General features: G+C 74.7%; 23 protein-coding genes (2 of these 23 running past the window's edge). 3 read left to right on the top strand and 20 right to left on the bottom strand.

What is annotated here, in order from left to right; all coding sequences use genetic code 11:
• The 7 genes from AC07A6_RS04770 to AC07A6_RS04740 form a co-directional block, all read right to left on the bottom strand.
• On the bottom strand, positions 1 to 7,555 hold the 5' portion of the coding sequence (locus AC07A6_RS04770) for an SDR family NAD(P)-dependent oxidoreductase (protein WP_478776075.1). The gene continues 5,024 nt to the left of window position 1, outside the view; the window shows 7,555 of its 12,579 coding nt (coding positions 1–7,555); it begins with the start codon at positions 7,553 to 7,555; its stop codon lies beyond the left edge, outside the window.
• Positions 7,556 to 7,625: 70 nt separating this feature from the next.
• Positions 7,626 to 8,816, bottom strand: coding sequence for a 4-hydroxybenzoate 3-monooxygenase (locus tag AC07A6_RS04765; RefSeq protein ID WP_478776074.1), 1,191 nt, complete (start codon positions 8,814 to 8,816; stop codon positions 7,626 to 7,628).
• A complete protein-coding gene (locus tag AC07A6_RS04760) occupies positions 8,813 to 11,176 on the bottom strand; it encodes a glycoside hydrolase family 3 protein (RefSeq protein ID WP_478776073.1) in 2,364 nt (787 codons plus the stop codon). Before AC07A6_RS04760 ends, AC07A6_RS04765 begins: the two co-directional genes overlap by 4 nt.
• Positions 11,173 to 13,344 carry an aminodeoxychorismate synthase component I gene (gene pabB, locus AC07A6_RS04755; protein WP_478776072.1) on the bottom strand — a complete coding sequence of 724 codons (2,172 nt, stop codon included), beginning with the start codon at positions 13,342 to 13,344 and terminating at the stop codon, positions 11,173 to 11,175. The genes AC07A6_RS04760 and pabB overlap by 4 nt, the downstream gene beginning before the upstream one ends.
• Before the next feature lie 5 nt (positions 13,345 to 13,349).
• Positions 13,350 to 14,927 (bottom strand): FAD-dependent monooxygenase, encoded by a 1,578-nt coding sequence (locus AC07A6_RS04750; RefSeq protein ID WP_478776071.1) that lies wholly within the window; start codon positions 14,925 to 14,927, stop codon positions 13,350 to 13,352.
• Positions 14,924 to 16,153 carry a macrolide family glycosyltransferase gene (locus AC07A6_RS04745; RefSeq protein ID WP_478776070.1) on the bottom strand — a complete coding sequence of 410 codons (1,230 nt, stop codon included), beginning with the start codon at positions 16,151 to 16,153 and terminating at the stop codon, positions 14,924 to 14,926. Before AC07A6_RS04745 ends, AC07A6_RS04750 begins: the two co-directional genes overlap by 4 nt.
• Complete coding sequence (locus AC07A6_RS04740) at positions 16,153 to 28,260, bottom strand: SDR family NAD(P)-dependent oxidoreductase (RefSeq protein ID WP_478776069.1); 12,108 nt, start codon at positions 28,258 to 28,260, stop codon at positions 16,153 to 16,155. Before AC07A6_RS04740 ends, AC07A6_RS04745 begins: the two co-directional genes overlap by 1 nt.
• A gap of 258 nt (positions 28,261 to 28,518) precedes the next feature.
• On the opposite strand from AC07A6_RS04740, the gene AC07A6_RS04735 reads away from it, so the two are divergent.
• Positions 28,519 to 29,742: a cytochrome P450 family protein gene (locus AC07A6_RS04735; RefSeq protein WP_478776068.1), complete on the top strand. Its 1,224-nt coding sequence runs from the start codon at positions 28,519 to 28,521 to the stop codon at positions 29,740 to 29,742.
• Positions 29,743 to 29,826: 84 nt separating this feature from the next.
• Here AC07A6_RS04735 and AC07A6_RS04730 read toward each other — a convergent pair whose 3' ends face one another.
• The 6 genes from AC07A6_RS04730 to AC07A6_RS04705 form a co-directional block, all read right to left on the bottom strand.
• A complete protein-coding gene (locus AC07A6_RS04730) occupies positions 29,827 to 35,466 on the bottom strand; it encodes a type I polyketide synthase (RefSeq protein WP_478776113.1) in 5,640 nt (1,879 codons plus the stop codon).
• Positions 35,467 to 35,572: 106 nt separating this feature from the next.
• Complete coding sequence (gene zapE, locus AC07A6_RS04725) at positions 35,573 to 36,625, bottom strand: cell division protein ZapE (protein WP_385758184.1); 1,053 nt, start codon at positions 36,623 to 36,625, stop codon at positions 35,573 to 35,575.
• A gap of 177 nt (positions 36,626 to 36,802) precedes the next feature.
• Positions 36,803 to 37,585 (bottom strand): thioesterase II family protein, encoded by a 783-nt coding sequence (locus AC07A6_RS04720; protein WP_362465228.1) that lies wholly within the window; start codon positions 37,583 to 37,585, stop codon positions 36,803 to 36,805.
• 156 nt (positions 37,586 to 37,741) lie between these two features.
• On the bottom strand, positions 37,742 to 39,805 hold the full coding sequence (locus tag AC07A6_RS04715; protein WP_478776067.1) for an APC family permease: 2,064 nt from the start codon (positions 39,803 to 39,805) through the stop codon (positions 37,742 to 37,744).
• Between the two features lie 51 nt (positions 39,806 to 39,856).
• The gene (locus AC07A6_RS04710) at positions 39,857 to 42,634 is read right to left on the bottom strand and encodes a helix-turn-helix transcriptional regulator (RefSeq protein WP_362465223.1); all 2,778 of its coding nucleotides are present in this window, start codon (positions 42,632 to 42,634) and stop codon (positions 39,857 to 39,859) included.
• Positions 42,635 to 42,800: 166 nt separating this feature from the next.
• Positions 42,801 to 44,234 (bottom strand): NAD(P)/FAD-dependent oxidoreductase, encoded by a 1,434-nt coding sequence (locus AC07A6_RS04705; RefSeq protein WP_362465221.1) that lies wholly within the window; start codon positions 44,232 to 44,234, stop codon positions 42,801 to 42,803.
• 210 nt (positions 44,235 to 44,444) lie between these two features.
• Between AC07A6_RS04705 and AC07A6_RS04700 the strand changes: the two genes are divergently transcribed.
• Positions 44,445 to 44,888: a nuclear transport factor 2 family protein gene (locus AC07A6_RS04700; protein WP_362465218.1), complete on the top strand. Its 444-nt coding sequence runs from the start codon at positions 44,445 to 44,447 to the stop codon at positions 44,886 to 44,888.
• A gap of 11 nt (positions 44,889 to 44,899) precedes the next feature.
• Complete coding sequence (locus AC07A6_RS04695) at positions 44,900 to 45,349, top strand: nuclear transport factor 2 family protein (protein WP_007269150.1); 450 nt, start codon at positions 44,900 to 44,902, stop codon at positions 45,347 to 45,349.
• An 89-nt stretch (positions 45,350 to 45,438) separates the two neighbouring features.
• Here AC07A6_RS04695 and AC07A6_RS04690 read toward each other — a convergent pair whose 3' ends face one another.
• The 7 genes from AC07A6_RS04690 to AC07A6_RS04660 form a co-directional block, all read right to left on the bottom strand.
• A complete protein-coding gene (locus tag AC07A6_RS04690) occupies positions 45,439 to 47,067 on the bottom strand; it encodes an ABC transporter permease (RefSeq protein WP_362461429.1) in 1,629 nt (542 codons plus the stop codon).
• Positions 47,064 to 48,047, bottom strand: a complete 984-nt coding sequence (locus tag AC07A6_RS04685; RefSeq protein ID WP_478776066.1) for an ABC transporter ATP-binding protein — start codon at positions 48,045 to 48,047, stop codon at positions 47,064 to 47,066. Before AC07A6_RS04685 ends, AC07A6_RS04690 begins: the two co-directional genes overlap by 4 nt.
• A gap of 227 nt (positions 48,048 to 48,274) precedes the next feature.
• Positions 48,275 to 49,096, bottom strand: coding sequence for a class I SAM-dependent methyltransferase (locus AC07A6_RS04680; RefSeq protein WP_362461423.1), 822 nt, complete (start codon positions 49,094 to 49,096; stop codon positions 48,275 to 48,277).
• 58 nt (positions 49,097 to 49,154) lie between these two features.
• Positions 49,155 to 49,937, bottom strand: coding sequence for a thioesterase II family protein (locus AC07A6_RS04675; RefSeq protein WP_478776065.1), 783 nt, complete (start codon positions 49,935 to 49,937; stop codon positions 49,155 to 49,157).
• 65 nt (positions 49,938 to 50,002) lie between these two features.
• Complete coding sequence (locus tag AC07A6_RS04670) at positions 50,003 to 50,389, bottom strand: nuclear transport factor 2 family protein (protein WP_042804885.1); 387 nt, start codon at positions 50,387 to 50,389, stop codon at positions 50,003 to 50,005.
• 201 nt (positions 50,390 to 50,590) lie between these two features.
• The gene (locus AC07A6_RS04665; RefSeq protein WP_478776112.1) at positions 50,591 to 57,394 is read right to left on the bottom strand and encodes a type I polyketide synthase; all 6,804 of its coding nucleotides are present in this window, start codon (positions 57,392 to 57,394) and stop codon (positions 50,591 to 50,593) included.
• 76 nt (positions 57,395 to 57,470) lie between these two features.
• Positions 57,471 to 57,671, bottom strand: partial view of a type I polyketide synthase gene (locus tag AC07A6_RS04660; RefSeq protein ID WP_478776064.1) — the final stretch only. The gene runs 11,046 nt beyond the window's last position; only the last 201 of its 11,247 coding nucleotides appear in the window; its start codon lies beyond the right edge, outside the window; the stop codon is at positions 57,471 to 57,473.

Raw genomic sequence — 57,671 nt, 5'->3', positions numbered from 1 at the left:
AGTCGTCCGGGAGGGACTCCCCCGCCATGGCGGCGAGGACGCCCTGCGGGCCGAGCTCCAGGAAGTGGGCGACGCCCTGGGAGGCGAGGTGGGCGACGCCGTCGCCGAAGCGGACGGCGGCGCGGACGTGCTCGACCCAGTACTCGGCGGTGAACTCGGTGATCTGCCCGCCGGTGACGTTGGAGACGACCGGAATCTCGGGCGCGGAGTGGGTGAGGGATTCCGCGACCTCGCGGAACGCGTCGAGCATCGGTTCCATGAGGGGCGAGTGGAAGGCGTGCGAGACCGTGAGCCGCTTGGTCTTGCGGCCCTGCTCGGCCAGCTGCGCGGCCACCGCGAGGACGGCCTGCTCGGCGCCGGAAATGACCACGGACTGCGGGCCGTTGACGGCAGCGATGTCGACATCGGCCGTCAGCAGCGGACGTATCTTCTCCTCGGTGGCGCGGATCGACACCATCGCCCCGCCCTCCGGGAGGGCGCCCATCAGGGCGCCACGGGCCCGGACCAGAGCCGAAGCGTCGGCGAGGGAAAGCACCCCGGCCACGTGCGCGGCGGCGATCTCACCGATCGAATGCCCGGCCACGAAGTCCGGACGCAGACCGAACGACTCCGCCAGCCGGTACAACGCCACCTCGACGGCGAACAGCGCCGGCTGGGTGTACTCGGTGCGGTGGACCTCCTCCCCGCCCCCGAAGACGATCTCCTTCAGCGGCAGGTCGAAGTGACCGCACACCTCGTCGAACGCCGCCGCGAACACCGGCTGCGCCTCGTACAGTTCCCGGCCCATGCCCGGGCGCTGAGCGCCCTGCCCCGAGAACAGGAACGCGGACTTCCCACCGGACACCGCGCCCTCGGCCACGCCCGACGCCGACCGGCCCTCGGCCAGGGCCTCCAGCCCGGCCAGCAGACCATCACGGTCGCCGGCCACCACGGCCGCCCGGCTGCCCAGCGCGGCCCGCGAAGCCACCAGCGAGAAGGCCACGTCGGCCGGGTCCAGCTCCGCATCGCCCGACACCCGCTCCAGCAGCCGGCCCGCCTGGGCCCGAACCGCCCCCGCGTCACGGCCCGACAGCAGCCACACCGGGCGTTCCGGGGCGGGGGTGGTGTCGGAGTCGGCGGGGCCGGGCTCCTGCGGGGCCTCCTGGAGGATGGTGTGGGCGTTGGTGCCGCTGATGCCGAAGGAGGACACGGCCGCGCGGCGCGGGTGGCCCGTCTCGGGCCACGGCACCGTCTCCGTCAGCAGGCGCACCGCGCCCGCCGACCAGTCGACGTGCGGGGTGGGCTCGTCCACGTGCAGGGTCATCGGCACCACTCCGTGGCGCATCGCCATGACCAACTTGATGACGCCGGCCATGCCCGCCGCGGCCTGGGTGTGGCCCAGGTTCGACTTGACCGAGCCCAGCAGCAGCGGCCGGTCCTCCGCCCGGTCCTGCCCGTAGGTGGCGAGGAGGGCCTGGGCCTCGATCGGGTCGCCGAGGGTGGTGCCCGTGCCGTGCGCTTCCACCACGTCAACCTGGCGTGCCGTCAGCCGGGCCGTGGACAGGGCCTGTTCGATGACGCGCTGCTGCGAGGGGCCGTTGGGGGCGGTCATGCCGTTGGAGGCGCCGTCCTGGTTCACTGCCGAGCCCTGCACGACGGCGAGCACCTGGTGCCCGTTGCGCCGTGCGTCGGAGAGGCGTTCGAGCAGGACCATGCCGACGCCCTCGGACCAGGAGGTGCCGTCGGCGCCCGCGGCGAAGGGCTTGCAGCGGCCGTCGGGGGCCAGGCCGCGCTGGCGGCTGAACTCGACGAAGGTGTTCGGGCTGGACATGACGGTCACGCCGCCGGCCAGGGCCATGGTGCATTCGCCCTGTCGCAGTGCCTGGCCGGCCAGGTGGACGGACACCAGGGAGGAGGAGCAGGCCGTGTCGACGGTGACCGCGGGGCCTTCGAGGCCCAGGGTGTAGGCGATGCGGCCGGAGGCGATGCTGCCGGCGCTGCCGTTGCCCGCGTAGCCCTCCAGGCCGTCCTCGTCGTGGAGGAGGTTGACGTAGTCGTGGTACATGACGCCGGTGAAGACGCCGGTGCGGCTGCCGCGCATGGCGGTCGGGGCGATCCCGGCGTTCTCGAAGGTCTCCCAGGCGGTCTCCAGCAGGAGCCGCTGCTGGGGGTCCATGGCGAGGGCCTCGCGGGGGGAGATCCCGAAGAACACGGGGTCGAACTCGGCGGCCCCGTCCAGGAAGCCGCCCTCGCGGACGTACGAGGTTCCGGCGTGGGCGGGGTCGGGGTGGTAGAGGGAGTCGATGTCCCAGCCGCGGTCGGCGGGGAAGTCGGCGATGGCGTCGCCGCCGGAGAGCACCAGGCGCCACAGGTCCTCGGGGGAGCGGACGCCTCCGGGGAAGCGGCAGCTCATGCCGACGATGGCGATCGGCTCGTCGGCGGGCAGGGGGGCGGCCGTGGTGGCGGGTGCCGACGCGTCGCGGGTGTCGACGAGGCGCGTCTTCAGGTAGGCGACGAGGGAGGCCGGGGTCGGCTGGTCGAAGATGAGGGTGGCGGGCAGGCGCAGGCCGGTGGCGGCGCTGAGCCGGTTGCGCAGTTCCACGGCGGACAGGGAGTCGAAGCCGAGGTCCTTGAACACCTGCGTCGGTTCCGGGGCGGCGGGTGCGCGGTGGCCGAGTACGGCGGTCACCTCGGTGACCACCAGGTCGTGGAGGGTGCGCGTCTGCTGGGCTTCGGGCAGGCCGGCCAGCCGCTGTCCGAGGGAGGAGCTCCCGGTGCGGGGTGCCGCGCCGGCGGTCGGCCGCGGCGGGGTGGCCGTTGCAAGGCCGCGCAGGACGGGCGACAGGGAGGGGCCGGTGGGGAGCGCCTTGACGTCGAGGCGCATGGGGAACAGCACGGCCCGGTCGAGGGCGGGGGCGGTGTCGAGGAGGGCGAGGGCCTCTTCGGTGGCGAGGGCGGTCATGCCGCCGCGGTTGATGCGGTCGACGTCGCCGGCGTCGAGGGCGCCGGTCATGCCGCTGCGCTCGGCCCACAGGCCCCAGGCGAGGGAGATGCCGGGCAGGCCGAGGGAGCGGCGGTGCTGGGCCAGGGCGTCGAGGTAGGCGTTGGCGGCGGCGTAGTTGCCCTGGCCGGGGGCGCCGAGCAGGCCGGCGGCGGAGGAGAAGAGGACGAACGCCGACAGGCCGAGGTCAGCGGTGAGTTCGTGGAGGTTGCGGGCGGCGTCCGTCTTGGGGCGCAGGACCGTGTCGATGCGCTCCGGGGTGAGGGACTCGATCGTCGCGTCGTCCACCACACCGGCCGTGTGGATGACGGCGGTGAGGGGGTGGTCGGTGGGGACCTCGGCCAGGAGGGCGGCCAGGGCGTCGCGGTCGGCGACGTCGCAGGCGGCGACCGTCACCGAGGCGCCCAGGTCGGACAGTTCCGCGACCAGGTCCTCGGCGCCGCCGGAGCGGCTGGCCAGCAGGAGCCGGCGGACGCCGTGTGCGGTGACCAGGTGGCGGGCCACGGCCCGGCCCAGGGTTCCGGTGCCGCCGGTGACCAGGACCGTGCCGCCTTCGGTGAAGGACAGGCCGGCGGAGGTGGGAGCGGACGCCCGTGTCAGGCGCGGGACGCGGACCGCTCCCCCGCGCACCGCCGCCTGCGGTTCCGCGCAGGTGAGGTAGGGGGCCGGGTCGACGGCCTCCTCCAGGTCCAGGAGGTGGAAACGGCCCGGGTGTTCCGACTGCGCCGAACGCACCAGACCCCACACCGCCGCACCCGCCAGGTCGCGCACCTCATCGCCCACGGCACCGCGGGTCACGAACACCACGCGCTCGTCCGCCGGGCTCGCCAGGGCGTTCTGGAGCACTTCCAGGGCCTGGCCCAGGGCCGCGCGTACCCCGGCGGAGGTGTCCACCTCGCACGCCACGCCCGCGGGCAGCGGCTCGCCCGCCGAGGCCGCCGAAGCAGCCGCCCAGTCCAGCGCGAAGAGGGTGTCGGCGGGCCGGGTCAGTGCGCCCGGGGTGATCGGGCGCAGGGTGAGGGAGGCGATGGTGACCACCGGGAGGCCGGACTCGTCGGTGGCGGTCAGGGCGACGGCGTCCTCGCCGGCCGGGGTCAGCCGGACGCGCAGGGTGCGGGCGCCGGCGGCGTGGAGGGCGACGTCGCGCCAGGCGAACGGCAGGCGGGCCTCGCCGCTGTCGGGGAGGAGGGTGCCGACGCCGGCCGCCTGGAGGGCGGCGTCGAGGAGGGCGGGGTGGAGGCCGAAGCGGCCCGCGGCCTCCTGCTGGTCGCGGTCGAGGCCGACCTCGGCGTAGACCTCGTCGCCGAGCCGCCAGGCCGCGCGCAGGCCCTGGAACGCCGGTCCGTAGGCGAATCCGGAGTCGGCGAGGCGGGTGTAGAAGGGGTCCAGGTCGACGGCTTCGGCTCCGGCGGGGGGCCAGGTCGCGCCGGGGAGGGGGTCGGTGGGGGCGGGGGCGGCGGGGGCGAGGACGCCCTCGGCGTGCCGGGTCCAGGGGCCGTCCTCGTGGCGGGCGTACGTGGTGACCGTGCGCCGGCCGTCCGGGCCGGCGGGGCCCACGGCGAGCTGGACCTGGACGGCGCCGCGTCCGGGCAGGACGAGGGGGGCTTCCAGGGTGAGTTCCTCCAGGTGCGGGCAGCCGACCTGGTCGCCGGCCCGGACCGCGAGCTCCACGAGGGCGGTGCCGGGCAGCAGGACCGTGCCGGCCACGGCGTGGTCGGCCAGCCAGGGCTGTGCGGTCAGTGAGAGGCGGCCGGTGAAGAGGAGGTCGTCGGAGGCGGCGACGGTCACCATCGCGCCGAGGAGGGGGTGGCCGGCGGCGTCCAGGCCGGCCGAGGTGACGTCGCCGGCGGCGCCGCCGCTCCGCAGCCAGTACCGCTCGCGCTGGAAGGCGTACGTGGGCAGGTCGGCGCGCCGGGCGCCGGGGAAGAGGGCGTCCCAGTCGACGGTGACGCCCTGGGTGTGGGCCTCGGCGACGGCTCGGGTGAAGGCGGCCGGCTCGGGCTGGTCGCGGCGCAGGGTGGTGCTCCAGCGGATGCCGGTGTCCTCGTCGAGGCAGTTCTGCCCCATGGCGGTGAGGACTCCGTCGGGGCCGAGTTCCACGAAGGTGGTGACGCCCTGGTCCGCGAGGGTGCGGACGCCGTCGTGGAAGCGCACGGCCTGGCGGACGTGGCGCACCCAGTACTCGGGGGTGGCGAGTTCTTCGGCGGTGGCGATGCGGCCGGTGACGTTGGAGACGACGGGGACGGCGGGCGGGCGGAAGTCCAGGCGGGCGACGACGGCGCGGAACCGGTCGAGCATCGGTTCCATCAGCAGGGAGTGGAAGGCGTGGCTGACCTTGAGGCGCTTGGTGCGGTGGCCGGCGGCGGTGAGGCGGGCTGCGGCGTCGAGTACGGCGGTCTCGGTGCCGGAGAGGACCACGGAGCGGGGTCCGTTGACGGCGGCGATGTCGACGCCGGGGGTGAGGATCGGACGGACCTCTTCCTCGGCGGCTTCGACGGCGACCATGGCGCCGCCTTCGGGCAGGGACTGCATGAGCCGGCCGCGGGCGGCGACGAGTGCGGCGGCGTCGGCGAGCGGGAGCATGCCGGAGACGTGTGCGGCGACGAGTTCGCCGACCGAGTGGCCGAGGAGGAAGTCGGGGCGCAGGCCGTGGCTCTCGGCGAGGCGGTAGAGGGCCGTTTCGAGGGCGAAGAGGGCGGCCTGGGTGTATTCGGTGCGGTCGAGGAGCGGGGAGCCGTCGAAGACGACGTCGCGTACGGGGGTGTCGAAGTAGCGGTCGAGGTGGGCGCAGGCCTGGTCGAAGGCCTCGGCGAAGACGGGGTAGGCGGCGTGCAGTTCGCGTCCCATGCCGGGCCGTTGGGCGCCCTGGCCGGTGAAGAGGAACGCGGTGCGGGGGTCGGGGCGGGCGGTGCCGTGGACGAGGTTGTCGGCGGGGGTGCCGTCGGCGAGGGCGCGCAGGCCGGCGTGGAGTTCGCCGGTGGTGGTGCCGAGGACGACGGCGCGGTGGGTGAGGGCGGCGCGGGCGGTGGCGAGGGTGTGGCCGGTGTCGGCGAGGGGGGCGCCAGGGGTGGTGTGGTCCAGGAGTTTGCGGGCCTGGGCGCGGAGTGCTTCGGGGCCGCGGGCGGAGAGGGGCCAGGCCGCGACCGGAGGGTGCGGGGCGGGGGTGGTCGGCGGTTCCTCGTCGGGGGTGGGGGGTTCGGGCCGTTCGAGGATGAGGTGGGCGTTGGTGCCGCTGATGCCGAAGGAGGAGACGGCGGCGCGGCGGGGTGCGCCGGTCCGGGGCCAGTCGGTGTTCTCGGTGAGGAGGGAGACCGCTCCGGCGGTCCAGTCGACGTGCGGGGTGGGTTCGTCGACGTGGAGGGTCTTGGGGAGGATGCCGTGGCGCATGGCCTCGACCATCTTGATGACGCCGGCGACACCGGCGGCGGCCTGGGTGTGGCCGAGGTTGGACTTGACGGAGCCGAGCAGGAGCGGCTGGTCGTCGGGGGTGCGGTCCTGGCCGTAGGTGGCGAGGAGGGCCTGGGCTTCGATGGGGTCGCCGAGGGTGGTGCCGGTGCCGTGGGCTTCGACGGCGTCGACGTCGCGGGCGGTGAGGCGGGCCTGTTCCAGGGCCTGGCGGATGACGCGCTGCTGGGAGGGGCCGTTGGGGACGGTGAGGCCGCTGCTGGCGCCGTCCTGGTTGACGGCGGAGCCGCGGATGACGGCGAGGACGGGGTGTCCGTTGCGGTGTGCGTCGGAGAGGCGTTCGAGCAGGAGGAGGCCGGCGCCTTCGCCCCAGCCGGTGCCGTCGGCGGCGGCGGCGAAGGGCTTGCAGCGGCCGTCGGGGGCGAGGCCGCGCTGCTGGCTGAAGTCGACGAACAGGCCGGGGTCGGCCATGACGGTGACGCCGCCGGCGAGGGCCATGGTGCATTCGCCCTGGCGGAGGGCCTGGGCGGCGAGGTGGAGGGCGACGAGGGAGGAGGAGCAGGCCGTGTCGATGGTGACGGCGGGGCCTTCGAGGCCGAGGACGTAGGAGACGCGGCCGGAGGCGACGCTGCCGGCGTTGCCGCTGCCGAGGTACACCTCGACGCCTTCGGGCAGGTCGCCGGGGTTGGCGGCGTAGTCGTGGTGCATGACGCCGGCGAAGACGCCGGTGCGGCTGCCGCGCAGCGAGGTGGGGTCGAGGCCGGCGCGTTCGAAGGCCTCCCAGGCGGTTTCCAGGAGAAGGCGCTGCTGGGGGTCCATGGCGAGGGCTTCGCGGGGGGAGATCCCGAAGAAGGCGGCGTCGAAGTCGGCGGCGCCGGCGAGGAAGCCGCCGTCGCGGACGTAGCTGGTGCCCTGGTGGTCGGGGTCGGGGTGGTAGACGGCGTCGAGGTCCCAGCCGCGGTCGGCCGGGAAGCCGGCCACGGCGTCGCGGCCTTCGGCGACGAGCTGCCACAGGTCTTCGGGGGTGCTGACGCCGCCGGGGTAGCGGCAGCTCATCGACACGATCGCGACCGGTTCGGGTTCTTCGGCGGACCGCAGCCGCTCCCGGGTCTGGTGGAGTTCGGCCGTCATCCACCGGAGGTGGTCGAGCATCTTTTCTTCGTTTGTCATGACGTTCCGGAACTCCCGTTGATCAGGTCGAAGAGGCTGCCCCCGGCGGCGGACCGGGCGGGGGTGGCCGTCAGCGTCGCGACTGGCCCACGTACTGCTCGGCGAAGTCGGTCGCCGCGGCAGTGGAGCCGGTCAGGTGGTCGAAGCGCGCCCGGCGCAGGCCTCGGTCGAAGGGGGTGTCGCCGGGGCCGGTGTGCAGCAGGTCGGTCATCCAGCGGGAGAACTCCTGGCCGAGCCAGGCGCGGCGCAGGGCGGTGGCCGAGTACGCGTCGAGGGCGTCGCGGCGGCCGGTGCCGTACCAGACGGCGAGGGCTCCGGCGAGGAGTTCGGCGTCGGCGACGGCCAGGTTGAGTCCCTTGGCGGCGCTGGGCGGGACGATGTGTGCCGCGTCGCCGAGGAGGAAGAGGCGTCCGTGCTGCATGGGTTCGCAGAGGAAGCTGCGCAGGGGGACGAGGGTGCGTTCGAGTACCGGGCCGGTGGGGAGGGCTCCGTTGCCGCCGGCGAGGCGCAGGTCGAGTTCGGCCCAGATCTCCTCGTCGGTGCGGGTGTCGGCGGTTTCGCCGGGCGGGACCTGGAGGTAGAGGCGGCTGACGGTGCTGGAGCGCATGCTCTGGAGGGCGAAGCCGCGCTCGCCGGTGGCGTAGACGAGTTCGGGGGTCATGGGCGGGGCGGCGGCGAGGATGCCCAGCCAGGCGTAGGGGTGGGTGTGGGTGCTGGTGGTGAGGGCGGCGGCGGGGACGGCGGTGCGGCTGACGCCGTGGAAGCCGTCGCAGCCGGCGACGAAGTCGCAGGTGATCTCGGTGGGGCGGCCGTCGAGGGTGCAGGTGACGGTGGCGCCGTCGCCGGCGAGCCGGTCCACGCGGACGTCGTCGGCGTCGAAGTGGAGTGCTCCGCCGCTCGCGGTGCGGGCGGCGATGAGGTCCTTGACGACTTCCTGCTGTCCGTACATCCACACGGACTGGCCGGTGAGCTTGGTGAAGGGCAGGCGGTAGACGTCGCCTTCGAGGCGGAGTTCGAAGCCTTCGTGGACGAGTCCTTCCCGGTCGAGGCGTTCGGCGGCGCCGGCCCGGCGGAGGGCTTCGACGGTGCCCTGTTCCAGGAGGCCGGCGCGGACGCGGCGTTCGACGTGGTCGCGGCTGCGGCGTTCGAGGACGACGCAGTCGATGCCGCTCAGTTCGAGGAGCCGGGCCAGCAGCAGGCCGGCGGGGCCGGCGCCGATGACGCAGACGGGGGTGTGGATCCGCTGGGGGGCCGGGGTCACGGGCTCACCGTTCCGGCCGGGTCGACGTGGACGGTGGCGGTGAGGGGGAGGTCGGCGGAGGAGCGGCCGACGGAGACGGTGCGCGGGCCGGCGGCAACGGTCCAGGTGCCGGTGTCGGTGTTCCAGTACTCGAAGCGGCGGGCGTCGAGGACGATGTCCACGGTGGTGGTCGCGCCGGGCTCCAGGTGGGCGGTGGCGTAGCCGGCGAGGGCCTTGGGGGCCTGGGGGGCGGTGACGTCGGGGCTGCTGCCGAGGTAGACCTGGACGGTTTCGCGGCCGGCCCGGTCGCCGGTGTTGCGCAGGGTGCAGGTGACCTTGAGTTCGCGGCCCTGGGCGGTGAGGCGGAGGTCCTCGTAGCCGAAGGTGGTGTAGCTGAGGCCGTGGCCGAAGGGGAACAGGGGGGCGACGGCGTGCTCGTCGTGCCAGCGGTAGCCGACGAAGATGCCCTCCTGGTATTCGACGCGGCCGTCGACGCCGGGGTAGCGCAGGGGGTCTCCGGCGACGGAGGTGTGGTCGGCGTCCACAGGGAAGCTCTGGGTGAGCTTGCCGCTGGGGTTGGCGTCGCCGAACAGGAGGGCGTCGGTGGCCTCGGCACCCGCCTCGCCGGGGTACCAGACGTCGAGGACGGCGGCGACGTCGTCCAGCCAGGGCATCGTCGGGGAGGAGCCGGTGTTGAGGACGACGACGGTGTTGGGGTTGGCCTTGGCGACGGCGGAGATCAGGGTGTCCTGGAGGCCGGGCAGGGGGAGGGCGGGGCGGTCGATGAGTTCGGCGAGCTCGTCGTAGGCGAAGACGATGGCGGCGCGGGCGCCGCGGGCGGCTTCGGCGGCTTCGTCGATGTCGGCCTGGGCCTGCTGGGGGGTGACCCAGCCGAGGGTGAGGTGGACGGGGTTGCCGGGCATCGGGAGGGCGGAGAGGACGAGCTTGTAGGTGCCGGGGAGGAGGTCGACGGTGAGGCCTGCGGTGTCGCCGAAGGAGCTGCCGGCGAAGACGCGGGGGTGGCCTTCGAGGTCGATGGCCGCGTAGCCGCCGAGTGCGGTGACGGCGATGCGGTAGCGGCCCTCCGTCTCGATGGTCAGTTCGCCCTCGTAGAAGTAGTCGGGCTCGGTGGAGGGGCCGGCGGGGACCTCGCCCTCGCGGAAGGCGGGGACGAGCGCGGATTCCGGGATGGGGCGGCCGGCCGGGTCCTCGCCGATGCGGAACTCGACGGCGTCGTCGCCGAGGCGGGTGCGCAGGACGTCGAGGGGGGTGGCGGCGTGCTCGGGGACGACGAGGGCGCTGCCGACGCCGGCGGTCTTGGGGACGGTGGCGGGGCGGCCGATGACGGCGAGGCCGTGTGCGGCGGGGCCGGGCTCGGTGAGCTTGTCGGCGGACAGCGGCAGGACGCCCCGGGGGTTGTGCAGGAGGACGGAGCCGTTGGTGGCGACTTCGAGGGCGAGGGCCCGGCCGCGCTCGGCGTCGCGGGTGGCGGCGGGGCGGGGGGTGTCGTTGCCGATGAGGCCGAAGCGGGCCATCTGGCCGACGATGCGGGCGACGGCGCGGTCCAGGACGGCTTCGTCGATCCGGCCTTCGGCGATGGCCTCGCGCAGGGGCTCGCCGAGGTGGGCGCCGTCGGGCATCTCCTGGTCGAGGCCGGCTTCGATGGCGGCGGTGTCGTGGACGGCGTCCCAGTCGGACATGACCCAGCCCTCGAAGCCCCACTCGTCGCGCAGGACGGTGGTGAGGAGGGTCTCGTTCTGGCAGCTGGGGTGGCCGTTGACGCCGTTGGTGGCGCCCATGAACGCGCCGGCGCCGGCCCGGACGGCGGCCTCGAAGGCGGGGAACTCGATTTCGCGGAGGGTGCGTTCGTCGACGACGGTGTCGACGGCCATCCGGTTCTCTTCCTGGTTGTTCGCCGCGAAGTGCTTGGGCATGGCGATGACGCCCTGGGACTGGATCCCGTTGACGACGGCGGTGCCGATGGCGGTGACCAGGAGCGGGTCCTCGCCGTACAGCTCGAAGTTGCGGCCGCCGAAGGGCTGGCGCAGCACGTTGAGCATCGGGCCGATGAGGACGTCCTGGCGCTTGGCGCGGGCTTCGTGGCCGAGGTACTCGCCGTAGCGGGCGGCGAGTTCCTCGTCGAAGGTGCAGGACAGTGCGATGGGGGCGGGCAGCGCGGTGGTGGTCTTGCGCTTCATGCGGACGCCGGCGGGGCCGTCGGTCATGCGCAGTTCCGGGATGCCGAGGCGGGGGACGCCGGGGATGTAGCCGGACTGGCCGAGTGCCTCGGGGTCGTCGGAGCCGTGGACGAAGGAGAGCTTCTCGTCGAGGGTCATGGCCTGGACGAGGGCGGTCACGTCGACGGGGGTCTGCGGGGTCATCGCTGGTCACTTCCGGTTCGTTCGGGGGCGGGCTGGGTGGTGTCCGGGCGGGCCGGGAGCAGCGCGCGGGCGGGGGCGTCGGCCTTGAGGAGCATTTCGTCGTACTCGTCGTGGGGGTCGGAGCCGAGCACGACGGCGCCGCCGGCACCGATCCGCCAGTGCCCGTCGGCGAGGACCATGGTCCGGATGACGATGTTGAGGTCGGTGGTCCCGTTGCAGGAGAGGTAGCCGATGGCGCCGGAGTAGATGCCCCGGGCGCGGCCCTCCAGGGACTCGATGATCTCCAGGGTGCGCTGTTTGGGGGCGCCGGTCATGGAGCCGCCGGGGAAGCAGGCGCGGATGCAGTCGATGGCGTCGTTGTCGTCCTTGAGGGTGCCGCGGATGGTGGAGACGAGCTGGTGGACGGTGGTGTAGCTTTCGGCGGCCATCAGGACGGGGACGTGGACGGAGCCGACTTCGCAGACGCGTCCGAGGTCGTTGCGCATCAGGTCGACGATCATCAGGTTCTCGGCGCGGGTCTTGGCGCTGGCGACGAGTTCGCGGCGGGTGCGCTCGTCCTCGGCGGGGGTGGCGCCGCGCGGGGCGGTTCCCTTGATCGGTTTGGCTTCGGCGACCCGGTCGGCGGTGATCTTGAGGAAGCGTTCCGGGGAGGAGCAGGCCACTTCGGTGCCGTCGAGCCGCAGGTAGGCGGCGTACGGTGCGGGGTTGGCGCGGCGCAGCCGGCGGTAGGCGGTGAAGCCGTCGTCGGTGGCGGGGATCTCTGCCACGTTGGTCAGGCAGATCTCGTAGCTCTCGCCGGCGGTCAGGTACTCCTGGCTGCGCAGGACGTCCTGGACGTAGGCGTCGCGGCCGCGGGCGAGCCGGGGTTCCACTGATGTCGCGGGGCCGCCGGCGGGGGCGGGGGCCGGTGCGGGGGCCGGGGCGGGTTCCTGCCGGGTGAGGGCGTCGGCGGTGCCGGCGAGCCAGCGGGCGGCGGCGTCGGCGGTGGCCGGGTCGGTGCTGAGGGCGAGGAGGTAGGTGCGGCCCTCCTGGTGGTCGACGGCGAGGAACCGGTCCGCGAAGATCCAGACGGCGTCCGGGGTCGGGGCGGAGTACCGGTTCGGGGATCCGCAGTCGCCCTTCAGTTCGTAGCCGAAGTAGCCGACGTAGCCTCCGGTGAAGTCGAAGGGCAGCGGCGGGGCGTCGATGACCCGGCGGGCGAGTTCCCGCTGGAGGTAGTCGAAGACGGACTCGCGGTGGCTGCCCGGGGTGGCGGAGCCGACCTCGACGACGCCGTCGTCGACGCGGTAGCGGACGGTTTCGGCGAGCGGGCCGCGGGCGTCGCCGAGGAAGGAGAACCGGGACAGGCCGGCTTCGACGCGGGCGCTGTCGAGCCAGAAGGCGTGCGGGGATCCGGCGAAGAGCGAGGCGAACGCGGTCTCGGTGTCGACCGCGGTGTCGAGTTCGGTGACGTGGAGCGCGTAGTGCGTACGGTCGCCTGCTGCGGCGGCGGGCCGGTCCTGCGGCTCCGGCGCGGCCTGGGCGCGGGCGGCTTCGGCGAGTGCGGTGGGTGCGGTGGCGGCGGGGCGGCCGCCGGTGCGCTCGGCGCGGTCGGCGCGGGTCAGGTCCCGGAAGTTGGCCAGCATCCGGCGGCCGTACTCGGTCTCGATGGACTCCGGGTGGAACTGCACGCCCCAGCGGGGCATCAGCCGGTGGCGCAGCGCCATGACGACGCCGTCCTCGGACCAGGCGGTGGCCTGGAGGTCGGAGGGCAGCGGCTGGGCCACGCACAGGGAGTGGTAGCGGACGGCGCCGAACTCCTCGGGGATGCCCGCGAAGAGCTCGTCCCCGTCGTGCCGGACCCGGGCGACCTCGCCGTGGACGGGTACGGGGGCGGGGACGACCTCGCCGCCCGCCCACACGGCGAGCCCCTGGTGGCCGAGGCAGACGCCGAGGACGGGGACGCTCGCCTTGACGAGGACGTCCCGGGAGACGCCGAAGTCGCGGGAGCGGGCCGGGTGGCCGGGCCCGGGCGAGATGACGATGTTGTCGAAGGCGTCGAGGTCCAGGTCGGCGACGGCGGCCGCGTCGTTGGCGATGACGACGGGTTCCTCGCCGTTCACTTCGGCCAGCAGCTGGAACAGGTTGTAGGTGTAGGAGTCGTGGTTGTCGATGAGGAGGGTCCGCATGGGGCTCACCTGCTTCGCGAGGGGGTCAGCGGCCGGGACACCAGCCGGTCCAGGTGGCCCAGGGACTCGGCCGGCCGGTGTGCGGCGGCGAGGTGGGCCAGGTGGCCGTCGGGCCGGACCAGGGCGATCTGCGGCTGCTTGCCGAACAGCGGGCCGAGGGCGGTGCGTCCGGACGGCGACAGCCGTGCGAGGTCGTGGACGGGGAGGCGGTCCCCGAGGACGCGGCGGGCGCCGTCCGCGACGGTCTGCCAGCCGGGGGCGGGGCGGCGGCCGGGCCAGAGCAGTGCGATGTGGCCGCGCTGGTCGAGGACGGGGGCCCCGGCGTGCTGCCGGGTCCGGTGGAAGAACGGCAGCCGGTCTCCGGGGCGGGCCCTGCGGTGCAGGGCCGAGCGCCACAGCGGTTCGTCGGTGGCGGCGTAGCTGAGGCCGACCTGGCTCATCAGGGGGGCCGCGACGTGCCGCAGGAGGCCGGTGCGGTGGGCCGCGGCCACCTTCAGGTCCCGCAGGCGGCGGTCCCGTGCGGTGGGGGCGCCGGACAGTTCCATCTCGGTGCGGATGACCGTGCGGACCTGCTCGACGGCCTTGCGGCGTTCGGTGTCGTACGTGTCGACGATCCGCTCGTCCCAGAAGCCGTGGACGACGCCGGCGAGCTTCCAGCCGAGGTTGACCGCGTCCTGGAGGCCGAGGTTGAGGCCCTGTCCGCCTAGGGGGACCACCGAGTGGGCGGCGTCGCCGACCAGGACGACCCGGCCTTCGCGGAACCGTTCGGCGACGCCGGGGCGCGGGTGGTAGGTGCGGGTCCACAGCGGTTCGCCGAGCCGGTAGGGGAGGCTGGTGCGCTCGTCGACCATCCGCTGCCAGTCCGGCAGCGGGCGGTCCGACCAGTCGGTCTCTCCCGGGGCCACGATGGTGGCGAGCCGGCAGACGCCGTCGGGCAGGTGGACCAGCGGCAGCAGCCCGCTGTCGGCGTAGTGGTACTCGACGGTGGAGACGCGCGGCCCGGTGACGGGGAAGTCGCCGAGGGCGATGCCGAGCGGGAACGGTACGCCGGGGTAGGGGATGCCGAGGAGGCGGCGGGTGACGCTGCCGGCGCCGTCGGCGCCGATCAGCCAGTCGGCCCCGGCCTGTTCGGTGCGGCCGTCGGCGTGCCGCAGGGTGGCGGTGGGGTGCGGGCCGGAGGTGTCGATCGCGGTGAGTTCGGTCCCGTACTCGATGGTGCCGCCGAGTTCGGCGAGGCGGCGGTGGAGCAGGACTTCCAGTTCGCTCTGGACGATGCCCAGGCCGTAGGGGCGGGCGGCGCCCAGCTTCGTCATCGGTACGGTGCCGAGCCGGCGTCCGCGGGAGAAGAAGCTGACGTCGTCGGCCCGGAACCCGCGGGAGACGAGTTCGTCGGTGATGCCGACCTTCTCCAGGAGTTCCAGGACGCGGGGCCAGATCATGACGGCGCGGGAGTGCGGGTCGTACTCCTCCTGCGGGAGCTTGGCGTCGACGATGCGCACCGGCACGGACTGCTGGAGGAGGTCGCAGGCGAGCAGGGTGCCGACGGCGCCCGCTCCGACGATGAGGACGTTCTGCGCGGTCATATCGCGGCCGCCTTCGTGTGTGCGGCGGTGCCGGTGCCCGCCAGGTGTGCTTCGATCGCCCCGGCCGCGGCGGCGGCGCCGCCCGCGTCGTGGCTCAGCTGCCGGAAGCGGGCCGCCGCGGCGGCGGTGCCGGTGTCGGCGCTGACGGTCTCGACGGCGGCCCGCAGGCGTTCGGCGGTGACGTCGGCCGGGTCGAGGCGCAGGCCCAGGCCCAGTTCGGCGACGCGGTCGGCGATGATCTCCTGTTCGACCATCTGCGGGACGACGACCATCGGCGTGCCGAAGGAGAGGGCTTCCATCGTGCTGCCCATGCCGCCGTGCGTGACGAACGCCGCGGCCTGGCCGAGGACGGACAGCTGGGGGACGCTGCGGTGGACCTCGCAGTGCGGCGGCAGGGTGCCGAGGTCGGCCGGGTCGGCCTGCTGTCCGATGGAGAGCACCAGGTGGTGGCCGCTGTCGGCGAAGGCCTCCACGCAGGTGCGGTAGAAGGACGTGGCCCGGTTGAAGACCGTGCCGAGCGATGCGAACACCGTCGGGCGGTCCGGGTCCTGGGGGCGCCAGGTGCCTTCGGCCTCGCGGCCGCCCAGGCTGGGTCCGACGAAGCGGTAGTGCTCGCCGAAGGTGTGCGCCCCGGGCTGGAACTCCCTGGGCAGGAAGGCCAGGTTGAGTTCCTCCTCGAAGTCCATGAACTCCTCGGCGCGGACCCCGTCCAGGCCTGCCGCGTGCAGGAACTCGGCGAGGCGTGCGTCGAACTCCGCGCCGTTGGCCTCGTGGGAGGCGGAGCGGCCGGTGCGGGCCAGCATGGCGTCCATCAGCGCCCAGGAGCGGCTGGAGGCGAGGGAGGGGAAGAACTGCACGGCGCGCGCCCCCCACCTGCGGGCGAGGGCGCGCCCGGCGAACGGCACCGTGTTGTCGTACACGACGAGGTCGGGGCGGTCGGCGGCGACGAAGGACTCCGCGAGGGCGATCCGGTCGGCGCTGCCGTGCAGGAAGAACAGGGGCAGGGCGCTCAGGTCGTTCTCGGCGAACGCGCGCGGGGACTGTCCGGGCGAGGTGGCGACGTCGTAGCGGCACACCTGCGCGCCGAGCCGGGTGAGCTGCTCCTCGAAGGCCCCGGTGGTGAAGTAGGTGACCCGGTGACCGCGCGAGACCAGCTCGGCGACGATGCCCAGGGTGGGCGACACGTGCCCGTGGGCGGCCACGCTGAAGAATGCGATGTGAGCCATCAGATGCCGATCTCTCCGTTCAGGATGTCGAACAGTTCCTCGTCGGTGACGTCGTCCACGTCGGTCGCGGCCGGCGGCCGCGCCGGCCCCGTGACCTCGGCGAGCAGGGCGCGCAGCCGGTCCTCCAGGTAGCGGGTGGTGGCCGGGTCGGGTGCGGTGGTGCGCAGGCCGGCCGTGAGGTCGTCGAGCCGGCGGACCACGGCCGGGTCGGGCTGGTCCGGGGCGGGGGCGGGGGCCAGTTCCCGGTCCAGGAACTCGGCCAGTGCCAGCGGGCTGGGGTGGTCGAAGACGAGCGTCGGGGAGAGCCGCAGTCCGGTCTCCGCGCCGAGCCGGTTGCGCAGTTCGATGGCGGCCAGGGAATCCAGTCCCAGTTCCCGGAAGGAGCGTTCCGCCGGTACGTGGGCGGCGGTGCCGTGGCCGAGGACCGAACCGGTCTGTGTGCGCACCAGGTCGGTGAGGAGCCTGCGGCGGGTGTCCGCGTCGGCTCCGGCGAGCCTGCGGGTGAACGCGCCGCGCTCGGGGGCGGCCGGCCTGACCGCCGTCCTGGCCGGCCCGGGCCGGGCCGGGGCGGCTGCCGGGCGGGCGGCGACCAGGTTGGGTACGCCGGGCAGGGCCAGCGCCGCGTCGAGCAGGGCCAGCGCCTCCTCGTTGGCCAGGGGTACGGTGCCGTTGCGTGCCATCCGGGCGACGGCCTCGGGGCCGAGCCGGCCGGCCATGCCGCGTTCCTCGGCCCAGGGGCCCCACTGGAGGGACTGGGCGGGCAGGCCGAGGGAGCGGCGGTGGTGGGCGAAGGCGTCCAGGAAGCCGTTGGCGGCGGCGTAGTTGGCCTGGCCGGGGCTGCCCATGACGGAGGCCGCGGACGAGAACAGGACGAACGCGTCGAGGCCGGAGTCCTTGGTCAGTTCGTGCAGCGCGACGGCACCGGCCGCCTTGACCCGGATGACCCGTTCGAACTGGTCCTCCGTCAGGGTGGCGAGCAGCCCGTCGTCGACGACGCCCGCCGCGTGGACGACCGCCTTCAGCGGGCGGTCGGGGGAGATGCCGGACAGGACGGCCGCCAGGGCCTCCCGGTCGGCCACGTCGCACCCGGCGAGGGTCACGCGGGCCCCGAGGCCGCGCAGGGCGGAGGCGAGTTCCCCGCCCCGCGGGTCTGCGGCGCCGCCGCGGCTGAGCAGCAGCAGGTCGGTGGTGCCGTGGTGGCGTACGAGGTGCTCGGCGACGACCGCGCCGAGGCCGCCGGTGCCGCCGGTGATCAGGACGGTCCCGGCGAACCCGGGCGCCGGCCGGGCGGGTGCCGGTGCGCCGGGCGCGGTCTCGGGCCGGCGGACCTGGCGGGGGGCGAGCAGGTGCCCGTCACGGACGGCGGCCTCCCGCTCGTCGGCGCCGAGGACGCCCGGCAGCGCGTCCCAGGACTGCGGCTGCCCGTCGACCTCGACGACCAGGAACTTCCCGAGGTGTTCGGCCTGCGCGGTGCGCAGCAGCGCACGGACCGCTCCCCGCGTGGTGCCGGCCGGGTCGCCCGCAGGGGCCAGCAGGACGAGCCGGGCCGTCTCCGCGAGCGGGGAGGCGGTCCACCGCCGCAGCAGGCCGGCGGTCCGCCAGGACGCCTCGCGGGCGTGGCGGGCCGGGTCGTCCGGGTCGGCCGGCTCGGACGGCTCCAGCAGGTGCAGGACCGTCGCGGGGGCTTCGGCCGCCCGCTCCAGTGCCTCCAGGTCCGGGTAGGCGGTGACGGGTACGCCGCCCAGGGCGGCCGGCACGGCGAGGCCGGCGGCCCGGCCGTCCCCGAGGAGCGCGCAGGGGCCGGTGGGGGCCGGGCCGGCGTCCAGCGGCTGCCAGTGGGTCTCCAGCAGGGCGGCGGTGTCGCCCGCGAGGTCCTCGGGGCGCATCCGGCGCAGGGTCAGCGAGGCGACGGAGGCGACCGGTTCGCCGAGCCCGTCGGTGATCTCCAGCGACAGGGTGTCGGCGTCGGTCCGGGTCAGGTGCACCCGTACGGTGGCGGCGCCGGCCCGGTGGAGGGTCAGCCCCTGCCAGGTGAACGGCAGCCGTCCGGCGTCGTCGGACCCGCCGGGCGACTCGATGAAGCCGGTGTGCAGGGCGGCGTCGAAGAGCGCGGGGTGGAAGGCGAACCGTGCGGCGTCGTCGGCGTCCACCGGGGGCAGGGCGACCTCGGCGAAGACCTCGTCGCCCCGGCGCCAGGCGGCCTTCAGGCCCTGGAACGCCGGCCCGTAGTCGAAGCCCATGGCGGCGGCGCGGACGTACGTGTCGCCCGCCTCGACCGGTTCGGCGTGGGCCGGAGGCCACACGAGGGGCCCGGCGGACGGGCCGGAGGACGGCGTGGTGGTGCTGAGGAGCCCGCTCGCGTGCCGGGTCCAGCCCGTGTCGGGGGCGTCGGCCGGCCGTGCGTGGACGGTCACGGTCCAGGAACCGGGCTCCCCGTCGGGACCGGCGGGGGCCAGGAGCGTCTGGACCTCGACGACGGAGGTGTCGGGCAGGCGCAGCGGGGCGAGGACGGTGAGTTCGTCGAGGGTGTCGCAGCCGGCTTCCCGGCCGGCGCGCAGGGCCATCTCCACGAAGGCGGTCCCGGGCACGATGACCGTGCCGTTGACGACGTGGTCGGCCAGCCAGGGGTGCGTGCGGGCCGACAGGCGGCCGGAGAGGACCACCTCGTCGGATTCGGCGCGGGCGAGGACGCTCGTGAGGAGCGGGTGCGCGTCGGCGCCGTGCGCCCCGGCGGGGCGCGGGCGCGGCCAGTGGCGGGTCCGCCGGAAGGGGTGGCCGGGTACGCCGGGCGCCCGCGTGCCGGGGCCGAAGTACGCCGGCCAGTCCGGGTCGGTGCCCCGGGCGAACAGGGCGCCGAGGGCTGCGGCGAGGGTGTGCCGGGCGTCCTTGCCGCGCCGCATCAGGGAGACGAAGCCGGACGCGTCGGCGGCGGCCTCGGTGACGCACTGCTGGGCCATGGCGGTCAGGACGGCGTCGGGGCCGAGTTCGAGGTACGTGCGCACCCCGGCGGCTTCCAGGTGGCGGACGGCGTCGTGGAAGCGGACGGCCTCGCGGACGTGGCGCACCCAGTAGGCGGGTGAGGTCAGTTCGCCGGCGGTGGCGAGGGTGCCGGTGAGGGTGGAGACCACCGGGATCGCGGGCTCGGCGTAGGCCAGGGACTCGGCGACCTCGCGGAACGCCTCCAGCATCGGTTCCATGAGGGGCGAGTGGAAGGCGTGCGAGACCGTCAGGCGCTTCGTCTTGCGACCCTGCTCCGCCAGCTGCGCGGCCACCGCGAGGACGGCGTCCTCCGCGCCCGAAATCACCACGGACTGCGGGCCGTTGACCGCCGCGATGTCGACATCGGCCGTCAGCAGCGGGCGGACCTCGTCCTCGGCGGCCTGGACGGAGACCATCGCCCCGCCCTCCGGCAGGGCGCCCATCAGCGCACCACGGGCCCGGACCAGGGCCGAAGCGTCGGCCAGGGAGAGGACCCCGGCCACGTGCGCGGCGGCGATCTCGCCGATGGAGTGGCCCGCGACGAAGTCCGGACGGATGCCGTAGGACTCCATCAGCCGGTACAGGGCCACCTCGACGGCGAACAGCGCCGGCTGGGTGAACTCGGTGCGGTGCACCTCCTCCCCCGCCCCGAAGACGATCTCCTTCAGCGGGAAGTCGAAGTGCCCGCACACCTCGTCGAACGCGGCCGCGAACACCGGCTGGGCGTCGTACAGCTCACGGCCCATCCCCGGACGCTGCGCGCCCTGACCGGTGAAGAGGAACGCGGACCGGCCCGGGGTGGCCGCGTCCGTGACCGCGTCGGTCAGGGCGGCCAGGGCGGCCAGGGCCTCGTCCCGGTCCTGCGCGACCACGGCGGCACGGTGTTCGAAGGCCTTCCGGCTCACCGCCAGCGACCGGCCCACGGCGGCGAGGTCCGCCTCGGCGTCGGCCGACACCCGCTCCAGCAGCTGCCGGGCCTGGGCGCGGACGGCGTCCGCGTCGCGGCCGGACAGCACCCACACCGGCGTGGGGGCGGGGGCCGTGCGCGCCGGTTCCGCCGCGGTGACGGGCGGGGCCTCCTCCAGGATGACGTGGGCGTTGGTGCCGCTGATGCCGAACGAGGACACGGCGGCGCGGCGCGGTTCCTCCGCCGGGGTCCAGGCCAGCGGTTCGGTCAGCAGCCGGACCTCGCCCGCCGTCCAGTCGACGTGCGGGGTCGGGGCGTCCACGTGCAGCGTCTTCGGTACGACGCCGTGCCGCATCGCGAGCACCATCTTGATCACGCCGGCCACGCCGGCCGCGGCCTGGGTGTGGCCCAGGTTGGACTTCAGGGAGCCCAGCCACAGCGGGCGGTCCGCCGGGCGGTCCTGCCCGTAGGTGGCGAGCAGCGCCTGCGCCTCGATCGGGTCCCCGAGCGGGGTGCCCGTGCCGTGCGCCTCCACCACGTCGACCTGGCCGGCCGTCAGACCGGCGTTGGCGAGGGCCTGGCGGATGACGCGCTGCTGGGACGGGCCGTTGGGCGCGGACAGGCCGTTGGAGGCGCCGTCCTGGTTGACGGCGGAGCCCTTGAGGACGGCGAGGACCTCGTGGCCGTTGCGGCGGGCGTCGGACAGCCGCTCCACGAGGAGCATGCCGACGCCCTCGGACCAGCCGGTGCCGTCGGCGGCCGCCGCGAAGGCCCGGCAGCGGCCGTCGGGCGACAGGCCGCGCTGGCGGCTGAAGTCGACGAACGCGTCGGGGGTCGACATGACGGTCACACCGCCGACCAGCGCCAGCTCGCACTCCCCGCGCCGCAGCGCCTCCGCCGCGAGGTGCAGGGCGACGAGGGAGGACGAGCACGCCGTGTCCACCGTCAGCGCGGGCCCCTCGAAGCCGAAGCTGTACGCGATCCGGCCCGAGACGACGCTGGAGGCGGCACCCGTGCCGAGGTAGCCCTCCAGGTCCTCGGCGGACCGCGCCACGAGGGCGGTGTAGTCCTGGCCGTTGGAGCCGATGTAGACGCCGGTGCGGCTGCCGCGCAGCGAGTCCGGGTCGACGCCCGCCTGTTCGAACAGCTCCCAGGAGGTCTCCAGCAGCAGCCGCTGCTGGGGGTCCATGGCGAGGGCCTCGCGCGGGGAGATCCCGAAGAAGCCGGCGTCGAAGTCGCCCACGCCCTCCAGGAAGCCGCCGGCCGTCGCGTACGTGGTCCCGGGCGCGTCGGGGTCGGCGTCGAACAGGTTCGCCAGGTCCCAGCCGCGGTCCTGCGGGAACGGGCCCACCGCGTCGACACCGTCCGCGAGGAGGGCCCACAGCTCGTCGGCCGAGGACACCCCGCCGGGGAAGCGGCAGGCCGCCCCGACGACCACCACGGGGTCGGCGGCGTCCGCCACCGGGCCCGCCACGACGGCCTGCGGCACCGTGCCGGCCAGCTCGCCGCGCAGGAACTCCGCCAGCGCCACCGGGCTGGGGTAGTCGAACGCGAGGGAGGCGGGCAGGCGCAGTCCGGTGACCGCGCCGAGCCGGCCGGCCAGCTCCACCGAGGCCAGCGAGTCGAAGCCCAGCTGCCGGAAGGACCGCTCGGGGGCGATGGCGTCCGGCGTCGGGTGCATCAGCAGTTCGGCGGCGTGTCCGCGGATCAGCCCGACGAGGGCGGCGCGCTGCTCGTCCGGGCCGCGGCCGGCCAGCGTGGCGGCGAACCCGGTCACGGGCGCGGGCGCCGCCGCTCCGGTGACCGCCCGCAGTACGGGGCGCCGGGCAGCCGGGCCGTGGGCCTGCGCGTAGCGGTCCCAGTCGATGTCGGCGGCCAGGACCGCCGTCTCGCCGTGGCGGATCGCGCCGTCCAGCAGGCGCAGGGCCCGCCGCGGGCTCATCGGGCGGAAGCCGGTGCGGCGCATGCGCTCGCGGACGACGGCGTCGGCCGCCGCCATGCCGTCGCCCTCCCAGGCTCCCCACGCGACGGCGGTGGCCGGCAGGCCTTCGCGGCGGCGCTGCTGGGCGAGGGCGTCCAGGGCGGCGTTCGCCGCGGCGTAGTTCGCCTGTCCGGCCGCTCCGATGACGCCGGCGAGCGAGGAGAAGAGAACGAACGCGTCGAGGCCGAGGCCGCGCGTCAGCCGGTCCAGGGTGAGGGCGGCGTCCGTCTTGCCCGCCAGTACGCCGGTGAGCTGCGCGGGGGTGAGGGCGCTGAGCACGCCGTCGTCGAGGATTCCGGCGGTGTGCACGACGGCCGTCAGCGGGTGTTCGGCCGGAACGGCCGCGAGCAGCGCGGCGAGGGCGTCCTCGTCGGAGACGTCGCAGGCCGCGAGGGTGACCTCGGCGCCCAGGGCGGACAGGCCGTCGACGAGTTCCGCGGCCCCCGGGGCGTCCGCGCCGCGCCGGCTGACCAGCAGCAGGTGGTCGGCTCCGGCCTCGGCGAGCCAGCGGGCGACGTGGCCGCCGAGGGCTCCGGTGCCGCCGGTGACCAGGACGGTGCCGCGCGGGGACCAGTCGCGGGCGGGCGCCGACCAGCCGGTCCGCACCAGCCGGCGGGCGTGGGCGCCGGAGGGGCGCAGGGCGGTCTCGTCCTCGTCGGCGGCTCCGGAGAGGAGGGTGCAGAGCCGTCGCAGGGCGTCGGCGTCGAGCTGTTCGGGCAGGTCGACCAGGCCGCCCCAGCCGGCGGGGGCCTCCAGTGCGGCCACCCGGCCCAGGCCCCAGAGCTGGGCCTGGCGGGGCCGTACGGGGCCGTCCTCCCGCTCGTCCACGCAGACCGCGCCGCGCGTGACGACCCACAGGGGGGCCGGCTGGCCGGTGTCGCCGAGGGCCTGGAGCAGGGCGAGGGTGGCGGCCGTGGCGTCGGCGCCGTCGGGGTCGAGCAGGGACAGTACGCCGGAGAGGCCGTCCGCCGGGATCTCCGCGGCCAGCCGCCGGGCGAGTGCGGTCCGGTCGTGCTCGGCGGCGGTGAGGGGCAGCGGCACGACGTCGGCGCCCCGGTCGGCCAGTGCGGCGATGACGGCGTCGGCGTACGCGGCCGGGTGGCCGGCGTCGGTGACGACCAGCCAGGAGCCGAGGGGGGCGGCGGCCGCGGAGGGGCCGGAGGGGTCTTCGAGCCGCTCCCACACCACCCGGTAGAGGAGGTCGTCCGCGTCGGCCCCGTGACCGGCCGCGGCCGCCATGGGTGCGGCGGGCCAGTAGCGCTGCCGCTGGAAGGCGTACGTGGGCAGGTCGACGCGGCGGCCGGACAGGACGCGCGTCCACTCGGGCTCGACGCCCCGGACGAACGCTCCGGCGAGGGCGGACGTCAGCGTCAACGTCTCGGGGCGGTCGCGGCGCATGAGGGGCAGGAGGGCGGCGGGCTCGTCGAGGCAGGCCTGGCCCATGGCGGCCAGGACGGCGTCCGGGCCGAGTTCGAGGTAGGTGTCGACCCCGGCGGCTTCCAGCTGCCGCATGGCGTCGTGGAAACGGACCGCCTCGCGGACGTGACGCACCCAGTAGTCCGGAGAGGTCATGTCACCGGTCGTCAGGGCGGAGACCACCGGGATCACGGGCTCGGAATAGGCCAGGGACTCGGCGACCTCGCGGAACGCCTCCAGCATCGGCTCCATCAGCGGCGAGTGGAAGGCGTGCGAGACCGTCAGCCGCTTGGTCTTGCGGCCCAGGTCGGCCAGCTGCGCGGCCACCGCCAGAACGGCGTCCTCCGCACCCGAAATCACCACGGACTGCGGGCCGTTGACCGCGGCAATGTCGACATCGGCCGACAGCAGCGGACGGACCTCTTCCTCGCCGGCCTGGACGGACACCATCGCCCCGCCCTCCGGCAGGGCGCCCATCAGAGCGCCACGGGCCCGGACCAGGGCCGAAGCGTCGGCCAGGGAAAGCACCCCTGCCACGTGCGCGGCGGCGATCTCACCGATGGAGTGGCCCGCGACGAAGTCCGGGCGGACGCCGTAGGACTCCAGCAGCCGGTACAGGGCCACCTCGATGGCGAACAGCGCCGGCTGGGTGAACTCCGTACGGTGGACCTCCTCCCCGCCCCCGAAGACGATCTCCTTCAGCGGCAGGTCGAAGTGACCGCACACCTCGTCGAAGGCGGCGGCGAACACCGGCTGGGCGTCGTACAGCCCACGGCCCATCCCCGGACGCTGCGCACCCTGACCGGAGAACAGGAACGCGGACTTCCCACCGGACACCGCGCCCTCGGCCACGCCCGAGACCGACCGGCCCTCGGCCAGGGCCTCCAGCCCGGCCAGCAGACCATCACGGTCGCCGGCCACCACGGCCGCCCGACTGCCCAGCACGGCCCGCGAAGCCACCAGCGAGAAGGCCACGTCGGCCGGGTCCAGCTCCGCATCGCCCGACACCCGCTCCAGCAGCCGGCCCGCCTGGGCCCGAACCGCCTCCGCGTCACGGCCCGACAGCAGCCACACGGGCAGGGGGCCGGTGGGCGCCGGTGCCGGTTCCTCGGCGGTGGCGGGCTGGGGTGCTTCCTCCAGGATGACGTGGGCGTTGGTGCCGCTGATGCCGAAGGAGGACACGGCCGCGCGGCGCGGGCGGCCGGTCTCCGGCCAGGTGACGTCCTCGGCGAGCAGCTCGACGCGGCCCGCCGTCCAGTCCACGTGCGGGGTGGGGGCGTCGACGTGCAGGGTGCGGGGCAGGAGGCCGTGGCGCATCGCCATGACCATCTTGATGACGCCGGCCATGCCGGCCGCGGCCTGGGTGTGGCCCAGGTTCGACTTGACCGAGCCGAGCCACAGCGGCCGGTCCTCCGCCCGGTCCTGGCCGTAGGTGGCGAGGAGGGCCTGGGCCTCGATGGGGTCGCCGAGGGTGGTGCCGGTGCCGTGCGCCTCGACGGCGTCGACCTGGTCGGCCGTGAGGCCGGCGTTGGCGAGGGCCTGGCGGATGACGCGCTGCTGGGACGGGCCGTTGGGCGCGGACAGGCCGTTGGAGGCGCCGTCCTGGTTGACGGCGGAGCCCTTGAGGACGGCGAGGACCCGGTGGCCGTTGCGGCGGGCGTCCGACAGCCGCTCCACGAGCAGCATGCCGACGCCCTCGGACCAGGCCGTGCCGTCGGCGGCGGCCGCGAAGGGCTTGCAGCGGCCGTCGGCGGCCAGGCCGCGCTGGCGGCTGAAGTCGACGAAGGAGGCCGGGGTGGACATCAGGGCGACGCCGCCGGCCAGGGCCAGGGTGCATTCGCCGCGGCGCAGGGACTCCGCCGCGAGGTGCAGGGCGACGAGGGAGGACGAGCACGCCGTGTCCACGGTGAGGGCGGGGCCCTGGAAGCCGTAGAAGTAGGACAGCCGGCCGGACAGGACGCTGCCCGCGCCGCCGGTGCTCAGGTAGCCCTCCAGGCCGGTCTCCCCGGCGAGCCGCGGTGCGTAGTCGTGGTACATCTGGCCGGCGAAGACGCCGGTGCGGGTGCCGCGCAGGGAGTCCGGGTCGATGCCGGCCTGTTCGAACAGTTCCCAGGAGGTCTCCAGCAGCAGCCGCTGCTGGGGGTCCATGGCGAGGGCCTCGCGCGGAGAGATCCCGAAGAAGCCGGCGTCGAAGTCGGCCGCCCCGTCGAGGAAGCCGCCTTCGCGGGTGTACGTGGTGCCGGGTGCGTCGGGGTCGGCGTCGAAGAGGCCGTCCAGGTCCCAGCCGCGGTCCTGCGGGAAGGGGCCCACCGCGTCGGTGCCCGAGGCGACCAGGCGCCAGAGTTCCTCGGGCGAGCCCACGCCGCCGGGGAAGCGGCAGGCCGCGCCGACGACGACCACCGGATCGGCGGCGTCCGCCACCGGGTCCGGTGCGGCGGTCGTGGGCGCCGGGGCGAGCAGCTCGCCGTGCAGGAACCGGGCGAGCAGGACGGGGCTCGGGTGGTCGAAGGCCAGGGAGGCGGGCAGCCGCATTCCGGTGGCCGCGCCCAGCCGGGCCGACAGGCGTACCGAGGCCATGGAGTCGAAGCCGAGCGGCCGGGACTGCTCGCGGGGGTCCGAGGCGGTGTCGGTGTCGCCGCGGACTTCGGCGATCGCGGCGGTGACGAGGCGCAGCAGGCGCCGTTCGCGGCCCGCCTCGTCCAGCGTCAGGAGTTCCCCGGTCAGGCGCCGGGTCAGCTCGGGGTCCTCGGCGGTGGTGGCGGCGGGGCGGGGCGCGGCCGGTTCCCGGCCGAAGGGGTGGACGCGTACGGCCGGTTCGCCCTCGATCAGTGCGGCGTCGAGGCCTTCGCGGAGTTCGTGCCCGGTGACCTCGGGTGCGGCGGTGAGGGAGAGGGCGGTGCGGCCCTGGGCGCGCAGGCGCTGTGCGGCGGCGTCGAAGACCGCGCCGGGGGTGTCGGCGGCGAGCAGGACCACGGCGTGGGCGCCGGAGCCGGCGAGGGCCCGGTCGACGGCTTCGGCGTCGGCCGGGTCGCAGGTCGCGCGGGTGACGTGGGTGCAGTGGTGGGCGCCGGTCAGGTGCCGGGCCAGGGTGTCGGCGCGGTCTCCTTCGCCGGGTGCGGTGAGCAGCAGGACGGTGGCGGCGGCCAGGGTGCTGGTGTCGTCGGCGGGCAGCGAGGCGGGTACGGGCGCGGGTCCGGGCAGGGTGCGGCTGATCCGGTCGTGGTGGGTGGTGCCGGCGGCGAGGAGCCTGGTGGGTTCGGGGCCGGTGCCGACGAGCCGGCGGACGATCTTGCCGGAGGTGGTCCGGGGGATGTGTGCGGTGCGGTGGAGCGCGACGGGCACCTTGTAGTAGGCGAGCCGTTCCCGGCAGCGCGTCAGGATGTCCTCGGGCGACAGGGGCCGGTCTTCCGCGGGCACCACGTAGGCGACCGGGACCTCGCCGAGGCCGCTGTGCGGGCGGGCGACCACGGCGGCGTCGGCGATGCCTTCGCCGGCGCGGATCACGTCCTCGATCTCGGCGGGGTGGATGTTCTCGCCGCCCCGGATGATCAGTTCCTTCAGTCGTCCGGTGATGGTCAGGAAGCCGTCGGCGTCGAGGCGTCCGAGGTCTCCGGTGCGGTACCAGCCTTCGTGGAAGGCCGCTTCGGTCGCCTCGGGCGCGCGGTGGTAGCCGAGCATCAGGCTCGGGCTGTCGACGCGGATCTCCCCCTCGTCGCCGCGGGGGACGTCGAGTCCGGTGGCCGGGTCGACGACGCGCAGGCCGAGGCCCGGGACGGGGCGGCCGCAGGAGCCGGGGACGCGCGGTCCGGTGAGCGGGTTGCAGGTGATGACGCCGGTGGTCTCGGTGCTGCCGTAGCTGTCGATCAGGGGGACCCCGAAGGCGTCGGCGAAGCGTGCGCCGAGTTCCGGGCCGGTGACGGCGCCGGCCACCAGGAACGCCCGGAGTCCGGTCAGGGCCGGTTCGGCCTCGCCGGCGGTGTCCAGGAGGTGGTGGCAGAGGGTGGGGACGGCGGCCATCAGGGTGTAGGGGGCGGCGCGCAGTTCGGCGAGCACCTCGCCCGGCGTGGCGTCGGCCATGATCCGTGCCGAGGCTCCGGTGGCGGTGACGCCGAGGACGCACAGGTTGAACGCGAAGCTGTGGTGCAGCGGCAGCGGCCACAGCAGCCGGTCGTCCTCGGTCATGCCGAGGACGGAGGGGTATCCGGCGGCGACGGACCAGAGGCCGGCGCGCTGGGTGGACAGGACGCCCTTGGGGGTGCCGGTGGTGCCGGAGGTGTAGAGCATCCAGGCGACTTCGTCGAGGGCGAGGTCGTCGGGGGCGGGCGCGGGCGGTTCGGTGGCGGCCAGCCGCGCGTAGTCGTGGACGCCGGTGCCGGCGGTGCCGTCGGTGCCGGCGGTGTCGGCGTCGGGGGTCCCGCCCGGTGCGGTGACGACGAAGTGGACGCCGTGTCCCACCGCGTCGAGGCGGCGGTACTGGGCGAGGCGTTGCGCGTCGGTGATGACGAGGGCGGCCTGCGAGTCGTCGAGGACGTGCTTCAGTTCGGCGTCGCCCGCGTGGGGGCTGACCGGTACGGCGACGAGGGCGGCGCGGGTGGCGGCGAGGCAGCTCTCGACCGTCTCGACCCGGTTCCCCAGGTGGACGAGGACGCGCCGGCCGCGGCCGGCGGCGAGGGCGGCGAGGTGGCCGGCGAGCCTGCCGGTCGTGGTCTCCAGTTCGCCGTAGGTGACGCTGCGCGTCCCGTCGGAATGGGCGACCCGGTCGGCGCGGTCGCGTGCGTGCTCCCGGAGGAGTTCCGAGAGGGGCCTGAGAAGGCCGTCCCGCACAGCGTGCTCCCCCATTGCATGTCCCCCGCATCCGATCGCCCGCATTGATCCAGACCAATGCTCTTACCGTGCGGGAGAAAGGTTTATGAATTTCTTTGTATCCCCCGCTCGGCGGCCGATACTATGCGAGCCGACAAGTGAGATCAACTTCAATAGTGGTGTTACCCGGGGCTACCCCTATCGGCCCCCACAAACCCCTGCGGAAACCCCTTAAGCGGCCTACTGGTCAACCCCTATTCGGTAATCCGAGGAGCATTCATGTCCCTTCCCGTAATGGACGAAGAGTTTCTGAGCAACCCCTATCCGGCCTTCGCCGGCCTCAGGGCACAGGGGCCGGTGCACCGGATGCTGCTGCCCAGCGGCCTGCGGGTCTGGGCGGTCGTCAGCCACGAGGAGGCCCGGATCGCCATGACGCACCCGGCGCTGTCCAAGGACATCGACACCTCGGTCGAGCTGGGCTACTTCGACCGCGAGATGAGCGAGGGCGGCACGCCCCGGCTGGAGCACAGCTCGGTGGGCCGGCACATGCTCAACATGGACCCGCCGGGCCACACCCGGCTGCGCAAACTGGTCAACAAGGCCCTGACGGCGCGCAGCGTGGAGCGGCTGCGGCCGACGATCGAGCGGATCAGCGCGGAGCTGCTGGACTCCGTCGAGAAGGCGGCCGCCGATTCCGGCGACGGCGTGGTCGACCTGGTGGAGCACTACACCGCGGTCTACCCGGTCAAGGTGCTCGGCGAGCTGCTGGGGATCACGGCCGAGCACCTGCCGGTGCTGGTGGGGCTGACGGCCGCCATCATGTCGAACGACAACGAGAACGCCGGCGCGAACATGGCGAGGTTCGGGCAGCACATCGGGCAGCTGGTCCAGGAGAAGCGCGCCGAGCCGGGCGACGACCTCATCAGCGCGCTGGTGACCGCCCGCGACGACCAGGACCAGCTCTCCGACGTCGAGCTGGTCTCGACGGTGTTCCTGCTGGTGGTGGCCGGCTACGAGACCACCGTGAACATGATCGGGCACGGCGTACGGGCCCTGCTGGGCCACCCGGAGCAGCTCGCGGCGGTCCGCGCGGACCCGGGCCTCATCCCGGCCGCCAACGAGGAGTTCCTGCGTTACGAGGGCCCGGGCAACCGGGCGACGCTGCGCTACGCCACGGAGCCGCTGGAGCTGGGCGGGGTGACCGTGGGGGCCGGCGAGTACGTGTCGGTGCTGCTCGGGTCGGCCAACCGGGACGAGGCGAAGTTCGCCTGCCCGCACATGCTCGACGTCAGCCGGTCCACCAACGGCCACCTCGGATTCGGGCACGGAATCCACTACTGTGTCGGCGCGCCGCTGGCCCGGGCGGAAATGGAAATCGCCCTTCGCGATATTCTGGCCCGTTTCCCGGACCTTTCCCTCGCCGTGCCGGATTCCGAATTGCGCTGGCGCAAGAGTTTTATGATGCAGGGCCTGGAGACGCTTCCGGTGCGTCTTCGCCCGTAGGGGGCGGCGCGAAGGGAAAGGGCCTGCACCGGGCGGATCGCTCCTCCCGGCGCAGGCCCTCCTGCTTTCCCCCTCCTACCGGTCCTACCGGCCGAATTCGGCCTGGATGAAGTCGAATATCTCGTCGGCGGAGGCGGTGCCCAGGGCCGCGGTGGTGGTCGCTGCGGCGGTGGTCGCCGCGGCGCCGGGCGCCGGCGTCCCGAAGAGGGCCAGCAGGTCCGCGAGGCGCGCGGACACCTCGGCCCGGACCTCCTCGGAGTCCTGGGCGGCGGTCGTCCGGAGGGCGCCCTCCAGCCGGTCCAGTTCGCCGAACACCGCCGGCCGCGGCTCCTCGACCACCAGAAGGCCGCGCAGGAACGCGGCCAGCGCGGCCGGGGTCGGGTAGTCGAAGACGAGGGTGGTGGGCAGGCGCAGTCCGGTGGCGGTGCCGAGGCGGTTGCGGAGCTGGACCGCCGTCAGGGAGTCGAGCCCCAGCTCCAGGAAGCCGCGGTCGGCCTCGACCTCCTGCGGGCCCGCGTGCCCGAGGACGGTGGCGGCGTGGCCGCGTACCAGGTCGGACAGGACGCGGGTGCGCTCGTGCTCCGGGAGTCCGGCCAGCTGGTGCGCCAGCGAGGTCACGGGCGCCGCCTCGGCGGCGGCCCGGCCTACCGGTGCCGGGACCAGGGCTCGCAGCAGCCGGGGAACGCTCTCGCCGGCCGCGGCCTGGGCGCGTACCGCTGCGAGGTCGATCCGCATCGGGACGAGCAGCGCCTCGGGGGAGTTGAGCGCGGCGTCGAAGAGGCCGAGGCCCTCGGCGGTCGTCAGGGCCTGGGCCCCGGCGCGTTCGATGCGGGCGAGTCCGGCCCCGTCGAGGTGTCCGGTCATGCCGCTGCGTTCGGCCCACAGGCCCCAGGCGAGGGACTGCGCGGGCAGGCCGAGGGAGCGCCGGTACTGGGCGAGGGCGTCGACATAGGCGTTGGCGGCGGCGTAGTTGCCCTGGCCGGGGGCGCCGAACAGGCTCGCGGCGGAGGAGAAGAGGACGAACGCCGACAGGCCGAGGTCCGCGGTGAGTTCGTGGAGGTTCCGGGCGGCGTCGGCCTTCGGGCGCAGGACCGCGTCGAAGCGTTCGGGGGTGAGGGACTCGACGACGCCGTCGTCCAGGACGCCGGCCGTGTGGACGACCGCGGTCAGCGGGTGCCCGGCCGGGATCGCGGCCAGCAGTGCGGCCAGGGCGTCCCGGTCGGCGACGTCGCAGGCGGCGACCGTCACCGAGGCGCCCAGGTCGGACAGTTCCGCGACCAGGTCCTCGGCGCCGCCGGAGCGGCTGACCAGCAGCAGGTGGCGGACGCCGTGTTCGGTGACCAGGTGGCGGGCCACCGCGCGGCCCAGGGTTCCGGTGCCGCCGGTGACCAGGACGGTGCCGTCGGGGGCGAAGGGCGGCTCGCCGGGCCCCTCCGTGCCCGCGGCGGCGGCCGCCCGGGCCAGGCGGGGGGCGTGCACGGTGCCGCCGCGGACGGCGCTCTGGGGCTCGCCGGACGCCACGGCGCGGGCCAGGGCGTCGTGGTCGGCGGCGCCGTCGGTGCCGGTGCCCGGCTGCTCCAGGTCGATCAGCAGGAACCGTTCCGGGTGCTCCGACTGCGCCGAGCGCACCAGGCCCCACACGGCCGCCTGGACCGGGTCCGGAGCCCCGTCGCCCTCCCCCGTCGCCACCGCGCCCCGGGTGACCACGGCCAGCCGGGAGTCCCCGAGCCGGGCGTCGGCCAGCCACGACCGGAGCAGGGCGAGGGTGGCCGCGGTGGCGGACCGCACCTCGGCGGCGCCCGCGGCGGGCGAGGCCAGCACGAGCGCCGGCAGCGCGGTGAGTTCCGCGAGGCCGCCGATCCGCCGCGCGCCGGAGGCCGGGCCGGGGGTGTCCGGGCCCAGCACCGCCCAGGACCCGTCGGGGGCCGCGGGGAGCGCGGGGACCGGGGTCCAGTCGAGGCGGAACAGGGAGTCGCCGTGCCCGGGGCGGGCCCCGGCGAGCTGCTCCCGGTTCAGGGGCCGCAGCACCAGCGATCCGACGGCGGCCACCGGGAGGCCCGTCTGGTCGGTGAGTTCCAGGGAGACGGCCTCGTTCCCGGCGGGGGCGAGGGCGACCCGCAGCGACCGGGCGCCGGTGGCGTGCAGGGTCACGTCGTGCCAGGCGAACGGCATCCGGCCCTGGCCGATCCCGCCCTCGCCGCCGTCCCCGCCGTCCCCGTCGGCCAGTGCGCCGAGCGGGATGGCGTGCAGGGCGGCGTCCGACAGGGCCGGGTGCAGTCCGAAGGCGGCCGCGCCGGCCTGCTGCTCCTCGGGCAGGCGGACCTCGGCGAAGACCTCCTCGCCCCGCCGCCAGGCGGCGTGCAGGCCCCGGAAGGCGGGCCCGTACCCGAAGCCCGCCGCCGCGAAGTCGGCGTAGAGGCCGCTCACGTCGACCGGGGTGGCGCCCTCGGGCGGCCACACCCCGAAGGCGGGGGCGGCGGGGGCGGTGTCCGGGGCGAGGTGTCCGCCGGCGTGGCGGGTCCACGGCTGCCCGGTCCCGGCCGGGTCGGTGCCCGCGCCGTCGGGGCGGGCGTACACGGCCACCGGGCGGCGGCCCGCCGCGTCGGCCGCGCCGACGGTCAGCTGGACCTGGACGCCGCCGTGTTCGGGCAGCGGCAGCGGTGCCTCCAGGACGAGTTCCTCCACGCGTGCGCAGCCGAGCTGCCGGCCGGCGTGCAGGGCGAGTTCCAGGAAGGCGGTGCCCGGCAGCAGGGCGTGGCCGAGCAGCGCGTGGTCGGCGAGCCAGGGGTGGGAGGCCGGGGAGAGGCGGGTGGTGAAGAGGAACCCGTCGGTGTCGGGCAGCGGGACGGCGGCGCCGAGCAGGGGGTGGCCGGCGGAGCCGAGGCCCAGCGCGGTCGCGTCGCCGGCGGGGGCGAGCGCCTGCGGCCAGTACCGGCTGCGCTGGAAGGCGTACGTGGGCAGCTCGGGTGCGGGGTGCGGCAGCCGTCCGGCGTGCGCCGCGTCCCAGTCCACCTGCACGCCGTTCACGTGGGCGGCGGCGAGGGAGGTGAGGAAGCGTCCGGTGCCGCCGGCGTCCCGGCGCAGCGTCTCGCCGAGGAAGGCGTCGGTGCCGGTCCGTTCGAGGGTCTCGGCGAGGCCCACGCCCAGCACCGGGTGGGGGCTGATCTCCAGGAAGTGGGCGTAGCCGTCGGCGGCGAGGGCGCGGACGGCCTGCTCCAGCTGGACCGTCTGGCGCATGTTGCGGTACCAGTAGCCGGCGTCGAGTCCCCCGGTGTCCAGGAGGGTGCCGGTCACGGTGGAGTAGTAGGGGACGGCGGACTCGGCCGGGGCGACGGGGGCGAGGGCGTCGAGCATCCGTTCGCGCACCTCCTCGATGCGCGCCGAGTGGCCCGGGGTGTCGACGCCGGGGACCCGGCGGGCCCAGACGCCGTCGGCCGCGAGCTTCTCCAGCATCTCCTCCAGGGCCGTGCGGTCGCCGGCGACGACCACGGAGGTCGGTCCGTTGACGGCGGCGAGGGAGAGCCGGCCGTCCCAGGCGGGCAGCAGGGCGGCGACCTTGTCGGCGGGCAGGGCGACGGAGGCCATCGCGCTGGTCCCGGACAGCTCCAGCAGGGCCTGGCTGCGCAGGGCGACGATCCGGGCGCCGTCGGCCAGGGAGAGGGCGCCGGCGACGACGGCGGCGGCGACCTCGCCCTGGCTGTGGCCGACCACGGCGGCCGGTTCGACGCCGCAGGCCCGCCAGAGTTCGGCGAGGGAGAGCATCACCGCGAACAGGGCGGGCTGCAGGACGTCCACCCGGTCCAGGGAGGGCGCACCGTCCGCCGCCCGCAGGACGCCGGTCAGCGACCAGTCCACGTACGGGGCGAACGCGGCCTCGCAGGCAGCGATGCGTTCGGCGAAGGCCGGGGAGGCGTCGAGGAGTTCGAGGGCCATGCCGGTCCACTGCGAGCCCTGCCCGGGGAAGACGAAGACCGGCCGGACGCCGGAGGCCCGGGCCGTGCCGGTGATCAGCCCGTCGGGGCGTCCCGCGTCGTCCTCGCCCGTGTCGGGGCCGGCGGCCAGTGCGTCCAGCCGGCGCAGGAGGCCGGGCCGGTCCCCGGCGAGGAGGACCGCGCGGTGTTCGAAGGCGGAGCGGGTGTGCAGGAGGGCGGCGGCCACGGCGTGCGGGTCGGCGGCGGGGTCGGCCGCGATCCGGTCCCGCAGCCGTCCGGCCTGCGCGCGCAGGGCCGGTCCGGTGCGGCCGGAGACCGGCCAGGCGACGGTCGGGGCGGAGGAGAAGGCCGCGGGGCGGGGGGCGGGCGCGGCGGTGTCCGCGTCAGGGGCCTCGGCGGCCGGGGCCGGTGCGGCGGGGGCGTCCTGCGCCGGGAGCGGGTCGGGGGCCTGTTCCAGGATGGCGTGGGCGTTGGTGCCGCTGATGCCGAAGGAGGACACGGCGGCGCGCCGGGGCCGTCCGGTCTCGGGCCACGGCCGGGCCTCGGCGAGCAGTTCCACGGCGCCGGAGGCCCAGTCGACGTGCGGGGTCGGCTCCTCGGCGTGCAGGGACTTGGGGAGTACGCCGTGCCGCATGGCCATGACCATCTTGATGACGCCGCCGGCGCCGGCGGCGGCCTGGGTGTGGCCGATGTTCGACTTGAGCGAGCCCAGCCACAGGGGCCGGTCCGCCGGCCGCTCCTGGCCGTAGGTGGCCAGCAGGGACTGCGCCTCGATGGGGTCGCCGAGCGAGGTGCCCGTGCCGTGGGCCTCGACCGCGTCGATCTGGTCGGCGGTCAGCCGGGCGTTGGCCAGGGCCTGGCCGATGACCCGCTGCTGCGAGGGGCCGTTGGGGGCGGTGAGGCCGTTGCTGGCGCCGTCCTGGTTGACGGCGCTGCCGCGGATCACGGCGAGGACCTCGTGGCCGTTGCGCCGGGCGTCCGAGAGCCGCTCCAGGAGGAGCATACCGACGCCCTCGGACCAGCCCGTGCCGTCCGCGTGCGCGGAGAAGGGCTTGCAGCGGCCGTCGGGGGCGAGGGAGCGCTGCCGGCTGAACTCGACGAAGGAGGCGGGCGTGGACATCACCGTGGCGCCGCCGGTCATCGCGAGGGAGCACTCGCCGCGGCGCAGCGACTCGGCGGCCAGGTGCAGGGTCACCAGCGAGGACGAGCAGGCCGTGTCCACGGTGAGGGCGGGGCCCTCGAAGCCGAAGCCGTAGGCGATGCGGCCGGAGGCGATGCTGCCGGCGCTGCCGTTGATGACGTAGCCGGCCAGTTCCTCCCGGCCCTCCAGGAGGTTGGCGTAGTCGTGGTACATCACCGAGAGGAACACTCCGGTGCGGCTGCCGCGCAGCGAGGCGGCGTCGATCCCGGCGCGTTCGACGACCTCCCAGGCGGTCTCCATGAGGAGGCGCTGCTGGGGGTCCATCGCGAGGGCCTCGCGCTGGTTGATGCCGAAGAACCCGGCGTCGAACTCGGCGACGCGGTCGATGAAGCCGCCCTCGCGGGTGTACGTCGTACCGGGCCGGTCGGGGTCCGGGTCGTACAGGGCGTCGAGGTCCCAGCCGCGGTCGGCGGGGAAGGGGGAGATCGCGTCGACCTCCCCTTCGAGCAGCCGCCACAGGTCCTCCGGCGAGGTCACGCCGCCGGGGAAGCGGCAGCCCATGCCGATGACGGCGATGGGCTCGTGGCCCGCTTCCTCTGCGTCGTGGAGCTGCTGCTTGACGGAGCGCAGTTCGACGGTCGCGCGCTTCAGGTAGTCGCGGAGTTCTTGTTCGGTCGCCATCGGCATTGCCCTTTGTTGTCTGATGTCGGAAACAGCTGCGGAGGGAACCGCGCGTTCCGCACCGACCGGGCCCCGCTCAGTGCGCGTCGGAGTCGGCCGTGGCGGAGAGCAGCGACAGGCGGCTCGCGGTCCGGTTGACGTCGAGCGGCAGGTTCTCGCCCCGCAGTACGTCGTCGAGCGGTGCCTCTCCGACGAGGACGAGGCGTACGTCCCGGTCGCAGAGCACGTCGATGAGGTTGGCGAACCGCTGGGCCGCGTCCCGGTCCTCCCCGGCCAGGCGGGGCAGGCCGGAGAGCACCCAGACGGGGAAGCGGTCCACCGCCGCCAGGTAGTCGCCGGTCGAGTACGGCCGGTCGCACAGGTCGTGGAAGTCGAACCAGACCAGGTCGCCGCGGACCGCCAGCGCGGGTACGGTGCGTCCGCCGCCGACCTCCACGGGCTGCCGTTCGGCGGCCTCGGGCGGGGTGAGGCCCTGTCCGGCGAGCTGCTCGCCGGTGCCGGGCCACAGGTAGGCCCCGCGCTCGAACTCGGAGCGGGCGGCGCCGGATCCGTACTCGGCCCGGTAGTCGCGTCCGCCGCCGAGCTCGACCACGTCCATGGTCTCTTCGAGCATCTTGATCGTGGGCTCGAACATCTCGTGGAAGACCGGGTTGGGGAGCAGTCCGGCCGGGGGGTAGTTCGAGGTGGTGAGCAGGGTGATCTTCTGGTCGAGGATGGACCTGAGCACCCGGCCGATCAGCATCGCGTCGCCGGCGTCGTGGACGTGGAACTCGTCGAAGACGAGGAAGCGGCAGTCGCCGAGGAGTTCGGTGACGGCGCGGTCGGTGACCCGGCTGTCGCCCCGGTTGCGGTGGTAGGCGGCGTGGAACTCGCGGAAGAAGTCGTGGAAGTGCAGCCGCCGCTTGTTCCGCAGCGGTACGGCCTCGTAGAAGGTGGTGGTCAGCCAGCTCTTGCCGCGGCCGACCGAGCCCCACAGGTAGACCCCGCGCGGTGGTGCGGCGGGGCGGCTGAACAGTCCCCGGCGCCGCGTCAGGCCGGCGCCGAGTTCGGCGAGCCTGAGGGCGGCCTGCCGCTGGGCGTCGTCCAGGACGAATCCGGCCTGCTGGGCGGCGCGTTCGAACTCCCGCATCAACTGATGATCACCAGTTTCCCGTTGGTATCGAATCCCGATCGCACGAGCGATCAAGAGATGATCATCTTTCCCGACGCGTACGGTCCCCTCCAAGACTGGGTCACCGCGGCCCCCGCCATCACCCCTGAGCCGGGCACGGGCACCCCTGCGCCCGCCCCGGGGACCCCTAATCCCCTACGCGGCCGGCCCGGCCGGGGCGGGGGCGAGGCCGCGCACGGCGGTGCGCAGGGCGGCGGCGACGAAGGCGTGGACCCGGTCCAGGTGCTCCTGGAAGGCGAAGTGGCCGCCGGTGAGCACCAGGCGGTCGAACGGCCCGGTGGTGATCTCGGCCCACTCGGCGAGCGCGGCGACCGGCACGTAGGGGTCGTCGTCGCCGCCGATCGCGGTGACGGGGCAGCCGAAGGGCGGTGCGGGGCGGTGGCGGTAGGCGTCGCAGAGCTCGAAGTCGGCGCGCAGCAGCGGCGAGACGAGGTCCAGGAGTTCGGGGTTGCGGAACACCTCGGCGGGGGTGCCGCCGGTCTTGCGCAGCCACTCGCGGAACTCGTTCTCGGGCAGCTCGTGCAGCGGGCTGCCCTCGGTGCGGGGGCGGCGGCCCGGCATGCCGCTGCCGGACACGAACATGCGGATGGGTTCGGGCAGGCCGGCGGCGACCAGGCGGCGGGTGAGTTCCAGGCCGAGCATGGAGCCCATGCTGTGGCCGAAGACCGCGTACGGCCGGTCGACGAGCGGGACGATCCGCGTCATCAGCACGTCGAGGAGCGGCTCCACGCGGCGCAGCAGCGGCTCGCCGAACTCGGCGCCCCGGCCGGGCAGTTCCACGGCGTGCACGTCGACGTCGGGTGCCAGTGCCTGCGGCCAGCCGCGGCGGTAGGTAACGGCGCTGCCGCCGGCCCACGGCAGGCAGAAAAGCCGTACGGGTGCGTCCGGGCACTCCACGTCCCAAGGCCGACGGACCACGGTTCCCCCAAGATCGCTCGCTCACACGTGTCGTCGCGCCCGACGTTACGGCGGCGTACGCGCGGCCCCCACCCCTGCCGGGGCCCCTGCCCACCCCTGTCCGGGGCGGGGGGGGCGGGTGGGGTGGGGGCGGGGGCGGGGGCCTGCCTGCCGGTGTCAGTCCCGGGTCCCGGCGGGACCGGTGCCGGTGCCGGTGCCGGTGCCGGGGGCGGGGGCGGGGTGGCGGGGCGAGGACTTGCGGACGGAGCCCGGCGCGGCGCGCTCCGGGCGCCCTCCGGCCCGTTCGGAGGAGGCCAGCTGCCAGGGGACGCTGGTGACCATGACGCCGGGCTGGAACAGCAGCCGGGCCTTGAGCCGCAGGGCGCTCTGGTTGTGCAGCAGGTTCTCCCACCAGCGGCCCACCACGTACTCGGGGATGAACACCGCGACCACGTCGCGCGGGTGGTCGGTGCGGAACCGGTGGACGTACTCCAGGACCGGGCGGGTGATCTCCCGGTACGGGGATTCGAGCAGCTGCAGCGGTACGGGCATGCCCGAGCGCTCCCACTCCCCGCGCAGCTCGGCGGCCGCGTCCGGGTCGACCGAGACCGAGACGGCCTGGAGGGTGTCGGGGCGCAGGGCGTGGGCGTACTCCACGGCGCGGAGGGTGGGCTTGTGCAGCTGCGAGACGAGGACGAGGACGTGCGTCCGGCCCGGGAGGGAGGCCACCGGCTTGTCGCGGTCGGGTTCCAGTTCCTCCGCGACCCGGTCGTAGTGGCGCCGGATGACCCGCATCAGCGCGTACAGGCCGGCCATGGCCAGGCACACCAGCCAGGCGCCGCTGACGAACTTGGTCGCGAGGACGACGGCCAGCACCAGGGCGGTGATGCCGGCGCCGACGGCGTTGATGGCGCGGGCGCGGCGCATCGCGGAGCGGCCGCGGGCGTCGACGGTGCCGGGCAGCAGCCGGTTCCAGTGCCGGACCATGCCGATCTGGCTGATGGTGAAGGAGACGAACACGCCGACCGTGTAGAGCGGGATGAGCTGGGTGACGGCGGCGTCGAAGGCGTAGATCAGGAGCGCGGCCGCGGCGGCGAGGATGACGATGCCGTTGCTGAAGGCGAGGCGGTCGCCGCGGGTGTGCAGCTGGCGGGGCATGAAGCGGCTGCGGGCGAGGATCGAGCCGAGCACCGGGAAGCCGTTGAAGGCGGTGTTCGCGGCGAGGACGAGGATGATGCCGGTCATCACCGTGACGAAGTAGAACGCCGGGGAGAAGCCCTCGAAGACGGTCTTGGCGACCTGGGCGATCACCGGGTCGGGGAGGCCGGCGTCCTGCCCGGTGGCCGGGTCGACGAGGGTGCTGCCGTGCGTCGGGTCGGCGAACTTGGCGCCGGTCTCGTACGCGAGGGCGGTCACGCCGACGAACATGGTGACGCCGAGGACGCCGAGGAGGACCAGGGTGGTCGCGGCGTTCTCGCCCTTGGGCCGGCGGAAGGCCGGGACGCCGTTGCTGATGGCCTCCACGCCGGTGAGCGCGGTGCAGCCGGAGGAGAAGGCGCGCAGGACGAGGAAGGCGAGGGCGAATCCGGCGATGCCGGCGCTCTCGCCCTGGATGGTGAGGTCGGCGGTCTCCGCCCGCAGCTCTTCGCCGCTGATCAGCCGTGCCGCACCCCAGACGATCATGCCGAGGACGGCGATCATGAAGGCGTAGGTGGGTATCGCGAACGCGGCGCCCGATTCGCGGACGCCGCGCAGGTTCATCAGGGAGATCAGGACGACGACCGCGATCGCGGCCTCGACGCGGTGGCCGGCCAGCCAGGGGATGCTCGCGCCCAGGTTCTCCACGGCCGCCGACACCGACACGGCGACGGTCAGCACGTAGTCGCACAGCAGCGCGGCGGCCACCACCAGGCCGGAGCGTTCGCCGAGGTTGGTGTTGGCGACCTCGAAGTCGCCGCCGCCGCTGGTGTAGGCGCGGACGTTCTGCCGGTAGGAGGCGACGACGGTCAGCAGCACCACCACGACGACGCCCGCGATCCACGGCGTGTACTGGTACGCCGCGATGCCCGCCACGCCCAGGGTGAGCATGATCTCCTGCGGTGCGTAGGCCACGGAGGAGAGGGCGTCGCTGGCGAAGATCGGCAGGGCGATCCTCTTGGGCAGCAGTTGGCCGTGCTGTTGCTCGCTGCGCAGCGCGCGTCCCAGCAGTACCCGCTTGGTCAGGTCAGTAAGGGTGGACACGCGGACCGATGCTAGGCAGGGGCCGCGCCCGGCCCCCTCCCCTTGCGGCCCCTACGCGACCCCTACGCCCGGGAACGCGCTTTCGAGGCTGTCGAACTGCAGGCTCATGGGCAGGTCCTGACGGCGGGAGATGCCGAGCTTGCGGTAGGCGCGGGTGAGGTGCTGCTCGACGGTGCTCACGGTGACGTAGAGCTTGGCCGAGATCTCCCGGTTGGTGTAGCCGTACGCGGCGAGCGCGGCGACCCGCCGCTCGGACTCGCTGAGCTGCTCGGTCTCCGGGGTCTCCTCGGTGCGCTGTTCGGGCGCGGTGCGCTGCTCGGTGCCGGTCTGGCCGGGCATGATCTGCGCGCACAGCGGCGTGGCCCCGCAGTCGGCGGCCAGGTGCCAGGCCCGGCGGGTGACCATGCCGGCCCGGGTGCCCTCGCCGAGCAGGAGCAGGGCGCGGCCGAGGTCGGCGAGGGCCTTGGCCAGTTCCAGCCGGTCGCCGGAGCGGCTGAGTTCGTCGACGGCCCGGGTGAGCAGCTTGGGGCGCTGGCGCAGTTCGGAGGTGGCCGCGCGCAGCCGCAGGGAGACCCCGAGGACGCGGGGGCTGCGGACGCCGGAGGTGGCGAGCTGCTCCACGACGAAGCGCTCGGCCTGGCGGTGTTCGCCGAGCCGCAGCAGGGCCTCGGCGGCGTCGGTGCGCCAGGGGAGCTGGCGCGGCCGGTCCAGGCCCCAGCGCTGGGCGAGCCGGCCGGCGTCGAGGAACTCGCCGAGCGCCGCGCGGTGGCGGTGGGTGGCCAGGTAGTAGTGGCCGCGCGCCCTGAGGTAGTTGAGGGCGTAGACGCTGGAGAAGAGCTCCTCGGGGACGGGCGTCTGGAGGCGGCGGGCCACGGCGTCGTAGCGGCCCATCGCGGTGAGGGCGGTGACGAGGGTGGCGAGGGGGCCGAAGAGGAAGAGTCCGCCCCGGTCGGCGACGGCGTCCACGGCGGCGGAGGCCTCGCGTTCGGCGCCGGCGAGGTCGCCCAGGCGCAGCAGGGCCTCGGAGTGGACGAGCCCGAACACCGACTGCCAGCCGGGGGAGGCGGCGGGCTGGGTCTCGGCCTGGAGGCGCCGGCACCAGACGACGGCCCGGTCGGGGCGGTCGGCGTGCACCAGGGTGCGGACGGCCTGGACGATGGGGTCGAAGGTGGCGTGGGCCAGGGGGGTGCCCTTGAGGAGGCGTTCGGCGGCCTGTTCGTCGCCGGCGCTGTCGGGGTGGGTCCACAGGGCGGCGGAGGAGCGCAGTTCGGCGGTGCCGGTGCGGGCGGGGGCGCCCGGGTGCTCGGCGGGCGCGCCGGGTGCGGCGGCCGGGGCTGCGGGGCTTGCGGGGGCCGCGGCGGGGGGCAGTGCGAACAGTTCGCGCAGCGGGTCCTCACGGGTGGTACGGGCGGCCGCGCGCGGGTCCGCCATGCGTTCGAGGGCCTCGGCGGCGTCCTCGATGCGGCCCTGGGCGACGAGCAGCCGGGCGAGCCGGCCGGCCTGGGCGGGGCCGAGGTCGCCGCGGCGCAGTGCGGCGAGCGGGCCGTCGAGGTGGCGTTCGGCGGCGGCGGGGTGCTTGCGCCAGGTGACCGCGGCCAGCTGGAGGCCGATCTCCCAGCCGGTCTGCTCGTCGGCGCACAGGGTGCGGGCGAGTTCGAGGCAGGCGGCGGCGTGGTCGCACTGCTCGTCGTCGACGAGGGCCTGGAGGGCGGCCTCGCGCAGGACCTGGACGGGCCAGTCGCCGCGCGGTGCCTCCTCGGGGCCGGCCCCGGCCTCGGAGGCGGCGAGCAGGTGCGGGGCGACGGTGCCGGCGCGGGCGCCCGATTCGTGGAGCACGCGGGCGGCGCGGGTGCGCAGCCGGGCGAGTTCGTGCCGGGGGACTCCGTCGAGGACGGCGGCGGCCACGGCGGGATGGCGCAGGCGGCCGTCCTCGGTAAGCCCGGAGGCCTCCAGGGCGGTGGCGGCGCGGGCGGCGGTGGTGGGGCCGGTGCCGGCGAGCCGGGCCGTCAGTTCGGGGGTGGCGTCGTCGCCGAGGACGGCGAGGGCCACGGCGAGGGTGCGGGAGTCCGCGCCGTCGCGGTGCAGGCAGGTCAGTGCGGCCTGGGTGAAGGGGCCGCCGGGGGCCGGTTCCGGCCACCGGTCGGCGGGGCCCCGGACGGGGCGGGGCCGTTCGCTGAGCAGGGCCCGCAGCAGCAGCGGGTTGCCGCCGGTGGCGCCGTGCAGCCAGGCGGTGTCGGCTCCGGTCGCGGGCCGGCCGGTGTGGTCCTCCAGCAGGGCCGCCGTGCCCGGCTCGTCGAGGCGTCCGAGGAGGATCCGGGTGAAGCCGGGGTGGCGCAGGAACTCGGTGCGTGCGAGCGGGCTCTCGGCGTGCTCGTGGGGGGCGTCGGCCAGCACCAGCAGGAGCCGCTCGCCGCGTACGGCGCGGGCGACGTCCAGCAGCCGGTCCAGGGAGGCGGGGTCGGTGTGGTGGAGGTCGTCCACGCACACGACGACCGGGGTGCGGTCCGCGGCGGTGCGCAGCGCCCGGATGAACTCGCGTCCGCCGAGCGGCTCCGGGCCGGCGGCGCCGTCCGGGAGGGTGTCGGCGGGCAGTCCGGCGGTCAGCTGGCGCAGGACCCCGTGGGGGAGGTCGCGCTCCTGGGCGGAGCCGGCGGCGCGGAGCACCAGGGCTCCGCGCCGCTCGGCCCTTTCGGCCACGTGCAGGAGCATCTCGGTCTTGCCGCAGCCCACCGCCCCTTCCAGGAGCACGACGCCCGCCGCCCCGGACGCGCACGCCGTCAGCGCTGCTTCGAGCTGTGCGCTCACGTCTTCCCTGCACCTGAGCCTCATGGTCCGCCCCCTCCGGATCGCCTTGCCTCGAACCGCAGCAAACGATGCCTTGTGAAACGCTGGAGCCGGCCGGCTTGGCGGGGGTCACTAGTTGCCCGGCAGGAAATGCGGCAGGGATGATCACGCCCTTTTCCCCGGCCGGGGGCGCGCGCCCGGGTTCTGTGTGTTAGGCGCTGGTCAGGGCGGGTGTTCCGGTGTCCTCGGCGGCCGCGAGGACGTCCCGTTCGGCCGGGGTGAAGGGCGGTCCGTCCAGTTCCGTGAAGCCGGCGGCGGCAGCCTTGCGCAGGGCGGCGACCAGGTGGGGGGACTCCAGGCTGGCGACGGGCGCGGCGAGCGCGGTGACCTGCATGGCGGCCGCGTTGACGAGCGGGTCGTACAGGGCGGCGGTGCCGAGCAGGTCGGCGAACTGCTGGGCGTCCTGGGGGCGGGGTGCGATCCGCGGGTCCTTGGCGTGGTTGCGGGTGCCGGGGTAGCAGATGTCCTGGGTGGTGGCGAGCAGCCACGGGTCGTCGACGACCTTGGCGACCGCGTGCCGGGCGGCGTCGGCGGTGCCGGCGGCCAGGCCGCCGCGGGTCAGGGCGGTGTCCAGGGCGCGGGCGCTGAGGGCGGCGCAGCTCATGCCGTGCCCGTAGACGGGGTTGAAGGCCGCGAGGGCGTCGCCGAGGACCAGCAGGCCGTCCGGCCAGGTGGCGAGGCGCTCGTAGTAGCGGCGGCGGTTGACGGTGGAGCGGGATCCCTGGACGGGGCCGAGCGGTTCGGCGTGCTCCAGCAGGTCGGCGATGACCGGGTGGCGCAGGCTGCGCGCGAAGGGGATGAACTCGTCGTCGCCGGTGGGGGGTTCGGCGCCGCGGGTGCCGGCCAGGGTGACCAGCCAGCGGCCGCCCTCGATGGGGACGAGAGCGCCGTTGCGGCCGGGCTCGCCGGTGCCGGGGGCGGCGGCGACGTTCACCATGGGGAAGGTCTCCGCGCCGGCGGGGGCCCGGTAGACGCGGGTGGCGTAGGCGATGCCGGTGTCGACGACGTCCTCCTCGACCTCCGGCAGGCCGAGCTCGGGCAGCCACTTGAGCATCTGGGAGGGGCGGCCGCCGGTGTCGACGACGAAGTCGGCGGCGAGCTCGCTCTCGTGGCCGTCGGCGTCGCGCAGGCGGACGCCGGTGACGCGGGCGGCGGAGCCGGTGAGGCCGGTGACGCCGGTCTGCGCGCGGACCTCGATCCGGGGGTTCTTCAGCGCCTGCTCGCGGACCACCCAGTCGAGCAGGGCCCGGCTGGCGGTGATCATGAACTGGCTGCCGGGGAAGCGGGTCTGCCAGCCGTACGGGGTGAACCAGACGATGTCGCGCGGCAGGTAGAGGCGGTGGGCGCCCTCGTCGGCCAGGGCCTTGAGGGTGCCCGGCAGCAGGGACTCGATGGCGCGGGCGCCGCCGGACCACAGGAGGTGGGCGTGGCGTGCCTGGGGGACCCCCTTGCGCAGTTCCGGCCCCTCGGGGTACACGTCCCGTTCCACCACGGTGACGCGGTCCACGTGCCGCGCGAGCACCGTGGACGCCAGCATTCCGGCCAGGCCGCCACCGATTACCACGGCGCGTGTTTCTGCGGTCATGAGTGCGTGACCCTTCCATCCGTCAGACGCCTTGCGCACCGTCGAATTCGAATTCCCGGGACCCGGTGCAGGCAATTCCCGATCCCCGCGACGCTAGCACTCGCCCACAATGCCCTGAACCCCTACGAACCCCTATCAAACAAGGCGCCTATGGCGGGATCGGCGCGGCCGCCGCGACGATGGTCCGGCCTGCCGAAAGGAGAAGAATCCATGCTGGACGAGGCGGCGCTGAAAGACCTGATCCTGGAACACACGCGCCGGGTCAACGCGGGGGACGTCGAGGGGCTGCTGAAGCTGTACTCGCCGGACGTCCGCTTCGAGGACCCGGTGGGCGCCGGGGTGCAGCAGGGCCACGCGGCGCTGCGCGCGCACGCGACCGGGGCGGTGAACAGCAACACGACGGAGGTGCCCGGACCGCCGGTGGCGGCCCAGGACGGGCGCCACGCCGCCGTTCCGGTGGTCGCCACGATGGACTACCTGCCGCTCGGGCCGATCCTGACGCGGCACGGCGTCCTGCCGGCCCCGGCCGAACCCTCGCGGCAGCGGATGGAGTTCCGCTTCCTGATGGTGATCCGGGCCGGGGACGACGGGCTGATCGAGGACATGAAGGCCTACTGGGGAGCGAGCGACGTCCGTCTCGCCGACGCGGCTTAGGGGAGGAAGAGATGCTGGACGAGGCGGCTCGCAAGGAGCTGGCGCTGGAGCACTGCCGTCGCATGAGCAGCGGCAACGTCGACCACATGCTGGAGCTGTACACGAAGGACGTGCGGTTCGAGGACCCGGTCGGTTCGGTTCCGATGATCGGGCACGACGAATTGCGCGTGCATTTCCAGCGGGCCGCGGAAGCGAAAACGGTGGACGTCGCCGGAGTTCCGGTGGCCGCGCAGGACGGCCTGCACGTGGCCATTCCGGTCTCGGTGTACATGAATTATCTTCCGCTGGGCCCCACGCTGACGAAGCACGGATATCTGGACAAGCCCGCGGACCCGTTCCGCAAGCGCATAAAATTCGCGCTCACCAGCATCTTCCGGACCGGCTCGCACGGTCTGATCGAAGCGGTGTGGGTGTACTGGGGGAAGTCGGACCTGTCGCTCCTCGACCCCGGCCAGGAGTGACGGGGAACGGTCCGCACACACACGGAGGCCGTCCGCACCGGGGAGTCCGGTGCGGGCGGCCTCCGTGTGTGCCGGGTCGCGGCCCCGGGTCAGGCCGCCAGGTCGCGCCGACCGAACAGGGCGGTGCCCGCCCACAGGAGCAGCACCGCCACGGCGGTCAGCAGCACCAGCGGCAGCGCCTCGGCGTCCACCGCGGGCAGGGCCGGCAGGTGGCTGAACGGCGACAGGTCCCGCACCGCCTGGGGCAGCTTCAGCAGGGCGCCGAGCTGGCCGACGACCAGGCAGAGGGCGAGCGCCCCCCACGCGGCTGCGGAGGAGGCCGCCGGCGCGAGGCCGAACACCAGGACGACGACGCCGGCGAGGACCAGGACCGCGGGGGCCTGGACCAGCGCCGCACCGGTCAGGTCGGCCACGCCCGCGCCGACGTCGCCCGCGGCGGCCCCGTAGGTGAGACCGGCGGCCAGTCCGGCGACGAGCAGCAGGATCAGTGAGCCCGCGACGGCGACGGCCACGTGGCCGGCCACCCAGCGGCCCCGCCCGACGGCGGTGGCCAGCAGGGCCTCCAGCCGTCCGGAGGTCTCCTCGGCCCGCAGCCGCAGCAGCGCCTGCACGACGAAGCCCGCCGTGATCGCGCCGACCATGACCATCATCGAGGCGAAGAAGGTGTCCACGGGGGCGCCGCCCCCGCCGCCGATCTTGCCGAGGGTCTCGGTGAGGTCGGCGTTGTCCTTCAGCGCGTCCCCGGCCGACTTGCCCATGCCGCCGATCACCGCGCCGAGCACGGCGATCCCCACGGCCCAGCCGATCAGCGAGCCGCGGTGCAGGCGCCTGGCCAGCCCGTACGGGCCGAGCAGGCCGGGTGCGGCGGAGGCGGGCCCCGGACGGTCCTCGAACACGCCGGCGCCGAGGTCGCGGCGGGCGGACAGCCGCAGCGCGACGGTCGCCGCGGCGGCCGCGAACAGCAGCGGGACCACGAGGACCCACCAGGCGTCCTCGCCGAACGGGCTGGTCCGCTGGGCCCAGCCGATGGGCGACAGCCAGGACAGCCAGCTGCTCTCCACGACGGTGCCGGAGGACTGGACCTCTCCGCCGGCGTCGGCGATGCCGCGGATCAGGAAGGCGACGGCGATGACCGCGCCCGCCAGCGAGTTGGCGCCCCGTGAGGTGCCGGACAGCTGGGCTGTGACGGCGGCCACGCCCGCGAAGGCGAGTCCGGTCGCGGCGACGGCCGCGGCGGCCACGAGCGAGCTGCCGATGGACAGCCCGGCCAGCGGCAGCACGATGCCGAGGAAGATGAACAGGCCCACGTTGGCCTGGAGGGCCAGCAGCAGGGCCGCGGCGAGGCCCGCCTGCCGGCCGACGGGGGCCGCCCCGACGAGTTCGGCGCGGCCGCTCTCCTCGTTCTGGCGGGTGTGCCGCACGACGGCGAAGGTGCTCATCAGGCCGGCCAGGACGCACAGGAACGTCAGGACCTGCACCATGGCGAGGGCGCCCTCGCTGGTGCCGACGGGCGCGCCGCGGGTGAGCAGCAGGGCCGGGTTGTCGGTGAGGAGCTTGACCGCGTCGGTCCGGGCGGCCTCGTCGGCGTAGGTCTTGCCGACGCTGGAGGCCGCGCTGTAGGCGAGCGCCGCGGTGCCGTAGAGCCATACGGACAGCTGGATGCGGTCCCTGCGCAGCGCCAGCTTGAGCAGTGGCTGGGTGTTGGCGTACTCGCTCATCGCGCGCCCGCTCCCGCCTTGGCGCGCCGCCCGGTCTTCTGCTCGCCGATCTCCTCCACGTGGTCGCCGTAGTGGCGCAGGAAGAGCTCTTCCAGGGTGGGCGGGGTGCTGGTGAGGGCGCGCACGCCGAAGGAGGCGACGTGCGTCAGGACGGTGTCGAGGTTGCCGTTGTCCACGTCGAGGCGGACGTGGTTGCCCTCGGCCCGCACGTTGTGGACGCCCGCGAGCGCCTCGACGCCGGTGACGGCGCGCTCCGACTCGACGGAGAGGGAGGTGCGGGTGAGGTGGCGCAGCTCGCTGAGGGTGCCCGTCTCGACGGTGCGGCCCTTGCGGATGATGCTGACGCGGTCGCACAGGGCCTCGACCTCGCCGAGGATGTGGCTGGAGAGCAGGACGGTGCGGCCCTGCCGCTTGACCTCCTTGACGCTGTCCTGGAAGACGGCCTCCATCAGCGGGTCGAGACCGCTGGTGGGCTCGTCGAGGATGAGGAGTTCGGCGTCGGAGGCGAAGGCGGCCACGAGGGCGACCTTCTGCCGGTTGCCCTTGGAGTAGGTGCGGCACTTCTTGGTCGGGTCGAGCTGGAAGCGTTCGATCAGCTCGGTCCGGCGGGCCTGGTCGATGCCGCCGCGCAGGGCGCCGAGGGTGTCGATGGCCTCCCCGCCGGAGAGGTTGCGCCACAGGCTCACGTCGCCGGGGACGTAGGCGAGCTTGCGGTGGATCTCCACCGCGTCGGCCCAGGGGTCCTTCCCGAGCAGGGTGGCCTGTCCGCCGTCCAGCCTCAGCAGGCCGAGCAGGGCCCGGATGGTGGTGGACTTGCCGGCCCCGTTGGGGCCGAGGAAGCCGTGCACCTCGCCTTCGCGGACGGTCAGGTCGAGTCCGTCGAGTGCCCGGAACTTCCCGAAGTTCTTGGTCAGTCCTGTCGCGGCGATTGCGTTCTCGCTCGGTGCCACCGCACACCACCTTTCGATGTCGTTTTCCATTGGAGTCGCCGTCCGTACGACCCCCCAAGACGACGGCACCGCGGCCAGGTTCGGCCCGGATCAGCATTCCGCCGATCGCCTTTCCGGAGCAATGAGGGGGCGTATTCATGGCCTGATTCAGGGGTGCGTACGGGTTCCGGATAGGGGTTGCCCCGGGCACCGCGGCGGGCGGGAACGCGGAAGGGCCCGGGAGCCGAACGGCTCCCGGGCCCCTTGCCAACGGGTCGTCAGAAGGTGTAGCGCATCACGCGGTTGTACTTCCGCAGCACCGGTATCACGTTCATGACCTTGCACATCATCCGCGAGGTCCACGGCATGTGCGACACGTACGGCGAGTCGGTGAAGGTCCACTCCATCCGGTGCTCGATCCGCGGGTCCCACTCCTCCAGCGTCTTCGGGTCCTCCAGGCCCCAGATGAACCGCTGGCCGGTCGCCTTGACCGTCCAGTGCTTGTTCATCGCCTTCACCGAGAACGGCGTGTAGGCGTCGAACAGCAGCTCGCCCCGGGGGAACCGGCCGGTGATCCGGGTGACGAGGTCGCGGACCTGCTCCTCGGTGAAGTACACGAGGACGCCCTCGGCGACGACGAGCACCGGCCGGTCGGCGGGGACGTCCTCCAGCCAGTGCGGGTCGAGGGCCGAGGCTCCGATGACGTGGTGGTGGTCCCGCTCCGGGAACAGGTCGCGGTAGAGCTGCGCGACCTCCGGCAGGTCCAGGTCGTACCACTCGACGTCGTCGGAGGGGTCGATGCGGAAGACGCGGCCGTCGAGGCCGGCGCCGAGGTGGAGCACGACGGAGCGCGGGTTGCGGTCCAGGAAGTCCTGCACCCAGCGGTCCACCTCCTTGCCGCGGATGGCGAGGGAGATGGCGTCGTCGTCGCGCATCTTGAGCTGTGTCTTCAGCTCGTCGTAGTCCTCGATGGACTCGACCGCCTGGACCGCGAGGCGGTCGTTCAGGATCGGGCGCCCCGACTTGGCGTCATGGGCCCGTGAGTAGAGGGCGACGAGGAGGTTTCTCGTCGCCGCGCTGAACTGCACCTTGGTCTGCATGGGGACACCCATCTCGGTTCGTTCGGTCGGTCGGGTACGCCGCGCCTGCGGGCGGGCGTCAGCGCCCCGCCGGCACCGCGGTGAAGGCCGCGAGGTCCTCGATGACCGCCCGGGTCACACCGGCCTGCTGCGGGGTCAGGTAGAAGTGCCCGCCGGGGAAGGTGCGCAGGCTGAACTCCCCGCCGGTCAGCTCCCGCCACTCCATCGCCTCGGGGACGCTCACGCGCGGGTCCGACTCGCCCGTGAGGACGCTGACCGGGCACTTCAGGGCCGGGCCGGGGCCGTCGGGGAGGTAGCGGTAGGTCTCGATGGCCTTGTAGTCGCTGCGGATCGCCGGGAGGACCATGCGCAGCAGCTCCTCGTCGGCCAGCAGGCCCGCGTCGGTGCCGCTGAGGGCCCGGATCTCGGCGATCAGCGCGTCGTCGCCGCGGGTGTGGACGTTCTCCTCGCGCCGGACGGTCGGGGAGCGCCGGCCGGACGCGATCAGGCCGGCCAGCGGGACGCCCTCGCGCTCGAACCTGCGCGCGAGCTCGAAGGAGAGGACCGCGCCCATGCTGTGCCCGAACAGCACCAGCGGCTTGTCGGTCCAGGGCAGCAGCGCCCGGTGGATCTCCTCCACCAGCGCGGCCACGTTGTCCAGGGGCGGTTCGGCCCGGCGGTCCTGGCGGCCGGGGTACTGGACGGCCAGTACCTCGGCGTGCCCGGCCAGTTCCTTGGAGAAGTTGAAGAAGAAGGACGCGCTGCCGCCGGCGTGCGGCAGCAGCACCAGCCGGTGGTGCGCCTCCGGCGCGGGGTGGAAACGCCGGATCCACAGGTCGCCGTGCTCGTCGGGGGTGCTCATCTCCGTACCTCTCCTTGGTGATCGCCTGTCGGGTGCGCCGGGGCTCGGCGGCGCGGTGGGGTGGCTCAGACGCCGATGTCGCTCATGCCCCAGAAGACGCGCATGTCCTCGATCAGGCCGTCGGCGTTGATGGTGAAGACGTCGACCGCGTTGATGTTGGTGCGGGTGCGGTTCGGGTCGAGGATGTTGGTCATCGTCGCGGCGACCGGGACGGCGACCTGCTTGCCGTCCTGGCCGACGGAGGCGTGGCCGGGGGCGACGGTGACCTCGGCGGCGATGTTGCTGTGGAAGTACTCGCGCTGGGCGGCGCGGCCGACGCGGGGCTCACGGCCGACCGGGTCCTCGATCCGGGCGTCCTCGGTGAAGTGGGTGAGGATGGCGTCGATGTCGCCCTCGTTCACCTTGCGGAAGTACTCCGCGACGATCTCCTTGCGCTTCTGCTCGTCCAGCATGGGGTGTCCTCCACGGTCGTGACGGGTGTGCGTCGTGATGGTGTGGCGTCGTGCATCGGTGTACGTACGCGGGCGTGACCGTAGGCGGGTGGCTTAAAGCCGCGCTTAAGACACCGGGCGGGCGGGTCCCGGAACGCGTCCACCCCCGGCGTCAGGACCGGGGGTGGACGGGTATCGGGGGTGTGCGGGTGGCCGGGCGGCTCAGCCGAAGATCCAGAACCGTTCGCGCTGGAAGGGGTAGGTCGGCAGGTCCACGCCGCGGGCGCCGCTGCCCTCGAAGACCGCGGCCCAGTCGACCGGCTCGCCGGCGCTGTGGAAGGCCGCGGCGAGGGCCAGCGGCCCACCGGCCGCCGGGTCCGGGGCGGGGGCGGGGGCGGCGGTCAGGGCCTCGGCGAGGCCCTCGGTCCAGTCCTCGCCGAGCGGTTCGCCGGAGTCGGCGTCCAGGAGGGCGATTTCCGGCCGTGCGGCGGCCGTCACCCGGGGCGCTCCCCCGTCGGCGAGGACGGCCAGCGCCTCGGCGGCCTGCTCCAGGGTGAGCGCGCCCGCCGCGTGCGCGGCGGCGAGCCGGCCGGGGCCGGACACCAGCAGCGCCTGCGGGGCCAGGCCCCAGCTCTCGTACAGCCGGAACAGGGCCACTTCCTCGGCGAAGGCCTCGGCCGCCGCCGGGAAGGGCGCCGCCAGCCGGACGTCGAGATGGGCGCGTACGGCGTCCCAGGCGTCGGCGAAGACGGGCCGGGTCGCGTACAGGGTGTCCGCGAGGCCGCGTACGGCCCCGGTGAACGTGATCCGCGCGGTGCCGTCCGTGACGGCCCCGGGGTGTTCCTCGCCCCGCTCGACGGCGGCCAGGCCCGCGAGGAGCTCCTCGCGCCCGGCGGCGAGGAGCACCGCGCGGTGTTCGAAGGCGGCCCGGCCGGTGGCCAGGGTGAAGCCGACGTCGGCGGGGTCGAGGGCGGGGTCCTCGGCGAGCGCGGCGCCGATGCGCGCCGCCTGCGCCCGCAGCGCCTGCGGGGTGCGGGCGGAGAGCGGGACCGCGATCGTGTCCGGGGCGGTGCGGGCCGGGGCGGCGGGGGCCGGCTCCGGGGCGGGCGGCGCCTCGAGGATCAGGTGGGCCTGGGTGCCGCTGGCGCCGAGCGAGGAGACGCCGGCGCGGCGCGGGCGGCCGGTCTCCGGCCACGGGGTGGGCTCGGTGACCAGGCGGACGGCACCCGCCGACCAGTCCACGCGGCTCGTGGGCTCCTTGACGTTCAGCATCCGCGGGAGCAGCCCGTGGCCGAGGGACAGCACCGTCTTGATGACGCCGGTGACGCCGGAGGCGGACTGCGGGTGGCCGATGTTGGACTTGACGGTCGACAGCAGCAGCGGCCGCTCGGCCGGGCGGTCCTGGCCGTACGTCGCCAGCAGGGCCTCCGCCTCGATGGCGTCGCCGAGCGGGGTGCCGGTGCCGTGGCCCTCGACCGCGTCGACGTCCGGGGCGCTCAGGCCGGCGTCGGCCAGGGCCTGCCGGATGAGGCGCTGCTGGGAGATGCCGCTGGGGGCGGTCAGGCCGTTGCCGGCGCCGTGGTGGTTGACGGCGGAGCCGCGTACGACGGCCAGGACCGGGTGGCCCAGGCGCCGCGCCCGGGAGAGGCGTTCGACGAGGACCATGCCGGCGCCCTCGCCCCAGCCCGTGCCGTCGGCGTCCTCGGAGAACGGCTTGCAGCGGCCGTCGGCGGCGGCGCCGCCCATGTGGTGCCAGGCGACGGGGGCGGACAGGACGGTGACGCCGCCCGCGAGGGACATCGCGCACTCGCCGCGCCGGACCGACTGCACGGCCAGGTGCAGGGCGACGCCGGACGAGGAGCAGCCGGTGTCGACGGTGAGGGTCGGGCCGTGGATGTCGAGGGCGTAGGCGACCCGGCCGGAGGCGATGGCCGGTGCGATGCCGCTGCCGAAGTGCGGTTCGCTCTCCTCGGGGATCCGCTCCGTGGGCAGGAAGCCCTGGTAGCCGACGCCGATGTAGAGGCCGATCTGCTCGTCGGTGAGGCCGCGGGGGTCGACCCCGGCACGCTCGAACGCCTCCCAGGCGGTTTCGAGGAGGATCCGCTGCTGGGGGTCCATGACGAGGGCCTCGGCCTCGGAGATGCCGAAGAAGGCGGCGTCGAACTCGCCGATGCCGCGCAGCAGTCCGGCCTGGCCGAGGGTCTTGACGGCCTGGAAGCCCTCCTCGCCGCCGGCGCCGTCCGCACCGTCCGCGGGGAGGTCGGCGATCCGCCAGCCGCGGTCGCGCGGCAGGTCCCCGACGAGGTCCTCGCCTTCGGAGACGGCCTGCCACAGCTGTTCGGGGGTCTCGATGCCGCCGGGGAGGCGGCAGCTCATGCCGACGATGACGACCGGGTCGTCGTCCTCGGCGGCGTCGCGGCCGGCGGCGGGTGCGGCCGTCTCCTGCTCCGCGGTGCCCAGGAGTTCGGCGCCGAGGAACCGGGCGAGGGCGGCCGGGTTCGGGTGGTCGTAGACCAGGGTCGCGGGCAGGGTCAGCCCGGTCGCGGCGGTGAGCCGGTTGCGCAGTTCGACGACGGTGAGCGAGTCGAAGCCGAGTTCCTTGAAGGCCCGGCCGGCCTCGACGGCCTCGCCCGAGGCGTGGCCGAGCACGGCGGCCGCCTGGGCCCGTACGAGGTCGGTCAGCAGGGTGGTGCGCTCGGCGGGGCCGGCCGCGCGCAGGTCGCGGACCAGGGCGGAGGAGGACTCGTCCACGGGCTGGGGCGCGGCGGGCGCGGCCTGCGGCACGAGGTCGGTGAGCAGGGCGCTGGGGCGCTCGGAGGTGAAGCCGGGCGCGAAGCGGGTCCAGTCGACGTCGGCGACGGCGACGAACGCCTCGTCGTGTTCGACGGCCTGGACCATGGCGTCCAGGGCGGCCTGCGGGTCCATTTCGAGGACGCCGCGGCGGCGCATGTACTCCTGTGCCCCGTCCAGTTCCATCATGCCGCCGCCGCCCCAGGCGCCCCAGGCGACGGAGGTGGCGGTGAGGCCGCGGGCCCGGCGCCGTTCGGCGAGCGCGTCGAGGTAGGCGTTGGCGGAGGCGTAGGCGGTGTGCCGGGCGGCGCCCCACACGCCGGAGTTGGAGGAGAAGAGGACGAAGGCGTCGAGGACGGTGCCGTCGAGGAGGGCGTCGAGGTGGTCGGCCCCGGCCACCTTGGCGGCCGACAGCTGTTCGAACTCGGCGGCCGTGGTCTCGGTGCCGAGGGTGTACTGGGGTACGCCGACGGCGTGGACGACGGCGGTCAGGGGCCGGTCGGCGGGGATCGCGTCGAGGACCGCCGCCAGCTGGTCGCGGTCGCAGACGTCGCAGGCGGCGAGCGTCACGTCGGCGCCCAGGGCCCGGATCTCGGCGGCGAGTTCGGCCGCTCCGGGGGCGTCTGCGCCGCGCCGGCTGGTCAGGACGAGGTGGGCGGCGCCGGTGGCGGCGAGACGGCGGGCCACTTGTGCGCCGACGCCTCCGGTGCCGCCGGTGACCAGGACGGTCCCGGACGGCTCCCAGCGGCGGACCGGCTCGCGGTCGCCGAGCGGGGCGCGGACCAGGCGGCGGCCGAGGACGCCGCTGGTGCGGACGGCGACCTGGTCCTCGTCGCCGTAGCCGCCGGCCAGGACCTTGGCGAGCCGGTCGAGCGCGCGCTGGTCCAGGGTGGCGGGCAGGTCGACGAGGCCGCCCCAGGCGGCGGGCTGTTCGAGGGCGATGACCCGGCCGAGGCCCCAGACGCGGGCCTGTGCCGGTACGGCGGGGGCGTCGGCTCGGCCGGCGGCGACGGCTCCCCGGGTGGCGGCCCAGTGCCGGGCGGTGATCCCGGCGTCGGCCAGGGCCTGGACGAGGACGTGGGTGCCGGTGGCGCCGGCCGCCTCGTCGAGGCCGAGGAGGGAGAGGACGCCGCCGAGGCCGGGCAGGGCGGCGGTGGCCTCGCCGAGCCGCTCCGTGAGGGCGGCGCGGTCGGCGGTGGCGGGGTCGGTCTCCAGGACGACGGTCTCGACGCCGTGGGCCGCGAGGCCGGCGGCGACCGTGCCGGCCACGCCCTGGGCGGCGGGCGAGGTGACGATCAGCCAGGTGCCGGCCGGGGCGGTGGGTGCGGGGGCCGCGGTCAGCGGGGTCCAGGCGGCCTTGTAGCGCCAGGAGTCGAGGGTGGAGCGGGCCTGCTGTCCGCGCCGCCAGGTGGCGAGGGCGGGCAGCAGCTCGCCGAGGGCGCGGCGCTCTTCGAGGGCGAGGGTGCCGGCCAGGGCTTCCAGGTCCTCGGCCTCGACGGCCGCCCAGAACCGGGCCTCGGTCTCGTCGGCGGTGGCGGGGCCGGCGGCGGGCGCCTCGGGGCGGACGGGGGCGGGCTTGAGCCAGTAGCTCTGGCGCTGGAAGGCGTACGTGGGCAGGGCGACGGTGGTGGCGTCCCGGCCGGTGAGGACGGCGGTCCAGTCGACGTCGACGCCGCGGGTCCAGGCGGTCGCGAGGGAGGTGGTGAAGCGGGCCAGGCCGCCCTCGCCGCGGCGCAGGGTGCCCGTCGCCAGGATGTCGGCGCCTGCGTCCTCGGCGGTCTCCACCAGCCCGTACGTGAGGACCGGGTGCGCGCTCGACTCCACGAAGGCCCGGAAACCGTCCGCGAGGAGGGTACGGACGACCGGCTCGAACGACACCGGCTGCCGGCAGTTCTCGTACCAGTAGGCGGCCGTCAGCTCGGGACCTTCCAGCACCTCCCCGCTGACGGTGGAGTACAGCGGCACCGAACCGGTCCGGGGCTCCACGAAGCCCAGCAGGTCCAGGATCCGCTCCTTGAGCGGCTCCACCTGGGCGCAGTGGGAGGCCACCGTGGACGGCACGATCTTCGCCCGGACCCCGTCGGCCTCCAGGGCGGCGACCAGCTCCTCCAGCGGAGCGACCTCGCCGGCCACCGTCACCGAGCCCGGACCGTTGATCCCGGCGATGGACAGGGCGTCGCCGTACGGGGCGATGCGCGTTTCGGCCTCGGCGCGGGACAGGGCGACGGAGGCGACGGCGCCGTTGCCGACGAGCTCGTCGGCGAAGAGCTGCGAGCGGAGCACGGCCACCTTCGCGCCGTCCTCCAGCGACAGCGCGCCCGAGACGACGGCGGCGGCGATCTCGCCCTGGGAGTGGCCGACGACCGCGTCGGGCTCGACGCCCGCCGCGCGCCACAGCTCGGCGAGGGAGACCATGACGGTGAACAGGACGGGCTGGAGCACCTCGATCCGGGTCAGAGCTTCCCCGCCACCGCGCAGCACCTCCTCCACCGACCAGTCGACGTGCGCCCCGACGGCTGCCGCGACCTCGGCGAACCGGGCCGCGAACACCGGTGAGGAGTCCAGCAGTTCGACGCCCATCCCGGCCCACTGGGAGCCCTGACCGGGGAAGACGAAGACCGTCTTGCCGCCCGCGTCCGCGACGCCCGCCGCGGCGGGCGCGTCGAGGGCGGCGAGCAGTTCCTCGCGGGTGGAGCCGAACGCCACGGCCCGGTGGTCGAACGCCGACCGGGTCGCGGCCAGGGAGAGCGCCACGTCCTCGGGCCGCAGCGTCGCATCGGAGCGGACGAACTGCCGCAGGCGGGCGGTCTGCGCGGTCAGCGCCGCCGCCCCCTTGCCGGACAGCGGCCACGGGAGCGGTCCGCCGGTGCCGACCGCCGGGGCGGCGGCCGGGTCCTCCTGCCCCTCGGGGGCGGCGGCGGGTTCGGGGGCGGCTTCGAGGATGGCGTGCGCGTTGGTGCCGCTGAGTCCGAAGGAGGACACGGCGGCCCGGCGCGGGTGGCCGGTCTCGGGCCAGTTCCGGGACTCCAGCAGGAGTTCGACGTCACCGGCGGCCCAGTCGATGTGCGGGGAGGGCGCGTCCACGTGCAGGGTCTTGGGGAGCACGCCGTGGCGCAGCGACATGACGGTCTTGATGATGCCGCCGACGCCGGCCGCGGCCTGGGTGTGCCCGATGTTGGACTTGATGGAGCCGAGCCACAGCGGCTGCCCGTCGGGGCGGCCGCGCCCGTAGGTGGCGAGCAGGGCGTTGGCCTCGATGGGGTCTCCGAGGGTGGTGCCCGTGCCGTGGGCCTCGACCGCGTCGACCTGGTCGGGGGTGAGGCGGGCGTTGGCGAGCGCGGCCCGGATGACGCGCTGCTGGGCCTTGCCGCTGGGGGCGGTGAGGCCGTTGCTGGCGCCGTCCTGGTTGATGGCGGAGCCGCGGATGACGGCGAGGACCTCGTGGCCGTTGCGGCGGGCGTCGGAGAGCTTCTCCAGCAGGACCAGGCCGACGCCCTCGGAGAAGGAGGTCCCGTCGGCGCCGGCCGCGAAGGCCTTGCAGCGGCCGCTGAAGGCCATGACGCCCTGGGCGCTGAAGCCCACGAACAGGCCGGGGGACGCCATCACGGTGACCCCGCCGGCCAGGGCGAGCGAGCACTCGCCCTGGCGCAGCGCCTGGGCCGCGAGGTGCACGGCGACCAGGGAGGAGGAGCACGCGGTGTCGATGGTGACCGCGGGGCCCTCGAAGCCGTACGTGTAGGAGAGCCGGCCGGAGATCACACTGGCCACGGAGCCGGTGACGAGGTGTCCCTCGGCGCCCTCGGCCTCGTCTCCGAGGCTCTGGGCGTACGAGGGCTGGGAGGCGCCGATGTAGACGCCGGTCTGGGTGCCCTTGAGCCGGACCGGGTCGATGCCGGCCCGCTCCAGCGCCTCCCAGGAGGCCTCCAGCAGGAGCCGCTGCTGCGGGTCCATGGCGAGGGCCTCGCGCGGCGAGATCCCGAAGAACGCGGCGTCGAACTCGTCGACGTCGGGGACGAACGCGGCTTCGCGCACCGTTCCCGTGTCGCCGAGGTCCCAGCCGCGGTTGTCGGGGAAGCCGGAGACGGCGTCCCCCTCCTTGGCGACGAACTCCCAGAGGTCTTCGGGGGATTCGATGCCGCCGGGGAAGCGGCAGCTCATGGCGACGACGGCGATGGGTTCGTGCGCGGCGTCCACCAGGTGCTGGTTCTGCCGGCGCAGCCGTTCCGTCTCCGTCAGCGACGCCCGCAGCGCTTCGACGACCTTTTCCGAGGGGGTGCTCATGGGTGTGATCTCCGGATCTCGTCTTCGCGTATCAGTGGTGGTCGCCGTCCAGGGCCAGGGACACGAGATCGTCGAGGTCCATCGTGGCGATCGAGTCCTCCCGTGCCCCGGTGTGGTCGGACGTGGGCGGTTCGGCCGCCGGGCTGCCCGCCAGCCGCAGCAGCGTGTCGAGGACGCCCGCTTCGCTCAGCCGGGCCAGCGGGAGGGTGGCGAGGGCCCGCCGCAGGTGTGC

This window comes from Streptomyces sp. NPDC044002 (assembly GCF_056434525.1).
This window is presented reverse-complemented; position numbering and strand designations above follow the sequence as displayed.

What these genes read in the sequence shown, in the direction of transcription:
- AC07A6_RS04760 (WP_478776073.1), bottom strand. Translation starts at nt 11,176, where the DNA reads ATGACCCCGCAGACCCCCGTCGACGTGACCGCCCTCGTCCAGGCCATG.
- pabB (WP_478776072.1), bottom strand. Translation starts at nt 13,344, where the DNA reads ATGCGGACCCTCCTCATCGACAACCACGACTCCTACACCTACAACCTG.
- AC07A6_RS04750 (WP_478776071.1), bottom strand. Translation starts at nt 14,927, where the DNA reads ATGACCGCGCAGAACGTCCTCATCGTCGGAGCGGGCGCCGTCGGCACC.
- AC07A6_RS04745 (WP_478776070.1), bottom strand. Translation starts at nt 16,153, where the DNA reads ATGGCTCACATCGCATTCTTCAGCGTGGCCGCCCACGGGCACGTGTCG.
- AC07A6_RS04735 (WP_478776068.1), top strand. Translation starts at nt 28,519, where the DNA reads ATGTCCCTTCCCGTAATGGACGAAGAGTTTCTGAGCAACCCCTATCCG.
- zapE (WP_385758184.1), bottom strand. Translation starts at nt 36,625, where the DNA reads ATGCGGGAGTTCGAACGCGCCGCCCAGCAGGCCGGATTCGTCCTGGAC.
- AC07A6_RS04710 (WP_362465223.1), bottom strand. Translation starts at nt 42,634, where the DNA reads ATGAGGCTCAGGTGCAGGGAAGACGTGAGCGCACAGCTCGAAGCAGCG.
- AC07A6_RS04705 (WP_362465221.1), bottom strand. Translation starts at nt 44,234, where the DNA reads ATGACCGCAGAAACACGCGCCGTGGTAATCGGTGGCGGCCTGGCCGGA.
- AC07A6_RS04700 (WP_362465218.1), top strand. Translation starts at nt 44,445, where the DNA reads ATGCTGGACGAGGCGGCGCTGAAAGACCTGATCCTGGAACACACGCGC.
- AC07A6_RS04695 (WP_007269150.1), top strand. Translation starts at nt 44,900, where the DNA reads ATGCTGGACGAGGCGGCTCGCAAGGAGCTGGCGCTGGAGCACTGCCGT.
- AC07A6_RS04690 (WP_362461429.1), bottom strand. Translation starts at nt 47,067, where the DNA reads ATGAGCGAGTACGCCAACACCCAGCCACTGCTCAAGCTGGCGCTGCGC.
- AC07A6_RS04685 (WP_478776066.1), bottom strand. Translation starts at nt 48,047, where the DNA reads ATGGAAAACGACATCGAAAGGTGGTGTGCGGTGGCACCGAGCGAGAAC.
- AC07A6_RS04680 (WP_362461423.1), bottom strand. Translation starts at nt 49,096, where the DNA reads ATGCAGACCAAGGTGCAGTTCAGCGCGGCGACGAGAAACCTCCTCGTC.
- AC07A6_RS04675 (WP_478776065.1), bottom strand. Translation starts at nt 49,937, where the DNA reads ATGAGCACCCCCGACGAGCACGGCGACCTGTGGATCCGGCGTTTCCAC.
- AC07A6_RS04670 (WP_042804885.1), bottom strand. Translation starts at nt 50,389, where the DNA reads ATGCTGGACGAGCAGAAGCGCAAGGAGATCGTCGCGGAGTACTTCCGC.